This is a genomic window from Streptomyces sp. NPDC050617, from assembly GCF_040654795.1.
Taxonomy (GTDB): domain Bacteria; phylum Actinomycetota; class Actinomycetes; order Streptomycetales; family Streptomycetaceae; genus Streptomyces.
On record NZ_JBFAIS010000002.1, the window covers coordinates 513,424 to 557,353 of the forward strand.

The following is a 43,930-nucleotide window of genomic DNA, read 5'->3' on the forward strand; positions in this document are numbered from 1 at the left end:
AGGACCCGCACCGCGTTGTCGCCGTGGTCGTGCTGGTCCGCCGCGAGGCAGGCGATACGGGCGGTCTCGGGCGCGGCGCGGCGCGCCAGCTCCTCGTAGTCCCGCGCGGTGACGGCCCGTTCCTGGGCGCGCAGCGCGATGGGGGCCCGTACCTTCGCCTCCTCGACCGTCTCGCCGTCGACGCCGCCGCGCGCGGCCTCCCGGTTCACGACGCGCGCGATGTACGGGATGGAGCTGCGCAGCACCTGGATCGCGCCGCGCGCCACATTGCCGCCGCGCCCGCCGCCGGTGCGGTAGCGGGTGGCGCGGATCATCGCGCCCTTCGCGGGCACGGCGCCGAACTGGTGCACCTCGCCGTCCGCCTGGCGTACGGACGGGCCGAAGGCGATCTCCCCGGTGGCCGCGTCCAGGGTGAGGTGGCGGTCGTCGGGGCCCGAGCGCGCGAAGTCGCCGACGACCTCCCAGCCCTGCCAGCCGTCGCCCTCCGAGACCTCCAGCAGCAGCGGCGGGTGGTCCCCGACGACGGGCGCGTGCGCGAGCCGCAGCCGCTGGCCGGGCACGCCCGAGGACTCGCCCAGCGACTCGTCCTGGACGACCTCGGCGTGGGCGGCGGTCGTCGTGCCGCCGATGGTGAACGCGGACGCGGCCCGTACGGTCGGCGAGGCGCTGTAGAACGGCTGGCCCGGCGCGGCCTCCGTCACCCGGCAGCGCAGCCAGCCCGCCTCGCGGCGGCCGACGCGCGAGAGCAGATGGCCGGAGGGGATGTGCAGCACGACCTCGCCGGGCCGGTTGAGGCCGCCGGTGGAGTCCTCGTCGACCTCGCACTCGATCCAGCCGTCGGCCGTCCACGCCTCCCAGCACAGCGGCGGCTGCCGGGGGTCGACGCCGACGCCGTCCACCCGGCTGTCGAGGTTCAGCACCGCGACGCACCGCGGGACGGCCGCCGACAGCCCGAACAGCAGCATGTCGCCGGGTTGCGGCGACTCGCCGAAGACCGGCACGTCGTCGCCGCCGAAGATGTCCTGGCTGCGGTCCTCGGGCGAGGATCCGGCTTCCTGCCGCAGCACGGTCTCCAGCTCGCACGGCACGATCGTCAGATCGTCCTCCGTCGCGAAGGCCACCGCCTCCTCGGACTCGGTGCGGTTGGTCGCCACCTCCGTGCCGGTGGGCAGCACGACCGGCTCGTCCTGCGGCGCGGAGAGCCAGAACGTGACGGCCGCGCGGGCCGCGGCGGGCGGGAAGAGGTTGACGCCCAGCAGGTCGAGGAAGGCGAGGTGGTTCTTCTCCGGCACCCGGTTGAGGCGGTAGACGACCTGGTCCGCCATGTGCGCGACGGCCTCGATGAGGGTGACGCCGGGGTCCGAGACGTTGTGGTCGGTCCACTCGGGGCAGCGCTGCTGGATGTAGCGCTTGGCGTCGTCGACGAACTGCTGGAAGCGCCGGTCGTCGAGGTGGGGGGCGGGCAGGGCCATCAGACGTCGCTTTCGGTGGACGGGATCACGTAGAAGGGGAAGACGAGGGAGCGCGGGTTGTTGGTGCCGCGCACCGCGTACCGCACGTCGATGTACAGCACGGACGGGTCGTCCGGCGCCGGGCTCACCGTCACGTCCAGCACCTCGATGCGCGGCTCCCACCGGTCCAGCGACAGCCGCACCTCGTACCGGATGCGCCCGGCCGTCGCCTCGTTGACCGGCGCGAAGACCAGATCGTGCACCGCGCACCCGAATTCGGGCCGCATCGGCCGCTCGCCCGGCGCGGTGGCCAGCACCAGCCGCATGGACTCCTCGATCTCGCGCTCGCGGCGGACGAGCGCGATGCCGCCGGAGACATCCGTGCGCATCGGGAACGCCCAGCCCGCACCGACGAATTGCTCACTCATCTGCCGTGGCCCCCTCAGGCTCGGATAGGCACTCAGTCTCGGGTCGGCGCTCAGTCTCGGACATGGACTCGGATTTCTTCCTCCGGATCAGACGGGTCAGACGGATCGGACGGATCGGACGGGTCAGGCAGATCGCATGGATCAGATCGGCAGCGGGACGTTGTTGACGACCACCACCGGCGTCTCCATACCCACGACCATGGGCGAGGTGAGCGTCACCGGTCCGTCGGCCTTCATCCCGGCTGTGAGGCCTGCCTGGATCTCCACCGCGGCGCCTCCCTCGATGTTCACGGCGCCCTCCGCGTTGATGTCCGCCTCGGCCCCCGCGGTGACGCCGAACTTCATCCCCGCCTTGATGTCCACCGCGGCCCCGGCGGTGATGCTGATCGCCCCCCCGGCCTTCAGCGACAGATTGCCGCCGGCCGTGATGCCGACGTTGCCGGTGCCCCTGATGTGCACGCTGCCGTCGGCCAGGATGCTCACGCTCGTCTGGATCTCGTCGAGGTGCACAGCGAGCCTGCCGTTGCCCGTCTGGAGCCGGATGCCGCTCTTCATCTTCGACTTGGCGTCCACCAGCTCCAGCGTGTGCCCCGAACGGGAGGTCAGGCTGCGCCAGTTGACCTTGCCGCTGAGCCCGTCGACCGGGGCGAGGCCGTCCGGGTCGGGGGTCGGCTTGTCCTTCCCGTTGTACAGGCCCGCGATGACGTACGGGTGCTCCAGCGAGCCCCGGTCGAAGGCGACCAGCACCTCGTCATCGACCTCGGGCATCAGCAGCCCGCCGCCCTTGACCCCGCCGAACTGCGCGACCCGGCACCAGTCGCTCTCGTACGTGTCCGACAGCCACGGGAACGTCAGCTTCACCCGGTTCAGCTTCAGCGGGTCCTTGGCGTTGCTGACCAGCGCCACGACCACGCCCGGCATGGTCGGCGTCTCCTCGGAGCCGCCCGAGGCGAGCCCGTACAGCGAGCGGAACTGCCGCGCCGAGACATGCAGCCAGGTGGTGAACGGCCGCCCCGACTCGAAGACATGGCGGACGCCGGTCGCCGTGTACTTCCCCTCGAAGGGGAAACCGGCGCCCTTGAGCGCGACGGGGTGGCCCGGCCGCATCTCGGGGTTGCCGGTGATCGCCACCTCCAGCTCCGCGAAGGAGTTCGCGACGTCGTCGGCGAGCGCCTTCGCGGCGTGCTTGACCTGCCCCGACGTGGTGTACGGAGTCTGCGTCCCGGTCAGCTCGGACGACCCGAACGGAGTCGACACCTTCCCCGGCGTGATGTCGGCGACGATGTCCTCGCTCTTCGTCGCCGGGGAGTCGGCGTACAGCGAGCGCTTGGCCCGCATGTCCCAGCCGCGTGCCGAGGCGCGCTTGACCTGCCCGGCCGCGGTGACCGCCACCCGCGCCTGGGTGGTGTTGTGGCCGAATTCGAGCACGTACGGGGACTGCGCGGCCGGAGTGGTGTCGGACGGCGCGCCCGAGGCCGGCGGCAGATCGGTGAACTGGAGCTTGCCGTGCTGGTCGAAGTAGAGGTGGACGTCGTTCTCGGCGGCGAGCCGGGAGAGGAAGTCCCAGTCGGTGATGTTGGGCTGGGTGGCCAGCTCGTACACCGTGGGCGTCGAGTCGATCTTGCCGGTGGTCAGGCCGTTCTTGCCGGCGAGACGCTTGACGATGTCCCCGGCCGTCATGTTCGGGTACCCCTCGACACGGCGGTTGCGCAGCAGCCGGTGGCCGAGGTCGTAGCCGCGCACCACCAGCGACTTGCCGCCCGCGTCGACGTCCGCCTCCAGCGCGGTGACCTCGCCGGTCAGCATCGGGTCGCCGCGCCTGCCGTCCGTGAACGGGCTGAGCTTCGCCTTCGCCCCCACCTTGATCTGCGGGAACTTCTTCAGGATGTCGCTGCCCGAGTCGTCGAACGTCAGCTGGAACGCGGAGGGCACGTTGACGCTCGCGTCCACCCACCCCTCGATCAGATGGGCCGCCAGCTTGTCGGTCAGCACCGCCCCGCCGATCTCCGCGTGGAGGACGGTGGTGAAGGTCTTCTCGCTCATCAGTCCTCCTCGGCCAGGTCCGGCGCCCGTACCTCGTCGGCGGCCGGCAGCAGCAGTTCGGTGCCGGGGCGCAGCCGCATCGGGTCGTCGATGCCGTTCGCCTCGGCGATCACCCGCCAGCGCGTCGCGTCCCCGTACTCGCGGTAGGCCAGCGAGGCCAGCGAGTCGCCCGCCACGGTGCGGGTGATCCGGCGCGCGGAGAGCGCCCCGGACGTCGGGTTCTGCCCCTTGGTGGACATGGCCACCTCGGTCAGCGACAGCGTGCAGGCCGCGCGGATCGGCTCGCCGGTCGGGTTGAACAGCGTGTAGTTCGCGTTGACGGACGTCACGTACGCGATGAACTGCACCGTGTTGAACGACCCCCACGAGAACCGCACCCACGGCGGCGACGGCCGCTTGGACTGCGAACTCTGCGACGTCACCTCGCAGCAGGACAGCAGCAGTTCCACCTGCTTCTGCACCTTGCCGGACTTCGGGGCGCCGGACGCGTCCAGGAACACCTCCAGCTGGAGCGTCGCGGGCCGGGTGCCGGTGAACTTGGGCGGCGCGCCGCGCATATACGCCACCGCCTGCCGGGTCTGCCACTCCGCCTCGCGCCCCATCTGGAGCTGGGTCGGGTTGAACTGGAACTCCACTTCGCCGATCTTCCCGCCCATCGACCCGCCCAGGTCGGTGGGGGGCTGATGGATCGCGAGCGACGCCCGTACCAGGCTCGCTCCCGCCTTGCCGCCGGTGGGCGCGGCCATCAGGCACCTCCCGCGTCAGTGAAACCGTGATGGGCGATCTCGAGGGTCTCGGTCGCCACGCTCGGACTCTCCGGATTGAGACTCGGCCCCTGCCAGCGCACCGGCAGCACCTCCACCAGCCCCCACTGCGCGACGATCGAACCGTTCGCGCGGAGCGCCGCGATCTGCGCCGTCGGCCGGCTGATGCCGGTGGCGATCGACGAGATCCAGGCGGCCACCCGCGACGTCTCGGCGGTCAGCGGGCGGGTCAGCCGGATGGTGGAGAACGTCACGCGGGACGGCAGCTGCCACACGAAGCCGTTGTTGCCGCCCTCCTGCCGCTGCTCCACCTCGACCTCGGAGGCGAGCCCCTCGCAGCCGTTGAACAGCCCGAGGTCCTGGCCGTCGATGGTCAGCTTGAAGAAGACGGTGGAGCCGGGATCCTGGGTGTTCGGCATGCGTGGGTTCTCTCGCTAGCTGGTACGGGGCGGGGCTGATGGAGGTGGAGCCGGCGCGCTCAGCGCCCGCGGTCGCGCAGCCGCCCGATGCGCTCGCGGTCCATGCGCAGCTCGGCCCGCAGCAGCCGCGACAGCGGCGCGACGAGCCGCCGCGCCAGGTCGTCGAGCTGGGCTGGGGTGGGCGCGGTGACGGGCTCCGGCTTGCTCGCGGCCGATGCCGACGCGCTCCCCGCGGGGGTGGGCGCGGGCGCGGGCCGGGGCGCCGGCGGCGGTGGCGGCGGAGCGGTCCGCCGCTGCTCCGGCGGCTCCGGCGGCGGCTGAACGGGCGCCGGCTCGGGAGCGGGCGCGGGCGCCGGGGCCGGCGACGCCACCGGCACCTCGACGACGCGCCGCTGCACGGGCGCGGGCACGGCGGCGGGTGCTACGGGCTTCCGGAGGGGGACGACGGGGGCGGGCTGCGGTGGGGCGGCGGCGGTTGCGGCTGCCGTGTTGACGGTATCGATGGTGCTGATGGTGGGGTCGGTCCGGCGCTGGACGAGGGGCGCGGTCGCCTGGGCCAGGCCGGGGCCGTTGCCTTCGGCGGGGGCGGGCTCGCGCGGTACGGGCGGTACGGGCGGTACGGGCGGCGCGATCGCCGCCGCGCGCTGCACGGGCCGTACCACCGGCCGCGCCCCGGTCTCCGGCTGGAGCGCGCGCCCGACCGCGGCGGCGTCATGCGCGGACTCCAGCCGGTTGCCGGGGGCACCGATGGTGGCGCGCCGCTGGACGACGGGCTTGGGCGGGGTGCGTTGAGCCCGTACGGGCGCGGGGCCGGTGGCGTCCCGCTTCTGCACGGCGGCCGGTCCGCTCTGCTCCGGGGCGTCGCCGCCGGGAGCCGGGGAGGCGGTGTCGGCGGCCCGCCGCTGAACAGCGGGGGCCGTCGGGGGCTGGGGTCCGGAGGCGCATACGGGCGCGGCGTCGCTGCCCGTCGCCGGTCGGCGCTGGATCGCCGGGGCGATGGAGTTCGCGGCGCCGGTCGCCGGCTGCCGTTGGACGGCGGGGCCCGCCGGGGTCCGGGCCTCGGCGGCGCGTGCCGACGTGGCACCGTCCGTCGTCGCCGACCGTGCGGGGGCCGCGCCGTCGGGCGCGGTCCGGCTGGTGTGGATGGGCGCGGCGCCGCCGGTCGTGGGCCGGCGCTGAATGGCCGGTCCCGTCGAAGACGGAGCGGTTTCGCCGCTCGCCGCCGACCGGCGCTGGACGGCGGGTCCTGCCGAGGGCGCGGACGGCTGGGGCTCGGTGGCGCGTACGGCCGAAGCGGCGGAGTCCCCGGTGCTGTTGTCCGGGGTCCGGCTGGTGTGGATGGGCGCGGCGCCGCCCGTCGTGGGCCGCCGCTGTACGGCCGGTGCCGTGGCGTCTTGGGAGCCGGCCGGGCGCGTCGCCCCGGAACGGTTCGCCGACGCGTCGCCTTCGGCGGCCGGGGCCGTGTTGCCGTGGGGCCCGCCAGACGCCGCCCGTCGCTGTACGGCCGGGCCGCCTGGCGCTGCCGCGTCGGCGGCGGAGGCGGGGTTGCCGTGGGCTCCGCCCGTACTCGACCGCCCTGCCGCGTCGGCGGGCGAGGCCGGGTTGCCGGCGGTACGCCGCTGTACTGGCGCAGCCGACTGGTCGAGGCCGCGGCCCGTCGCGGCCCGCGGCTGTATGGCGGGCCCGCCGGGCCCTGCGGCGTTGCCGGGTGTCTGCCGCTGCGCGGCGGGGCCGGGCCCTGCCGGGGTGGGGCCGCCCAGGGCGTTGCCCGGTGTCTGCCGCTGCACGGCGGGGCCGCCCGTCGCGTCGCCGCGGTCGCCACCGGCGGACCGGGCCGACTGCCCGTGCGTACCGCCCGTCGCGGCCCGGCGCTGTACGGCCGGGCCGCCGTGACCCGCCGTGTCGCCGGAAGCCGACTGGCCGTGGCTGCCGCCGGTCGTGGCCCGTGGCTGTATGGCGGGACCGATCTGGCTCGGCCCGTCGCCTGAAGCCGACGGGGCCGGGGTGCCGCCGATCGTGGTCCGACGTTGTACGGCCGGACCACCCTGGCCCGCCGCGGTGCCGGCGGCGTTGCCGCCGGAAGCCGGCTGCCCGTGCGTACCGCCTGTCGCAGCCCGTGGCTGTATGGCGGGGCCGCCGGGCCCTGTCGTGTTGGGGCCGCCCAGGGCGTTGCCGGGTGCTTGCCGCTGTGCGGCGGGGCCGCCGGGCCCGGTCGTGCCGGGGCCGCCCGTGGCGGTGCTTGGTGTCTGTCGCTGTGCGGCCGGGCCGCTGTCGCCGTGGGCGCCACCGGAGGACCGGGTGGCCGACCCGCCAGGGGCACCGCCCGTAGTCGCGCGCCGCTGTACGGCGGGGCCGCCGGGCCCTGTCGTGTTGGGGCCGCCCATGGCGGCGCCCGGTGTCTGTCGCTGTGCGGCCGGGCCGCTGTCGCCGTGGGCGCCACCGGAGGACCGGGTGGCCGACCCGCCAAGGGCACCGCCCGTAGTCGCCTGCCGCTGTACGGCCGGGCCACCCGAGCCATGCCGCTGCGCGGCCGGGCCGCCTGTCGCATCGCCCGGAGCGGACTGCCCCTGGGCACTGCCAGCCGTCTGCCGCTGAGCGGCCGGGCCGCCCGCCGCGTCGCCCGAAGCCGACTGCCCGTGCGGGCCGCCCGCAGCGGGACCGCCCATGGCAGAACCGCCCGTAGCGCCCCCACCCGTGGTGGAGCTGCCCGTAGTCGCCCGCCGTTGCACAGCCGGACCGCCGGGCCCGGCCGGGTCGGGGCCGCCCGTGGCGGCGCCTGGTGTCTGTCGCTGTGCGGCCGGGCTGCCGTCGCCGTGGGCGCCGCCGGCGGTCTGGCCCGTGGTCGCGCGCCGCTGTACGGCGGGACCGCCCGGCCCCGTCGCGTCGGCACCAGAGTTCGGCCCGCCCAGGGCGTTCGCCTGCCGCGCCGCTTCGCCCGAGGCCGGAGGCCCGTACGTACCGCCCGTAGCGGAGCCGCCCGAAGCGGCCCGTCGCCGTACGGCCGGGCCGCCCGGCCCCGCCGCATTGCCCGCCGCCCGGCGCTGAATAGCCGGCCCGACCCGGCCAGGCGTGTCGGTCGGACCGGTCGGGCTGGACTGGCCCGAGCCGTCGCCCGGCTCCCGCCGCTGAGCCGACGGCGCGTCCACGGCGCGGATCGGCGCGGAGCCGCCCGCCATCGGACGCCGCTGGATCGGGGGGCCCGCGGGCGGGCCCGTCTGCGGCGGCGGCGCGGGGGAGGTCTTCCGCTGAACGGGGGACGGACCGGAGGGCCCGGTCTCGCCGCCGTCCGTGGTGCGCCGCTGCACAGCGGGGCCCGGGGCCGGACCGGAGGTCGAGGGCTCGGCGGGGACGTCCGCGTTCGCCGCCTGTCGCCGCACGGCCGATACGGGGGTGGTCGGCCGTACGGCGACAGGGGCTTCGGCCACCGGCGCGGTGCGTTGCGCGTCGGCGGCCGCGGTCCCCGACCGGGTGGTGTGGCCCGGAGCGGGGACGTTCGTGGGCCGCGCCGTCGGCAGACGGCGCGGCACGGCGGTGGGGGCCGCCGTGGTGAGGCCGCGGGCCGCGGCCCGCTGGACCGGAGCCGTGCGCAGGGAGCGCGGCTCCGGGGGTTCGGGGTCGGCGGGGCCGTCCGTAGGGCCGCGCCGGGCCACCGGCAGGACCGGCAGCGCGGGCAGCACGCTTCCGCTCCCACCGCTCGGGTCGGCAGCCGGCGCGGCACTCGGCATGGCCGTCACCCGCGAGATCACTCCGCCGACCGTCCCGCCGGGCGCGGAGGCCCGTACGTCGTGCCCCAGTTCCCCGCCGAAGGACGGGTCGCGGTGCGAGGCCAGCGACGCGGTGAAGCCGGTCTCGACGACCGGGTTCACCGCGCCGAGGACTCGCTGCACGGGCGGCACGGCGGCCCAGCCCCCGTCCCGCGCCTCAGCGGGCGCGGCGGGAGCGGCGGTCGCGGCAGCTTCCGAGGACGAGGACGAGGACGAGGACGAGGACGGCGGCGCGGGTGCGCCGGCCGGGGCCGGCCCCGTGCCGGCCCCCGTCCGCCGGGACTTCCTCCTGCTGAACAACCCCATGCCCCGTCACTGCTTCCCTTCGGCGCGTTCCACCAGTTCCGCGATCCGCGTCGCGTACGCGCGCCGGTCGGCGTGTTCGAGGTCGAGGATGTCCTCAAGCCCCCAGTGGAAGTGGTAGGCGAGGTACGCGACTTCCTCGTGGATGCGGTCGGTCGCGTACGTCACGATTCCCCCAGGCGGCTCCCGGCCAGCTCCACCTCGAAGGACTCCGAGCAGTGCGGGCAGGCGACCGCGGCGCGCGTGTGCCCCTCCGCGTTGATCTGCCGGTAGAAGTCCTGGAGGAAGGCGAGGTCGGAGGCGAACATGTTCTCCACCGTGCCGTCGTGCACGATCGGGAGGGTGCCCAGCCGGGTGATGACCCTGCCGAGCAGGACCACCGACAGATAGGCGGGGTTCTCCCGTACGCGCACGTCGCGCAGGGGGATCAGTTCGTCGCGGGCCGTCGCGAGCCGCATCGCGCCGTTGCGGTGCACGGTGCCGGACTCGTCGACGAAGCCGCGCGGCAGCTCGAACTCGAACTCTGTGCGCAGGGGTTCCCGCGCCTGCTGCGCGGCCGGGCCGGGCGCGGCGGGGACCGGCCCCGCCGTGCCCGCCGGTGCCGCCGGGCCTTCGCGCCGCATTACTCGATGACCAGCTCTTCGAAGACGATGGTGACCTGCTCGGTCAGCGCGGCGGCGTCGCCGGCCTTGACCCCGCTGGTCTCCACCTTGCTGCACCAGGCGTTGCGCATGTTGTAGCGCTTCACCGGGTTGTTCTGGAAGTCCATCATCATGATGGTGGCGTTCTTGCGGGCGGAGCCCATGTCGCCGGCGATGGACTGGTTGATCCACTCGCTGAACGCGGACGACTGGGTCATACCGCGCGTCACCGTGGCCTCGCCGGCCTTCTTGGTGCCGGGCATCTTCTTGACGACGGGCTTGCCGTCCGCCGAGACCTGCTGGTACTCGATGACGTCCTGCTCCATCGTCAGGCCGCTGACCTCCTGGAGGTACTCGACCATCACGCCGTCGATCTGGAGGCCGAAATTATGTGTGGTGAGGGCGTCACCGGGCTGAAGCGACAAGGGAGTTCACTCTTCCTTCTGTTCCAAGGCTGGTACGGGACGGCTGCTGCCGCGAACGCGGCCGGGGGCTACTCCTCCAGTTCGCCGCCGCCGCCGGAGAACTGCGCCAGCCGGAACACCACGAACTCGGCGGGCTTCACCGGCGCGATGCCGATCTCGCACACGACCCGGCCGACGTCCACCGACTCCGGCGGGTTGGTCTCCTCGTCGCACTTCACGTAGAACGCGTCCTCGGGCCGCGTCCCGAACAGCGCGCCCGCGCGCCACTCGTTGACCAGGAACGCCGAGATGTTGCGGCGGATGCGCGCCCACAGCGCCTGGTCGTTGGGCTCGAAGACGACCCACTGGGTGCCGATGAGGATCGACTCTTCGAGGTAGTTGAAGTACCGGCGGACGTTCAGGTAGCGCCAGGCCGGGTCGGACGCCAGGGTGCGCGCGCCCCAGATCCGGATGCCGCGGCCGGGGAAGGCGCGGATGCAGTTCACGCCGATCGGGTTGAGCAGGTCCTGCTCGCCGCGGGTGATCTGGAGCTCCAGGTCGACGGCGCCGCGCACGATCTCGTTGGCCGGGGCCTTGTGCACGCCGCGCTCGGAGTCGTTGCGCGCCCAGACGCCGGACATGTGGCCGGACGGCGGCACGGTCTTGGTCTGGCCGGTGGCCGGGTCGAAGACCTTGATCCAGGGGTAGTAGAGGGCGGCGTACCGCGAGTCGTAGCCGGCGACCTCCTGCCGCCACTGGCGGATCTGCCGGGCGCCGAGCGACGGCGGCGGGTCCAGGATGGCCATCCGGTCGCCCATCAGCTCGCAGTGCGCGACGAGACCGAGCTGTACGGCCTTGACGTGCTCCAGGTCGATGAGGCCCTGCTGGTAGGCGGCCATCAGGTCGGGCACGGCAACCATGTTGATCTCGTCGAGCGCCTCCAGCCCGCCGAAGCCCGTGCGGTCGGCGGAGTCGCCGATGAACCGGCCGGGGGCGAGCTGCTCCAGCTCGGCGCCGGTGTTGGGCGCGGCGGCGGGCGCGGGGGCCGGTACGGCCGGGGCGAGGGCGACGGTCTGCGCGTCGGGCTTCGCCAGCTGGGCGGCCGGGGCGGCCTCTTCGAGGACGATCAGCTTGGAGCGCTGCTTGACCTGCGTGACGACGTAGTTCCGCGCGCTTTTCTTGGCGCTCACGTCGAAGCTCTCGACGGCCTTCTCGCCGTCCTTGACGACGAGCTTGAAGCGGTCGGCGGCGCCCTCGCCCTCGACGTCCTGCACCTCGACGCTGATCGAGCCGCCGGCGATCGCGGAGACCTTGAACGAGCCGAGCGCCGCGGGCTCCCCGGCGACGAGCTCCTTGACCAGGCCGTTGGACGCCTTCTCGCCCTGCGCGCCGCCGTCCGTGCCCGCGGACTGGTCCGTGCCGCCGACCCGGATGACGTACGCGGCGCTGCCGCCGTTGTTGAAGAAGCCGTAGACGGCGTGCGCGAGGTAGTAGCCGTCGGCGAACTCACCGAAGGACGCCACGTACTGCGACCAGTTCGTCACCAGCGTCGGCTCATTGACCGGACCGACCGGCGCCAGGCCGACGAAGGCCGCGACGGAGGTGCCGACGCCCTCGATGGGGCGCGATCCGCTGGCGACTTCTTCGACGTATACGCCGGGGGACAGGTAAGAGGGCATGGGGGCTGAACTCCTTGCGACGGTGAAGTTGGCGGCACGGGGCAGCGGTGGGACGGCGGAGGACGGTGATATCTCTCCCGTTGACGGTGATATCTCTCCGGTGCGCTCCCCATGACCTGGCCTGACTCGCCCCGTCCTGACCAGTGGTGACGATCGTCCGGTATCGACGATGGCGTATCGGCCCGGCGGCCCGAAGGAGCGAACGGACGTCGTCGGGGGCAGGGGTCATTGCCCGAATGGACACAACTGGCACTGGCGGCCCTCTTGACGCCCTACGAGGCAATGGGGCAAAGGCGTACATGTCGCACCGTCGAGACTCCCTTAGGCGGTCGACGAGTGCGCCGGGCAGCGGCTGGAGTAGCGTCTGTGGGCGAACGTGAGTAGAACGTGAGTACAAAAGGGCAACGTGATACGCCCCGGCGAGACGAGGAAGAGGAGCACGGGCGGGCTGTGTACAGCGACGAGGACGGGCCGGGCGCGGCGCCCCGGTTCCAGCTGCTCGGACCCGTACGCGCGGAGCTCGACGGCCGCCCGCTGGAGCTCGGCCCGCCGCAGCAGCGGGCGGCCCTCGCGGTGCTGCTGCTGCGCGACGGGCGCTCCGCCCCGCTCGTCGATCTGATGACGGCGCTGTGGGGCGAGGACCCGCCGCTGCGCGCGGTCGGCACCGTACGGACGTACATCTCGCGGCTGCGGTCCCTGCTGGAGCCCGCGCGGCGGAAGCACGAGCCCAGCCGGCTGCTGGTGTCGACGCCGGACGGCTATGCGCTGCGGGTGCCGGCCGGGCGGGTGGACGCCGCCGAGTTCGAGCTGCGGCTCGCCGCCGCCGCGCGGGCCCGCGCGGCCGGGGACCCGGCCGCGGGCCATCAGGAGTTGAGCCGCGCCCTCGCCCTGTGGGACGGCACGGCGCTGGCCGGGCTCCCCGGCCCGTACGCGGAGCGGGAGCGCGACCGCCTCGGCGAGCTGCGCGTCACGGCGACCGAGGACCTCTTCGACTTCGCCCTGCAACTGGGGCGGCACGCGGACACGGTGGCGGAACTGCGGGCGTTCGCGGCGGAGCATCCGCTGCGCGAGCGCGCCCAGGGGCTCCTGATGCAGGCGCTGCACCGCGGCGGGCGGCAGGCGGAGGCGCTCGCGGTGTACGCGACGACGCGGCGCATCCTCTCCGTGGGGCTCGGCGTCGAGCCGGGGCCGGAGCTGGCGGCGCTGCACACCACGGTGCTGGCGGGCGAGCCGGGGATACCGGCGGCGCCGGAGCCGCTGCCGGAGGTGAAGGTCCCGCAGCAGGCGGAGCCCCCGGCGGAGCCCCTCGACCCCGTGCCCCGCGACCCGGCCGGACCGCCCGCGCCCCATCTGCCGCTCCCCGCCCAACTCCCGTACGACATCGCGGATTTCGTCGGCAGGGAGGCCGTCGTGGGGGCGCTGTGCGAGACGCTGCTGGCCGCCGACGGGCGGGCCGTACCGGTCGCCACGCTCACCGGGCTGGCCGGGGTCGGCAAGACGGCGCTCGCCGTGCACGCCGCGCACGCGGTGCGCTCCGCGTTCCCCGACGGGCAGTTGTACGTGGACCTGCGCGGCGGCGACCCGGACGCCATGAGCAGCTCCGCGGCGCTCTCCCACTTCCTGCGCACGCTGGGCGTCGCCGACCCCGAACTGCCGGACGGGCTGGAGCAGCAGGCCGCGCTGTACCGCTCGCTGCTCGCCGGCCGGCGGATGCTCGTCCTCCTCGACAACGCCCGCGACACCCGGCAGGTGCGCCCGCTGCTGCCCGGCGCCCTCGGCTGCGCGGTGCTCGTCACCAGCCGGTCGCGGACCATCACCCTGCCCGGCGCGCGGCTGGTGGACGTGGAGCTGCTGCCCGAACGGGACGCGCTCGCCCTGCTCTCGGCCATCGCCGGGCCCGACCGGGTCGCCGTCGAACCGGTCGCCTCGCGCGAGCTGGTCGCGGCCTGCGGCCGGCTGCCGCTCGCCGTGCGGATCGCCGCCGCCCGGCTGGCGGCCCGGCCGAGCTGGGCCGTCGCCGATCTCGCGGAGCGGCTCCGCGACGAGCGGCACCGCCTGGACGAGCTGCGCGTGGACGACCTCGGCGTGGAGTGCGCCTTCCGGCTCGGATACGCGGCGCTCACCGACGACCTGGCCCGCGCGTTCCGCCTGGCGTCCCTCGCCGACGTGCCGGCCTTCAGCGCGGCCTCGGTGGCGGAGCTGCTGGGGGTCGAGGTCGGCGAGGCCGAGCGGATGCTGGAGGGCCTCGTCGACGCCGGGCTGGCCGAGGTGCGCTCCGGCAACCGGTACGGCTACCACGACCTCCTGAAACTGTTCGGGCGGCGGCAGAGCGAGAGCGCCGACAGCCCCGAGGAGCGGTCCGCGGCGCTGCGCCGGCAACTGGACCACGCACTGGCGACGGTGATCACCGCGATGCGGCGCATCCGCCCGCACAGCGTGGTCCCCGACCAGCTGCACCGCCCGTCCGCGCCGGGCCGCGACCTGGCCGACGCGGACGCGGCCCGCGAGTGGCTCTGGAACGCCCACCCGCAACTGCACGGCGCGGTGCGGCAGGCCGTCAACGGCAGCGGCGCCGCCCTGCGCCCGGCCGTGGACCTGCTGGTCGCCTGGGCGAACCTGGTGCAGGGCACCGCGCGCCGCAACGACCTGGAACCGCTCGTGGGGGAGGCCCTGACCGCCGCCATCCGGCACGGCGACGACCGCAGCGCCGCCCGCGTCCTGCGGCTGCTCGGCGCGCCGCACTACGGCATCCAGACATACGAGAACGCGGAGACCGCGCTGCGCGAGAGCCTGCGGCTGGCGGAACAGGCGGGGGACCGGCTGACGTGCGCCGAGGCGGCGCACGACCTGGGCATCGTCCTCACCGCGCGCGGCCGACCGGCCGAGGCCATCCCGCCCTTCGAGCAGGCCCACGAGCTCTTCGAGGCCATGGGCTCCGACAGCGACGCCGCGCACGTCCGCTCGTACCAGGCCCGCGCGTACAGCGCGCTCGGCCGCACGGCGGAGGCGGCCGTCGCCACCCACGAGGCGGTGACCCGGGCCCGCGAACTGGGCCGCCCCGACACCCTCGCCCACGTCCTCTACCAGGCGGGCTGCACGGCCCTGACCGACGGCCGCACCGCCGACGCCCTCCAGTACCTGCACGAGTCCCGCCGCCGTCACCACACCGCCCGCGACCTGCGCTGGGAAGCCATGTGCTGGGCCCGTCTCGCCCACGCCGAACTGGCCGCCGCCCGCCCCGAGGCGGCCCTCGCCCGCGCCGAGAAGTCCCTCACCATGGAGCACGCCCTCGGCGACGCCTTCTGCCGCGGCCTCGCCCGCGCCGCCCAGGGCCGGGCCCTCCTCCAGACCGGCGCCCGCAAACAGGCCCTCACCACCCTCCGCGCCGCCCTGACGGACCTCCAGGGCCACAGCACCCACGAGACGGCGGAGGCCGCGACCCTCCTCGCGGCGGCGGAGGCGGCGGAGGCCGCGGCGGCGACGGACCCGGCCGCGTAGGGCGGCCGGACGGACCGCGGACCGGCCGCCTCTGCCTGATCGTGGGGGCAGCACCGCTGCCCCCAGCTCTGCCCTCCCGTACCAGCCGAAATCCACCGCGCCGTCTAATGTGCCCAGATGGCTTCGGCGACCCGTCGCCGCGCGGGACCGGGTGGGCGGAACCGCACCGCCGGCCCGGTGGCCGCAAGGGCTGATCGGGCATGGATGGCTGCCCCCGATGCTGCCCGTGCGTACGCTTCGCGCGCGGTCCCGGTCGCGTTCACTGTCGACGGTGAGCATGTGGACTTCACTGGAACCGGCCGCGACCTCCGTCGACCCCGGATCCAGCGCCGGTGTGCGCCTGCGTGTGCGCAATACGGGGGACACCGTCGAGGAGTACCGGCTGTCGCTGGTGGGCGACGCGGCGGGCTGGGGGCGGGTCGAGCCGGATGTGCTGCGGCTCTATCCGGGGGCGGAGGGCACCGCCCAGGTGGATTTCGCTCCGCCGCGCACCTCCGACGCCAAGGCCGGGCCCGTTCCGTTCGGCGTGCGCGTGCTGCCGCGCGAGCAGCCGCAGGCCGCCGACGTCGCCGAGGGGCAGATCACGGTCGGCGCGTTCGCCGAGATGAACACCGATCTGATTCCGCTCGTCGTACGCGGCAGATGGCGTGCCACCGCGCAGGTCGCCGTCGACAACCTCGGCAACCAGCCGCTGACGACGTCCTTCTCCACCCGCGATAACGGCGACTCGCTGTCCGTCGACGCCGATCCGGGGGCCGTCCAGGTCGCGCCGGGACGCGCCGGGTTCGCCCTGCTGCGGATCAAGGCCGGGTCGATCAGCTGGGTCGGCGGCACCCGCAAGCACCCGTTCACGCTGTCCGTGCTGCGGGCCGGGGTCGCGCAACCCACCGAGCTGCGCGGTACGTACGTGCAGCCGTCGATCCTGCCGCGCTGGCTGATGGCGATCCTGGGCCTGCTGCTCGCGCTGCTCATGATCTTCTTGGTGCTCTGGTTCCAGCACAAACCGGGCGTCTCCACCCAGGCCCGCGAGAAGCAGGGGGAGCTGACCAAGCTCCCCCAGGGCGAGATGTCGAAGGCCCCGAGCCCGCCGCCGACCCAGGAGCCGACCCCGACGCACACCCCCGAGAAGCACGACGACGGCGGGGACAAGAAGGGCGGCGGCGGAGGCGGCGGCGACGGCGGGAAGAAGAAGCCCGCCGGCCCGAAGCTGTACACCATCAAGGACAAGGCCGACGGCACCGGCTGGTACCTCCAGGCCAACGAGGGCAAGCAGAAGGACGGCACGCAGGTCGGCCAGAACCCGAAGTGGACGGGCGACCAGTACGGCCGCAACCAGCTGTGGATCCTGCACCACTACAAGGACGACAACACCTACGCCCTGGAGCCGGCCAACGCCCGCGGCAGCGTGATGGAAGTCAAGATCACGCCGGAGTACACCACCAACGAGATCCAGATCATGCACGTCAACAAGGAGGATCTGGCCTCGGGCAACCTGGCCGCCAAGCAGAAGTGGCGCCTCGTGGACGCGCCCGGCGGCGAAAAGGACCGCAAGCGGATCGTCAGCGTCGAGAACAACAACTGCGTCTACGACATGAAGAACGACAAGGGCTCGACCACCCAGGGGTGCGACCCGAACCCCAACGACAACATGGACTGGATGGTCGTCGCCAAGTAGCACCGCGGCTACGGCGAAGCGCCCGGCGGGAGGTCTCCTCCCCGCCGGGCGCTGCTTCATATACGGCCGGAACGCTTCAGGTCACGTCCACATCAGCGCCGGTCCCGGCACCAGCCGGCCCATCTTGCGGTACTCCCGCTCGGCCCCGGCCCGTACGTCCGCCGCCGACACCGGCCCGCCGCGCGCCGCCGCCCGGTATCCGGCCGTGACCGCGGCGCTGCGGATTCCGCCGCCGGACAGCTCGAACTCCTTGGCGCACACGTCCAGCCCCAGGTCCGGCTCGCACGGCGTCGAGGCCAGGCAGCCCTCCCACAGCGCGACGCGCTGCGTCTCGTCCGGGAACGGGAAGTCCACCACCAGGTCGAGGCGGCGGGTGAACGCGTCGTCGATGTTGGCTCGCAGATTGGTGGTCAGCACCGCCACCCCGTCGAAGGACTCCAGCCGCTGGAGGAGGTAGGCGCTCTCCAGGTTGGCGTACCGGTCGTGGGAGCTCTTGACCTCCGAGCGCTTGCCGAAGACCGCGTCGGCCTCGTCGAAGAGCAGCACCGCGTCCGTACGGTCCGCCTCCACGAAGATCCGCTCCAGGTTCTTCTCGGTCTCGCCCACGTACTTGTCGACGATCGCGGAGAGGTCCACCACGTACAGGTCCAGGCCCAGTTCCCCGGCCACGACCTCCGCCGACAGCGTCTTGCCGGTGCCCGACTCGCCCGCGAACAGCGCGACCACCCCGCGCCCGCGCCCGCCGCCCGTACGCAGCCGCCACTGGCCCAGCACCTGCTCCCGGTGGCGGGCGCGCTGCGTCAGCTCGCGCAGCATCCCGAGCGGCTCCTCGGGCAGCACCAGATCGCCGAACCCGACCGCGGGGCGCACCCGCCGCGCGTGCCGGTCCAGCAGCGGCGCGGACTGCTGCCGCGCGCTGTGCTGGACGTGGGCCGCGGTGAGCGGGCCGCCGTCGAAGGCGGCGAGCGCGGTGGCGGTACGGGCGGCCCGGCGGATCTGCGCGGCGCTGAGCCGGTACGCGGCCACCGTCTCGGCCAGCTCGAAGCCCATACCGGCCGGCTCTTCCCCGAGACCCAGCTCCGCCGACCACACGCCCGCCAGGTCCACGGCGTCCTGCGGCGCATCCATCCCGACCAGCGTCACATCCGGCGCCCAGCCGGGGTCGTACGGCTCGGAGCCGAAGCAGACCACCGTGGCGTCCGGCACGGCCAGCGCCTCGATCAGCGGTCCGGGCCGCTCGGGCACCGGCCCCACCACCAGGGCGGCCCCGCGCAGCCGCGCCTCCCGCACCAGCAGCGGCGCGATCCGCGCGGGCTCCTGCCCGGCGCGCGACGGGTCGTAGCGCAGGACGGGCAGCCCGGCGGCGGCGAGCGCGCCGGCGGCGGGCCCGGCGGCGGTGCCGGGGCGACGCTCCCGCAGATGCACGGCGAGCGGCCCGGCCTGGGCGAGCGCGGCGAGCCGGGCCGCGAACGGGCCCGCGTCCGCGGCTTCCGGCGGCACGAGCCGTACGCCCGCCGCGCCGAGGCCGCCGTCGAGCGCGTCGTCGCCCAGCAGGTGCGCCACGACCCGTTCCGGCACCCGCAGCGCCCGGCCCGGCAGCGGCCGGTCCTCGTCCTCGACGTCGAGCAGGCCGCCCGAGATGAGCGGCGCGGCCGGGTGGAAGCGGGCGCGGGCGGCGGCGTCGTACGGGCCGGTGCCCGCGAGGTCCAGGGCGAGGGCGACCGTGGCGCGGCGGCGGCCGACGTCGTCGTTGAGGTAGCCGTAGAGCGGCTCGAACCCCCGGTCGGCGTCGGGGGCGAGCGCGGCCAGCAGGATGTGCGCGTCCAGCGGCGAGAGGCCGAACCGCTCGGCCAGCCGGACCAGCCGGTCCGTGCCGTCGGCGGTCCCGGCGCCCCAGCCGCCCGTCACCTCCTCGGCGGGGTCGGCCGGACCGGCGGTCCGCGGCCCCGGCTCGGCCGCCAGCCGCTGGGCCGTCTCCGGCGACACGTACAGCCCGCGCAGCGGGTCGTCGGCCGTCGGGTCGTCGGCGCTGCGGTGCGCCACGAGCGCGGCGACGCGCTCGCGCAGCAGTCCGAGCCGCCGCAGCACCGCCGTCCCGTGGGCCTCCGCCGTCCCGTGCGCCTCGGCGGCGCTCACTCGGCCACCGACCGCGGCTCACGGCCCCGGCGGGATCTGCCGCGCGGGGAGCCGCTCGCCCCGGAGCCGTCGCCCGGCACCGAGCGCAGCACGCGCGGCTGCGCGTCCCCGGGAACTCCGTTGACGCCCTTGACCTGGGTGACCGCTTCCGTGACCGGCGGCGCCACCTCGTACGAGGGCGAGACCGGGAACGGCACCGTGATCACCACGTCCAGCGAGGGCTTCAGCTCGCCGCCCAGCGCCGACCAGATGTCGGCGATGGAACGGGACTCGGCGGGCGGCACCCCCACCGACATCGGCAGCGTCAGCTCCAGGGCGGTGAGCGCCTCCGGCAGCGCGGCGGCCGGCAGGATCTCGTGCGAGAGCAGGCAGCCCAGCGCCGCCGACAGCAGCCGGTGCTCGTCCTGGGGCCGCGTCGTCCACGCGGTGAGCAGGTACGACAGCCGGAACCAGCGCGGCGGCTGGCGTCTGCGGACCACCATGCCGGACGCGTCCCGGACGTTGATCGCGCCGCGCTCGCGGCGGGCGACCTCCTCGCGGATGTCGTAGAGATACGCGTTGAGGGTGGGCGCGTTGCGGCGGGCCGCCCAGTCGCGGGTGGGCGCCTCGAACACGACCTCGCCGGTCGTGTCCGGCAGCGCACCGCCGCGCAGTACGCGCCGCAGCGCCTCGTCGACCTCATGAATCACGCGCGTCCCCCGGCTGTCGACTCGGTCCCATCAGCGGTCCCATCAGATGTATCCCTCCCGCAGCGCGTACGCGACGGCGTGCGCGCGGTTGTGCAGTTGCAGCCGCGTCATCAGGGCGTGCAGGACGTTCTTCACGGTCCGCTCGGAGTAGGCGAGCTTCTCCGAGATCTGCCGGGTGTCCATCCCCTCCGCGACCAGCCGCAGCACGTCCACCTCGCGGGGCGCCATGCCCAGCGTCGGGACGAACGAGGACGAGGCGGAGTCCATCGCGGACCGCCGCAGCCGCCCGACCTGGGTCAGCAGTCTGTTGATCAGGTCGGGCGGCAGCTCCCCCTCGCCGCGGGCCGCGCTGTGCACGGCGCGCAGCAGCTTCTGCGGCGTGGCCTGGTGGCGCCAGAGGATGGCGCGCACGCCGTACTCCACGACGGTCATCAGCTCCGGCTCGCGCAGTTCGTTCGCGATCAGCACCACGCGCTGCTCGCCGCCTCGGACAAGGCGTCTCAGCTCGGCCCCGGCCGCCTCGTCGACACGGTCGACGAGGGCGACGGCGACGGTGCCGCGCGGCTCCTCCCCGGCGCCCGTGCCGGGGCGCTCCAGGAGTTCGACGGTGGGCTGGTGTTGAAGGTGGCTGATGACCCCGGCCCGGCTGAGCGGGTCTGCGGCGTGGACGACCACCGTGACGCGTTTTTCGAGCACTGGTGTTCTGTTCCTTGTCTTCCCCCGTGTAGCGACAGTCCCAGAGTGCTCGGTAGTGCTCAACAAAAGATTGCCGAACTATCAACGGATCACTGACGTTGTGTTCAACAGGTGTCGATCAGGTGCCCGAACGTTCACATCGCCGGTGTGTTCCAGGGCAATCGGGGCGTCTCGTCGTGTCACAGAACCGAGCTCCGGGCGACCCTAGCCCCGGCGGCCACACGCCCGACACCCCTCGCGGCGATGGGCGGCGATCGGCGGCGGCGGGCGGCGGTGGGCGGCAAGAAAAAGACCACCCGCACAGGGCGGCCTTCCGGCCCCTGTGCGGGTGGTCCTCGTCCGTGCGCGCGTACCGCTACTCGGCGGGCGCGGTCTCCGCCTCCTCGCCCCCGAAGCGGGCGCGGTAGACCTCCAGGTCCTCATCCGTGATCTTGGCGAAGAGCACCGGCGGCACCGTGAAGTCCGTACCGGCCGGCACCGACGCCAGCGCCCTGGCCTCGTCGCCCGAGACCCACGTCGCCGTGTCGTCGGCCAGCGCGAACGCCGAGCGCATCGCCTTCGCCGAGGCCGGGATGAACGGCTCGGAGACCACCGCGTACAGGTGGATGAGGTTCATCGCCGTACGCAGCGTCAGCGCCGCGCCCTCCTGGTCGGTCTTGATCTCCAGCCAGGGGGCCTTCTCCTCCAGGTAGGAGTTGCCCGCGCTCCACAGCGCCCGCAGCGCGGCGGCCGCCTTGCGGAACTGGAGCGCCTCCAGATGGCCCTCGTACTCCGCGAGCAGCTCCGCGATCTGCTCGCCGAGCTTCCGCTCCGCCTCGCCCGGCGCGCTGCCCGCCGGCACCGCGTCGCCGAAGCGCTTGCGGGAGAAGGACAGCACGCGGTTGACGAAGTTGCCGAGGGTGTCGGCGAGGTCCTTGTTCACGACGGAGGAGAACAGCTCCCAGGAGAAGGACGTGTCGTCCGACTCGGGGGCGTTCGCCATCATGAAGTAGCGCCAGTAGTCGGCGGGCAGGATCTCCAGGGCGTCGCCGGTGAAGATGCCGCGCCGCTGCGACGTGGAGAACTTGCCGCCGTAGTAGTTCAGCCAGTTGAAGCCCTTGACGCAGTCGACGCGCTTCCACGGCTCGCGGGTGCCGATCTCGGTGGCCGGGAACATCACCGTGTGGAACGGGACGTTGTCCTTGCCCATGAACTGCGTGTAGCGGACGTCGTCGGCCTCGTACCACCACGACTTCCAGTCGCGGTTCTCGTCACCGTCCGCAGCGGCCTCCGCCCACTCCTTCGTCGCCCCGATGTACTCGATGGGCGCGTCGAACCAGACGTAGAAGACCTTGCCCTCGGCCGCCAGCTCCGGCCAGACGTCCGCCGGCACCGGCACGCCCCAGTCCAGGTCGCGGGTGATCGCGCGGTCGTGCAGCCCCTCGGTCAGCCACTTGCGGGCGATGGACGAGGACAGCGTCGGCCACGCGTCGCCGACCGCGTCGATCCACGCCTCGACCTCCGCCGCCAGCTTCGACTGGAGGAGGAAGAGGTGCTTGGTCTCGCGGACCTCCAGGTCGCCGCTGCCGCTGATCGCGGAGCGCGGCTCGATGAGGTCCGTGGGGTCCAGCACCCGAGTGCAGTTCTCGCACTGGTCGCCGCGCGCCTTGTCGTAACCGCAGTGCGGGCACGTGCCGACGATGTAGCGGTCCGGCAGGAAGCGGTCGTCGGCGAGCGAGAAGACCTGGCGGATCGCCCGCTCCTCGATGAAGCCGTTCTCGTGCAGCTTCCGCGCGAAGCGCTGGGTGATCTCGATGTTCTGCGTCGAGGAGCTGCGGCCGAAGTGGTCGAAGGCGAGCGCGAAGCCGTCGTAGATCGCCCGCTGCGCGTCGTGCTGCTGCGCGCAGTACTCGGCCACCGGCAGCCCGGCGTCCTTGGCGGCCAGCTCGGCGGGGGTGCCGTGCTCGTCGGTGGCGCAGATGTACAGGACGTCGTGGCCGCGCTGGCGGAGGTACCGGGAGTACACGTCCGCCGGGAGCATGGACCCCACCATGTTGCCCAGGTGCTTGATCCCGTTGATATACGGAAGGGCGCTGGTGATGAGGTGTCGAGCCATTGCAGGCTGCTCCCAAGTCGGTACCGGGTGTGACGATTTGGCCCGCGGATACATCGCGGGTCGTCAATATCGTATCGGAGGGCGACAGGCCACCCGCCCCCGATTTCTCCGCCCACCGGCCCGATCGGGACATTCACGGCCCCGAGGGAGACGTTCGCGAAACATCTCCTGCTGTACACCCGCATCCTGGAAGGGGGCGAAGGGTGCAGAGGGAGATGAACGCCATCATGCGGGTACTGGTCGCCGAGGACGAGGAAGTACTGGCGGAGCTGGTCGCGACCGGCCTGCGCCGGGCCGGCTTCGCCGTGGACACCGTCTACAGCGGGGACGCCGCCCTCGCCTACCTCGGGCTGCACGACTACGACGTGGTCGTCCTCGACCGTGACCTGCCGCGCGTGCACGGCGACGAGGTCACCCGCCGGCTCGTCGCCTCCGGCTCCCGCACCCGCATCCTGATGCTGACCGCCGCGGGCTCCATGGAGGACCGGGTCTCCGGCCTCGACCTGGGGGCGGACGACTATCTGCCCAAGCCGTTCGAGTTCCCCGAGCTGATCTCGCGGGTACGGGCGCTGCGGCGGCGCAGCGCCCGGCCCACGCCGCCGGTGCTGGAACGTTCCGGGCTGGTCCTGGACACCGTGCGGCGCACGGCCACGCGGGACGGGGTGGTGCTGGACCTCTCCCCGAAGGAGTTCGCGGTCCTCCAGATCCTGCTGGAGGCCGACGGCGCCACCGTCAGCGCCGAGGAGCTGCTGGAACGGGCCTGGGACGCGAACGCCGACCCCTTCACGGGCGCGGTGCGCGTCGCGATGAGCAAGCTGCGCGGGAAACTCGGCGAACCGGCGCTGATCCGTACGGAACAGGGCGTCGGGTACGCGCTGTGAGCGGGGTCCGCTCCGGCCGGGCCCGCTCCGCGCGCGGGCCGCGGGCGCGACGCCCGCACGGCCACAAGGTCCGCACCCGGGTCGCCATCGTCTTCGGCGGGGTCTTCCTGGTGCTGGGCACCGCGCTGCTGGTCTTCGTCAACGTGCTCTCCAGCGCCGGCACCCAGGAGCGGGCCGGCCACATCCGCTCCCAGGCCCAGGCCCGCACGGGCGCCCCGGTCGAGGTGTACGTACCGGTGCACCGCTTCCCCGCGCCGACGACGCCGAGCGCCACCGAGGAGCCGGTGGTCGCCAAGGTGCGCTGGATGCGGGAGATCGCCCAGGTCTCCGACGGCGTCAGCCAGGCCGCCTCGCAGCAGCTGGTCTTCTGGTCGGTGGTGGCGCTGCTGGTCACCGCGCTGCTCGCGGTCGGCGTCGGCTGGTGGACGGCGGGCCGGATGCTGCGGCCCGTCCACGTCATGACGGCCAAGGCGCGGCGGATCTCCGAACGGAACCTGCACGAGCGCATCGGGCAGAACGGCCCCGCCGACGAGCTGAAGGAACTGGCCGACACCATCGACGCGCTGCTGGGGCGGTTGCAGGGCGCGTTCGACAGCCAGCGCCGGTTCATCGCCAACGCCTCGCACGAGCTGCGCACCCCGCTCGCCACGCAGCGCGCCGCCATCCAGGTCGGGCTGGAGGGGGGCCGCCCATCGGCGGAGGAGCTGGCCGAGACGAAGGCGACGCTGCTGGAGACCAACCGGCGCAGCGAACGGCTCATCGACGGGCTGCTGGTGCTCGCGCGCAGCGAGCGCGGCCTGGAGAGCCGCGACCGGCTGAACCTCGCGGACGTCGTCGCCGAGGAGGCCGCCGCGGTGCGCGGCCGCGCGGAACGGGCCGGGGTCAAGGTGACGGTGCACTCCACGGACGCGCAGGTCTGGGGCAACCGGATACTGCTGGCCCAGCTGACCGGCAATCTGCTGCGGAACGCGGTCATCCACAACCACCGGGGCGGCACGGTGGACGTGCGGGTGGGGCCGCGGCTGCTGACCGTACGCAACACCGGGCCGTTCATCGAGGCCGACGAGGTCGACGACCTCTTCGAACCCTTCCGCCGCGGCGACGGCCGCGACCGCCTCGGCTCGGCGGCCGGCACCGGGCTCGGGCTGTCGATCGTACGGTCCATCGCCCGCGCCCACGGCGGCGCGGCGAAGGCCGCCCCCAACCCTGGAGGCGGCCTCACGGTGACGGTCCGGCTGGGCGAGACTAGCGGCCGAGAATCCCGGCGGCGCGCGCCTCGGTCAGCCACTCCGGGAACTCGATCATGAGCTCCCGGTAGAGGTCCGCGTCCGGCAGCGACCGCGGGTCGGCCCCCGCGTGGAAGAACCCCGCGTTGTCCACCGCCCGCTTCTCCGGCACCGCCAGATCGTCCAGCTTCCGCAGGAAGTCGAACCCCTTCGCCTCCGGGTCCCCGAACCCCACGAACTGCCAGAAGATCGGCAGCCGCGCCGCGTCGCACAGCGCCTTCTCGGCGGCGGCTTTGCTGGTCGGAGCGCCGTCGGTCTGGAAGATCACGAGCGCGGGCCGATCGGGCCCGTCCTGTGCCGCCGCCTTCTCGTAGTGCTGCACGACGGCGTCGATCGCCCAGTGGTAGTTGGTGCGTCCCATGTGCCCGAGTCCGGCGTGCAGCTCGGTGACGCGGTCGGCGTAGCTGTCGAGCGAGATCTCGGCGGTCCCGTCGACGTCGGTGGAGAAGAAGACGACGGAAACGACCGCGTCCCCCGCCTCCTCGCCGAGCTCCGCGGACAGCCCGAGCACCTGCTCGGCGAGGTGCTGGACGGTCCCGTCCTTGTAGTAGTTCCGCATCGACCCGGACCGGTCGAGCACGAGGTAGACGGCAGCGCGCTCCCCGGCGATCCCCTGCTTGGCGAGCGCCGCGCGGGCGGCTTCACGGAGCGAGGCGAGGGGCGCGTCGTCGGCCACCGCGCCCTCGGTGAGGGGCGCGTCGGCGGCCACTACGTTCTCGGTGAGGGGCTCGGCGGTGGCCACCGCGTCCTCGGCGAGGGATTCGGCGGCGGCCACTACGTCCTCGGTGAGGGGCTTGGCGGTGGCCACCGCGTCCTCGGCGAGGGGCTCGGCGGCGGGTGCGGGCTGCGGCTGCGGGGCGGGCGCCGGGTCGGGGAGCGGCCGGGGCTCCGGGTCGGGGCCGGGCGCGGGCTGGGGCTGGGGCTGCGGCTGGGGCTGCGGGTCCGGCTTGGGCATCGGGGTCGGATCCGGCACCGGCGTCGGCTCCGGGTCCGGCTTCGGCACGTCCGGCCCGGGAGCCGGGTCCGGAATCGGAGCCAACGGCCCGGGGTCGGGCACGCGCTCCCCGGTGGTCTGCGTGGGGAACGGCCGCCTGCCGTCCGTACCCCCGGCGGGGTTCGGCTCATGAGAGGGCGCGGGAACGGTCGGCCCCCCGGCATCGGTGAGCACGGTCCCCGCGCCGCCCCGAGCACCGCCCCCTTCACCGCCCACGGCCGCGGAACCGGTGTCGACCGCGTCGGCGTGAGCGGTCAGTTTTTCGTCGGCGGTCGAGGTGGCCGTGGCGGTACCGGCTTCGGCCGCGTCGGTGTGAGCCGTCAGCGAGCTTTCGGCGTCCGCCGTGTCCGCGGTCTCCGCGTGTACGGTCAGGGCCTCTCCGGCGTCCGCCGTGTCCGCGGCGCTGGTCACCTCGTCCGCCGCGGAGGTGGTGGCGCTTTCGGCGACGACCGCACCGGCGTCGGCCGTACCCTCGCCAGTCGTATCCGCCGTATCCGCGTCAGCTGTACTCGTGTCAGCCGTGTCCGCGACAGCGGTCAGCGACCCCCCGGCGGCGGCCGATACGTCATCAGCCGCCACCGGAGCCGAGCCCTCAACAGAGCCACTGGATCCACTGGAGACACTGTCGGTCAGATAATCCGTCACCGTGGACAAGCGCGAGTTGTCGACGGCGGCCGTCTCCGCGACGCCGACGGCGGCCGTCTCCGTGACACCCACAGCGGCCTTCTCTCCAGCGGCAGCTGACGGAGCATCAGTGGCAACCGCCCCCCCGGCGCCAGCCGGACTGGCAGCCCCCTCGGCGACAGCCGACCCGGCGTCGGTCGGCTTGGGCGACCCGTCGTTCCGGTCGGCCTTGGACCGACCGAACGCATTCCGCAGCAGACTCCGAATGCCCATATGGAGCAGTCCTTCACGTGTCTCGGGTGCGATTTATGTCCGTAGTGCGGGGAAAAGTCCCCGAGGAGGACGGATACGTAAGGCTAGCCGCCACCCGGCGTGTTGCGCCTTCAGACCCTCCCGAGCCGCGCCGCCGCCGCTCGCAAGGACCGGCCTCTGAAGGGCGCGCCGGACCACGGATCGGACTCCAGACGCTCGCCCACGGTCCGCAACGTCCAGCGGTCGGGGCGCAGTTCGGGATCGTCGAGTTCGGCGGCGGCGATGGGGACGGCGACCGGCGCGCCCGGCCGGGCCCGTACTGCATACGGGGACACGGCGGTCTGCGCGTAACCGTTGCGCTGGGTGTCCAGATACAGCCGCCCGCCCCGGTCCGCCTTGCGGGCCGCCGTCGTGAGCCGGTCCGGATGCCGGCGCTCCAGTTCCTCGGCGACATCGCGGGCGAAGGCCCGTACGGCATCGAAGTCCGACTGCCGGTCGAGCGGCGAGAGGACATGGAGGCCGCGCGAGCCCGTCGTCATCAGACGGGTCGGCAGCCGTACGGCGTCCAGCAGTTCGCACACCCGCCGCGCCGCCCAGCGCACCGCCTCGAAGTCGCCTTCGCCGGGCGGGTCGAGGTCGAAGACGAGTACGTCCGGGTGGTCGGGCCGGTCCGCGCGGGAGAGCCAGCGGTGCGGGGTGACGCACGCCTGGTCGGCGAGGTAGAGGAGCGTCGCCCGGTTGTCGCACACGACGTGCGTGACCTTGCCGCCCTCCTTGGGCAGTACGGCCCGGCGCACCCAGTCGGGGAAGTAGTCCGGCGCGTTCTTCTGCATCAGGGGCTTGCCGCCGATGCCGTCGGGGTGCCGCTCCATCATGATCGGCCGCCCGCGCAGGTGCGGCAGCATCAGCGGGGCGGCCGCACGATAGTGCTCGGCGAGGTCGGCCTTGGTGATGCCGTCGCCGCCGTCCTCGGGGAAGAGCACCTTCTCCGGCCGCTGGATCTCGACATTCCGTTTCGTGCCCACGGTGGCTACGGGTTTCCCGGCCGCGCCGATGACAAACATGACAAACCCGCCCCCGGAGCCGGGTGCGGCCGGGGTCGCGGCGTCGCGTTGCCGGTGTGGGAGGAGTACGAAAACCGCGCCCGGACACGTTGCACGCCGTAACGGGAAAAATCTCTCCGCCGGGCCATGCAACCTCCGCGCGCCACGCCCCGTATGTATAGAAAAGGGCACCGCACGAGCGAAGCGGCGGGGGACCGGAGCACCGAAGGGTCGGCGAGTAGTGAGGGAAGCGGTCCGGGAGCGGGAGTTCCGGGAATTCGCCGAGGCGCGGCAGGCGCAGCTCCGGCGCAGCGCCTACCTGCTGTGCGGGGACTGGCACCAGGCCCAGGACCTGACCCAGGCCGCGTTGATGAAGCTCTACGCGGCGTGGGGCCGTGTCCGCAAGGACGGCAACGTGGACGCGTACGCGCGTACCATCCTGGCCCGTACCTTCATCGACCAGCGACGCAAAGGGTGCTGGCGGGAGGAGCCGGTGGGTGAGCCGCCCGACCTGACCTCCGCCGCGCCGGACGCACCGGAGTTGCGACTGATGATGCAAGAGGCCCTGATGGAACTGTCGCCCCGCTACCGGGCCGTGCTGGTCCTGCGGTTCTGGGAGGACTGGACAGTGGAGCAGACCGCGCAGGCGCTGCGGATATCGCCGGGGACGGTCAAGAGCCAGAGCTCCCGCGGGCTGGCCCGGCTCCGTACCATCGTCGAGGGCCTGACCAGCGAAGCGGCGGGGAGGCCCGGCAGGTGAGGCGAAGTATGGACGAGCACGACGACGAGGCTCTGCACGCCGCCTTCCGCGATGTCCTCGACGCGCGGCCGGAGCCTTCGCTGCCCAGCGTGACCGACGCGGCCGTCCAGGGCGGCCGGCGCCTGCGCCGCCGCAGGGCGGCGCTCTCCGCGGCCGGGGTGGTGGCCGTCGTGGCCGCGGTGACCATGGCCGTGGGCGCGGTCCGGTCGGGAGGCGCCGAACGCGATCCGCTGCCGGTGCCGCCCATGGCCCCGGCCGACACGACGAGCCCGACGCCGCGCGTATCCATCGAATCGCACCTTCCGGTCCCGCCGGAGCTGGGGCCGTCCGGGCGACCGGAGACCCACGGGACGTCGGCGGGCACCCACCCGCGCTCGCCGAAGTTCCCCCCGGGCGGGAATCAGCCGGCGACGGAGCGCTTGTTCACCCCGTAGATCAGTCGTCAACCGGCCCCGCACGCGAAATCGCCGGCCGGTCTGGCGGGACCGTCCGGCGACCTGGTGAAACCTTGAAGCGCTGCCGACCGCGGGTCAGGCGGACTGGCGGTGCGGCTGCTGTTCCGCGGCGGTGCGCACGCGGTCGGTGTCGGGGTGCCCCTGAGCGGTGTCCGCGGCGGGCGGCCCGGGGGTGACGGTCGGGGCGGCGGCCGGCTCGGAGTGCGAGGTCTGCGGCGAGTCCTCGGAGCGCATGGCGCGCGCCTCGGACTTCAGGATGCGCGCGGACTTTCCGAGGCCGCGGGCGATATCGGGCAGCTTCTTCGATCCGAACACCAGGAGGGCCACCACGACCAAGACGATCAGGTGCCAGGGCTCCAGTCCGTTGCGCAACACGGTGGGGTCTCGCTCTCAGCAGGGGATGCGTGGGCCTGCCCCATTATCACCTGCTTGGCGTATTGCGCGACTGCGTGGGCGATCAAGAGTGAGCAAAGCCACCCGTTCCGACCCAGCGGTGGCGGCGTCGGCGCGGTGGGGAGAGGGTTGGACGCAACGGGACCAGATGGCTGGGCGGAGACGAATCGGAGATCACCATGCGGGCAGTCGCGGTCACGGATTTCGGCGCGGAACCGCAGGTCATGGACCTGCCGCAGCCGGAGCCCGGCCCCGGCGAGGTGCTGGTGCGCGTCGCCGTGGCGGCCCTGAACCCCATCGACTGGAAGATCGCGGACGGCATGCTGCGGGACGCCGTGCCGCACGCCTTCCCGCTCGTACTCGGCGTGGACGGGGCGGGCGAGGTGGTGGCCCTCGGTCCGGGCGCCGACCGGTTCGCACTGGGCGACCGGGTGTTCGGCCAGTTCATGCGGCTCGGCGCGGGCGGCGGCTCGTACGCGGACTTCGCGGTGACCGCCGAGGAGGCCGTGGCCCCCGCGCCCTCGCGCGCCACGCTGATCACCGCCGCCGCGCTGCCGACCGCCGGGATGACCGCGTGGAACCTGGTGGAGGAGGCGGGCGTACGGGAGGGGAGCCGGGTGCTGATCGTCGGCGCGACGGGCGGCGTGGGGACGTTCGCCACGCAGTTCGCGTCCGGCCGCGGCGCCGAGGTGACCGTCACGGCCCGGCCGGGCGCCGCCGTCCTGATGTGCGACCTCGGCGCGGCCGCGACCATCGACCACAGCACGGGCCCGGTCGCCGACCAGGTGCTCGCGGCGCACCCCGACGGCATCGACATCGTCATCGACCTGGTCGACGACACGGCCGCGCTGACCGGCCTGTCCCGGATCGTGCGATCGGGCGGAACGGTCGCCTCCACCATCGGCGCGGCCGACGCCACCGCCCTGGAACCGCACGGCGTACGCGCCCTCAACGCCGAGAACACCCCGTCCTCCGCCCTCCTCTCCACCCTCGCCACCGAGCTCGACGAGGGCCGGCTGACGGTGCTCATAGGGCACGAGACGACCTTGGAGGAGGCCCCGGCCGCGCTCAAGGCGAGCCGGAGCGGCCGGGCGCGCGGCAAGACGGTGATCAGGGTGTGACGCGGGTGACGCGGGTTTCTCCGCCGCGGGCGAGCAGCGCCAGCTCCACTCCGGCCAGCAGGAACGCCCCGACGCCGAAGTCCGCGGTGCTCCCGCGGCCGACGGGCTGACCGGACTCGGGCCGGTCGCCGGCGCCCTGTACGTAGCCGAGGAACCCGTCGGGGTGCACGGCGGCGGTGACGAGCCCGTGCCAGGCGCGCGCGGCCACCGCCTCGAAGTCGCGTACGGGCACGAGCCCGGCCCGCAGCGCGTACGCCGTGCCGTAGGCGAGGAAGGCCGTGCCGCTGGTCTCCGGGCCGGGGAAGTGGTCGGGGTCGGCGAGGCTGACGTTCCAGAACCCGTCGGCGCGCTGCACCGCGCGGGCGGCGCGCAGCAGCCGCACCAGGGCGGCCCGGTACTCGGGCACGTGCGCGGCCGTGCGCGGCAGCGCCTTGAGCGTCTTGACGAGCCCGCCCGCCACCCACCCGTTGCCGCGCGACCACAGGACGGGCCGGCCGGCGGGGGAGACGATGCCGCCGGGCAGGAACCGCTTGTCCCGGAACCACAGCCCGCTCCCCGGATCGAGCAGCCCCGGCCCGCCCTCGGCCCGCGCGGTGTGCGTGTAGAGCCGGTGCAGCTTGTCCCAGTAGGGGGCGTCGTCGTGCAGCAGCCCCATCCGCGCGAAGGGCGGCATGGCCATGTGCAGCGCGTCGTCCCACCACCAGTCGTCGTCCTTGCCGGGCTGCTCCCCGCCGGCGGCCATGCGGCGCACCGATTCCCCGATGGCCTCGATCTGATCCGGATCCCGGTCCACCGCGTACAGATCGAGGTACGCCTGCCCCGCACACTGATTGTCCGCGTGCCGGGTGCCGACGCCGCCCTTGAGCCCGTACGCGTGCTTCTCGGCCCACCCGCGCGCGTACGCGAGATACCGCTCCTCCCCGGTCAGCCGGTACAGCGCCGTCAACCCACTGAAAAACGTGGCCCGCGCCCACCCGTTGTCCCCGGGGTCCCCATGCGCCCCGATCCAGTGATCGGCCACACGACACAGCACCCCGCGAATGTCGCCGTACGCCCCGGCCGCCGCAGCCGCAACCGTCATCCCACCGAGCCCCAGCGAAGCAGCCAACGCCGCACCGGAACCGAGCAGTTGCCGTCTGTCCACGGGAACACCTCACAGGCCGGGGATCCACATCCTGAAGGCGGAGGCTTGGCATGTCCATGGATGTGCACTCGGCGGCTTTACGGAATCCCCGAGCTGTTCCTCCTATGCCATGGCGTCGGTCCGCTCCACGAGGGCGAGCAGTTCCGGTGTCGCCGTTCGCCCCGCGACCAGCCTGAGCTCTCGGATGGTCTCGCGGGCGGTGACGTGGCCGCGGATCATCTCCGGTGCGAGGGCTTCGGCCTGGAGCAGGTGGTCGAGGGCGTCGCCGAAGTGCCGGCGCTGCGCGTGGGCGCGGCCGAGGTCCATCAGGAGGCGGGCGCGGCGCTCCACGGACAGCCCGGAGGCGTCGAGGCCGGCGCCGATGTCGAGCGCCTCGCCCGCATCGCCGAGGTCCACGGCAGTGGCCACGGCCTGGATTTCCACGTTGGTCGGGCCGAACTCCAGATGGAAGTCGTTGCGGTCCTCGCCGAGCCGCCGGGCCACTGCGCGCGCCTCGCCGATGTGCGTACGGGCCGGGGCCCGCTCGCCCGCGCGGGCGTGGACGAGCGCCAGGACGAGGTGGAGCGAGCCGAGCACGGACAGCTCCTCGGGGCGTGCCCCATCCCGCTCGGCGTGGCGTCGCAGCGCGCTGATGGCGGCCGCCGTGGCGTGTTCCGCCTGTTCGAGGCGGTTCAGGGTGACGAACGCGTGCGAGAGCCGGAAGATCCCGACGAACGCGGTCAGCGGTTCGTCGGACAGTTCGGCGGCACGAATGGACCGGTCGGCGGCGACCCACGCCGCGTCGGCCTCGTTCTGCCGAACGAAGGCGGCGGCCAGGGCCTGATAGGCGCGGGCGAGCAGGGAGTGGAGCTCGCCGCGGTGTTTGTCCGGGGCGGTCCGGGCAGCGCGTTCGAGACGCGGGATCAACGGGCCGAGCGCCGCGCCCAGTTCGGCGAAACGGTCGGCGTGGGTGAGCTCCCAGATCCGGTCCACGGCGGCGCGCAGTTCGGGAAGGTCCGCCGCGGGGAGCGGGCCGCGCTCCGCGCCCAGCAGCAGGTCGAGCGCCGGATGGCCGGAGATGACCAGCCGGGCCTGATCGAGGTCGTTCGGCTCGTCCGTCTCCTGCGCGGCCTGTCCCGTGAGCGGCAGGGCCTCCGGCTGGAGCACGTGAAGCGGTATCCCGAGCCCGTCGGCGAGCAGCCGCAGCACGTCGAGCCGGATCACCGGCTGGATGCCGCGTTCGACCTGCGACAGCCAACTGGCCGTGCGCCCGATCTCGGCGGCGAGTTCCTTCTGCGTGAGCCCACGCTGTTTGCGCAGCTCGGCCACCCGGCGCCCGAACTCCTGCCGCTTCTCCACCGTCACTGCTGAGCCCGCACCTTCCCGGCGACCGCGTCGAGGAAGGTCACCTCGACCTCGGAAACGTACTGCTCGCGCTCGGCCAGAAAGCGCTGGATGTGGGGCTGTCGCTCGTGGGCGTCGAAGGAGGCGCGGTCGGCGTACAGCTCGTAGAAGACGCGGGTGAGCGGCTCGTCGTGGAGGCGGTGGCTGACGTAGACAAGCGTCCCCGGCTCCGCGGCCTCGATGCCTTCCAGCGTCCGGGCGACGAGAGCGTCGAAGGCCGCGGCCGCGTCGGCGTCGCGCAGCGTGAACCGGACGACAAGGCCGTAACTCTCGTTCATGCGCTCCCCATTCACTGGTTCCCCTCGTTCCGCTCGCACCAAGCCTGTCAGAGGCGGAGTTTCGCGGGTAGTCGCAGGTTTCCTTGACTCGCAGAAACACTGCGAATAGCGTGTTCATTCCGTCGCTCGGCGTAACCGAAGCGCCGAGTGCGAATCGAGGGGGCGCGATGAAGCGCACTGCCGGTGCCGACGATGAACGGCCCGCGTGGCTCGGAGGCATGACGCTGTATCCGAAGCCGGGATCCGTGAGTACGGCGCGTAGCTGGTTCCGGGAGTTCGTAGCGAAGTCGGAGCCGTCCTGCTCGCTCGACGACTGCGTCCTGATGGTCTCGGAGCTGGTCACCAACGCGATCACCTACGGCGAGGCTGTGCCGCCCTGCCGCGTCCGTGTCGAGTGGTACCGGGCCGGGGACTCGCTGCGCGTCGAAGTGCACAACCCCGGCCGCCCGGACCGGGTGCGGCTCGCAAGACCGGGCGCGGGGGACGTGCACGGGCGCGGATTGTTTCTCGTGGAGTGTCTGGCCGACGAATGGTCGGCGGGGTGCAGCGTGTACGGCGGCACGGTGGTCGCCTTCGTGCTGCGCGGGGCGTGGCCGGTCCCATCAGCCTGCTGAAGTACGCAGTTCGGGCGCGCACGTTGTCCCCGGATCGCCCTGCTGGTGTGCGGCCGGTCAGCCGACGGACACGGACCATTCGCCACGCGAGAGGGTCAGCACGCCGTCCGGTGTGATGCTCGCCCGTGCCCCGTAGGTGTTGAGCCGCCCGTCCACGAGCCATCGATGGCGGATACGGTCCAGTTCATCCCACAGGCGGCGGGGGCCTCCCTGGATGACGCGAGCGGGTTCGTCCCGCATGGCTGAGGCCTTTGCCCAAGAGCCGTCCAGGTGGGCCATCCATGCCGTTCCGCAGCCGTCGTCCTGCCGGAAACGGTGTTCTACGCCCGGAACTTCCAATGAGAAAGTCGACCACAGTTCCCATGCTTGCTGGACATTGACGACGGGGTAAGGACTGACGGACTCTTCGCCGTCGCCCTTCTCCGCGAAGCCCCCCACCACGTCGAACAGGTCTGGCGGGTAGTCCTCGCCATGGCGTGCGCTCATGAATCCCGCGCCCTCGCACTCGATCTGCCCGACCGCGCCGCCGTCCTCGGTCTTGTCGGCGGTGAGGACCAGACCGGTGCCGGCGAGGGTGGTGACCAGACGGCCGCCGGGGTTCAGCGCGGCCAGCAGCGAGGCGGGGACCGACGGCAGGGAGACGGTGGAGACGATGCGGTCGTACGTGCCCGGGAGCGGGCCGGTGATGTCGCAGACCCGGACAGTGGGGCGCAGCCCGATCGTGGCGAGCCGTTCGGCCGCTGCCGCGACCAGGTACGGGTCTACGTCGATGCTGGTGACCTGTCTGTCCGCCAGTCGGCGGCAGGCCAGCGCGGTGCCGTAGCCGGAGCCGGCGGTCACGAGGACACGGGAGGCGTCGGCGATCTTCGCGTGCTGGTACATCCGCACCACCAGCCAGGGCAGCGTGGAAGAGGACGTGGGCAGACCGTCCGCCTTCTCGCCCGGCTCGGCGTGGTCGGCGTGACGGGGACCGACCCGCGTGACGAGAGAGGTGTTGCTGTAGGCGACGCGCATCCACCGCTCAGGATCGCTCGCGCCGTCGCCCAGCGTTCTGCCGTCCGCTCCGTCCCCCCACCAGCGGGGCACGAAGACATGACGTGGCGTCGATGCCACCGCCGGGCGCCAGCGGGACTGCGGGTGGGTGACCTCGGCCGCCAGGCGCTCGGCGTGGGGCTTCCAGTCGGGCAGCGTCATGTCTCAGGCCTCCGGATGGTGCGGAAACTTGGGCAGGCACGCGGGCTTGCCGGGCCCACAGGGCGAATCCTTGGGAACGCACGGGTCCACGCCCGGTGAAGGTTGGCAGGAGTCTTCTTTGGGGGTGCAGGTGTCCGGCACGCAGTTCCCCGTGGCGCGTGGGATCGCGGCCATACGGTCCGCCCACGCCGACCCGGTCAAGATGTCGGCGAGGGGCTGCCGCCGGACAGCTCCGGCGACCATCCAGCGGGACATGACACACGGGGTGACGATGCCATCGGGACTGACGGCGGCGCGGTCCGTGCCGCAGTGCCCGCACAGCTCCGCCGGGTCGCGGATATCTGGACCGGTGGTACCGCCGTTGCCGATGGCGCGCACCCGGTCCACGCCGATCTCTCCCGTGACACCGAGCCGCCGCAGTTCGGCGAGGGCGCCGGCGGTGTGCTGTCCGTCGAGGACATGGATGACGCCGACGCGCAGCGGGATGCCCCGCTGGATGGCTTCGGCGATGTTCGCCCTGGTACGGGCGTAAGAGCCGCGCCCGCCGGTGATCTTCTCGTGCTCGGCCGCGTCGTCGCTGTAGTAGGAGGTGGCGAGGGTGACACCGGCGTGTGCGAACGCGCGCCACATCGACGGGCGGATGTGGACCAAGTTGGAGAACACCTCTACCCGGATGCCCAGGGACACGGCATGGCCGATGAGTTGGGGCAGGCAGGGGTGGCGGGTCGGTTCCCCGCCGATGTACTGCACCGCGGCGATGCCGAGGCCGGCGGCCTGGTCCAGGAGCGTGAACCAGTCCTCGCGGGTCATGCTGCCGTGGCCCTCGGTCGGCCCCGACCGGGCATAGCAGTGCAGGGGGCAGGTGTTCTGGCACTGGCCGGTGATCTCCAGCGCGAGCGATGTCACGCCAACGGAGTTTTGCTCGTCGAGGGCGGCCAACGCGTTCCCCTTCGGTCGCTGTTCCGGGGTGGGACCGGCGGCTCGGCAGCCGTGCCCCTTTCGCGGCGCGGCTGCCGAACCTGAGAGCAGCGTTCCGTACGCGTGAGCAGCTTCACCAGTAGGGACGGTTGGACAACACGAACTGTCCGGAAAATCGGGGAGTTCGCGCGTATGACCGCTGAAGCTGAGGGTGCTGACCTCAAGGCGACGGTCCTGGCGCTGGACGATACGACAGCCCTGCGTCCCGACGGGCCCGCCCTCGTGTTCTCCGCTGCCGCGCGGTCGGCGTTCGTCCGGACCGTCAAGGCCGGGTAGCTCTCCGCCCGGCGTGACACGGCGGCCGAGCCGTACCTAACCCAGCCCGCCCCGCAAATGGGTCAGCACCGCCAGCACCCGCCGGTTCCCCTCCGCCGGGTCCAGGTCGAGTTTCATGAAGATGTTGCCGGAGTGCTTGACGACGGACGCCTCGGTGACGCCCAGCCGTTGGGCGATCGTCACGTTGTTGAGGCCCTCCGCCATCAGCGTCAGGACCTCCTGCTCGCGCGGCGTCAGCTGTCCCAGCGGGCGGGACGCCGTCCGCTGTACGAGCAGGGTGCGCACCACCTCCGGGTCGATGACCGTCTCACCGGCCGCGACGCGGCGAATGGCGTCGAGGAACTCGGAGACCTCGCCCACCCGGTCCTTGAGCAGATAGCCGAGCCCCGCCGCCCCCGGCTGGCCGGCCGCGCCCGGACCGTCGCCGCCGAGGAGCTGGGTGGCGTAGGCGGTGGCCACGTACTGGGAGAGGACGAGGACCGGCAGTTCGGGGTGGCGGGAGCGGAGTTCCAGGGCGGCTCGCAGGCCCTCGTCGCGCTGGCCGGGGGGCATCCGAACGTCCGTGATCACGAGGTCGGGCAACGCGGCGTCCGCCACCGCGCGCGCCAGCGCCTCCGCGTCGCCGACCGCGGCCGTCACCCGGTGCCCGCCCCGCGTCAGCAGTTCCACGAGCCCGGCCCGTAGCAGTACGGAGTCCTCGGCCAGCACTACGCGGAGCACGGCACCTCCGCGCGCAGCTCGGTCGGGCCGCCCACCGGACTGGACACCATGAGCCTGCCTTTCAGGATCGCCATGCGGTCGGCCAGGCCCTGGAGGCCCGTGCCGTCGGACGGGACGGCCCCGCCGCGGCCATTGTCGGTGACGGACAGGACGAGCGTGCCGCGCCGGACCCTCCCGGCCACCGTGATCCCCGTCGCGCCGCTGTGCTTGGCGGCGTTGGCCAGCGCCTCGGTGACCGTGAAGTACGCGACCGTCTCCACCGCGCCCGGCAGCCGCCCCGGCAGGTCGATGTCGACGGTGACGGGGATCGGGCTGCGCAGCGCGACCTCCGCCACGGCCGCGTCCAGGCCGTGGTCGGTGAGGACCTGCGGATGGATGCCGCGCACCAGGTCGCGCAGTTGGGACAGGGCCTGCCGGGCCTCGCCGCGGGCCCGGATCACCAGGCCGGAGGCGGGGGAGCCGCTGCCGTTCAGTTCCATCTCGGCCAGCCCCAGCGTCATGGAGAGCGCTACGAGCTGCTGCTGGGCCCCGTCGTGCAGATCGCGTTCGATGCGCCGCCGCTCGGCCTCGAAGGCGTCGGCCAGCCGGGCGCGGGAGCGCGTCAGCTCTACCACGCGCCGCTCCTCGGCCCGGCCCGACAGCAGGAACTCCGCCGTCCTGACCTGCGCCCCGGCCAGCAGCCCGGCTCCGTACGCGCATCCGGCGAGCCCCACGAGGCCGACGGCGGTCACGGGCAGCGCCTCCAGCGGGCTGCCGACCGGACGGCCGAAGATCATCACGGAGTCGGGCTCCGTGAACTCGACGAGCAGCGGCGTCGCGGTCAGGATGCCGGAGAACAGCAGCCCCAGCATGACGCCGAAGCCCGAGCCCGCGAAGACCACGCCGAACACGATGATGTAGGCCAGTTCCCGCCAGGTCGCCCGCTCCCGCAGCCGGGCGCCCAGCCGCCGCGCCCCGCCCGCGCCCCGCAGCCGCGCGTGCGGGTTCTCCAGCGGCGCCGGTTCGACCAGCCGCAGCCGGCGGCGCTCCACCGCGGCGACGGGGATGCCGAACAGCGCGGCGAGCACCAGCACCGCCAGGCCCACGCCGACGATGGAGAAGAGCACCCCCAGGGCGACGAGGAGCGCCAGCGTGAGCAGGGCCCCGGCGCCGATGAACGCGCCGCTGAGCGCGTACGCCCAGCAGCGCCACAGCCACAGGGAGAGCAGGAAGCGGCGCGGCCCGCGCCGCATGGCCTGCCACACGGCGACCGTCCGCTCCGGGGAGACCTGTGGGTTCGCCATGCCGACCATGCCGCCCATTAATCCACGTCGCGGGTCGGGAGTCGGTAGGGAAAACCCGACCCCCGGCCCGGGCGCGGGGAGACAGGTCCGGGACCGGTGGCCGGCCCGGTGACCGGCGGCCGGCCCGGTGACCGGCGGCCGGCCCGGAAACCGGCGGCCGGCCGAAAACCGGAGCGTCAGCCCCGCTGCACGCCCGCCATCGGCAGCGCCCGCCGGATCTTCACGTACCGCGGCTTGCTCCGCAGGTACTGCCGCAGCCGCTCCGCCGGGCGCGGCAGCACCACGAACGCCTCGGCCTGCATGCAGGCCCAGCTGATGCGCGGCAGGTCGCGGCTGGTCGGGTAGACCACGAAGCGCGGCTCCCACACCGGCTGGAACTTCGCGTTGAAGCGGTACAGCGACTCGATCTGGAACCAGCGGGAGGAGAACACCAGCAGCCGGTGCCACACCCGCAGCACCGGGCCCGCGCCCAGCTTCTCGCCGCGGGCGAGGGCGGCCCGGAAGACGGCGAAGTTCAGCGAGACCTTGTTGACGCCGAGGCCCGGCGCGGCCTTCAGGGCGGCGACGATCAGCAGTTCGTTGAGGCCGGGCTCGGCGGTGCGGTCGCGGCGCATCAGGTCGAGGGAGATGCCGTCCGGCCCCCACGGCACGAAGTGCAGCAGCGCCCGTACGCGGTCCGCGCCGTTCTCGTCCGGCTGGTGGGCGGTGACGACGACGCAGTCGCCGTCACCGGGCGCGCCGAAGCGGCCGAGCGCCATGGAGAAGCCGCGCTCGGTGGCGCTGCCGCGCCAGGCGGCGGCGTCCTCGCGGAGCTTCTTCTTCTCCGCCTTGGGCAGGTCCCGTACGCGCCGGACCTGGCAGGAGTAGCCGGCCCGCTCGATGCGGTTGACCATCTGCCGCACGTTGCGCATGGTGCGGCCGGAGAGGCTGAACGTCCTGGTGTCGACGATGGCCTCGTCGCCCAGCTCCAGCGCGTGCAGCCCCCCTTCGCGGACCCACACCTGGCCGCCGAGTTCGCTGCACCCCATCACGCCGGGCGTCCAGGCGTGCTTGGCGCACTGGTCCAGGAACTCCTTGATGGCGCCGGGCCACGCCTCGTAGTCGCCGATGGGGTCGCCGCTGGCCAGGGCCACGCCGGAGACGACGCGGTAGGCGATGGCGGCCTTGCCGGTGGGGGACCACATGACGCTCTTGTCGCGGCGGAGCGCGAAGTAGCCGAGCGAGTCGCGGGCGCCGTCCTTGTCGAGCAGGGCGCGCAGCTTCTCCTCGCCGTTCTCCGGGTCCGGCAGGCCGTGCCGGGCGGGGCGCAGCGCGAGGTAGGCGGTGGTGCAGGCGGTGACCAGGCCGAGCGCGAGGAGGCAGAAGGAGACCAGGTCGGCGACGCGCGGGCTGCTGTACTTGATGGGGCCGTCCAGGCCGGCCATGCCGTACAGGACCTGCTGCAGCCGGTCGGCGAAGCCGATGCTGCCGCCGCTGCTCTCCTCGTGCGCCCGTACGCCCACGATCGCGAGGCCGAGGCCGACGCTGCACAGGCCGAGCAGGATGAAGTTCCCCACGGCGCGGATGCGGGTGCGGGGGTCGCCGAGCGCGTAGAACTCCTTGCGGTACGCGATCAGCACCCCGCACAGGGCGGCCGAGACAACGGCGGGGATGATCTCGTGGTGGCGCAGCGACTGGATCACCGCGCAGGGCCCGAGCAGTACTACGGCGGCCCGCCAGGCCCGCAGCTTACGGCGGGCGAGGCCGCGCGCGAGCATGACGAGCAGAATCCCCGCGGCGAGTGAGGTGGCCCGCGCGAGGGAGTCGGGGAACCCCGGAACATAATGGGTGATTCGGGCTATCCGGCCGTCGCGCATCCCTGGCCTGATGGCCGAGGCGATGTCGAGAAGGCCGATGAGCAGGCAGGTGTAACCGGCCACTGAGGCGACTCGTTGTCTCACAGCGGCTCAGCGTATGAGCAGTTGGACAACGGCTCGGGAAGAGAAGGATAAGAGCAGGGTAAGAACAGGGTGCTGAGCAACCCCGCCGGTCGTATCCCGCCTCTTCTCCGGTGAGCAATGCCGGAACCGAACATGAGTACCCACATCCGGGGGCAGGGAGTTGAGAGGCGTATGGGGCTGACCAGTCGGTCACTCTTGTACACGGTGATTTTCGTCGCCGTGCTGTGTGTGGGTCTCACGGTGTGGCTGTGGCCGCGCCTGGCAAAGCGCGGGGCGCTGCCCGTGGCGGGCCGGCTGGGGTCGATCGCGGTGACGCAGGTGGCCATCGTGGCCGCCGCCATGCTCGCCGTTAACGCCAATTTCGAGTTCTACGGCACGTGGAACGAGCTGTTCGGCAAGTACGACAAGGCCCCCGTCAACGTCACCCACCTGGGCAAGGGCGGCCCGTACGCGACCGTCGGCGCGACGAAGGACGGGCTGGTGCAGCCGGCCGGGGCGCAGGGCCTCGACAAGATAAAGGGAATTCCGCACGGCCCCGCCGAGAAGGTCGGCAAGGTCCAGTCGGTGAAGATCCTCGGCCGCCGTTCGCACGCCATCAATCCGGCGTTCGTCTATCTGCCGCCGCAGTATTTCCAGAAACAGTTCCAGCGCCAGCGATTCCCCGTGGCCGTCGTCATCAGCGGCTATCCCGGCGGGATCATGAATCTCGCCCAGCATCTCCAGGTTCCGCAGACCGCGTCGGAGCTGATCAACGCGAACAAGATGCAGCCGACGGTGATAGTGATGATCCGCCCCACCATCGCCCCGCCGCGCGACACCGAGTGCGTGGACGTGCCGGGCGGCCCGCAGGCCGAGACCTTCTTCACCAAGGACCTGCCCGAGGCGCTCAAGCAGACCTACCGGGTCGGCCACGACCCCAGCGCCTGGGGAGCGATGGGCTACTCCTCCGGCGGCTCCTGCGCCCTCCAGCTCGCGATGCGCGAGCCCGGCGTCTACCCGGCAGCGGCCTCCCTGTCCGGCGACTACAAGATCGCCAACGACCTCACCACCGGCAACCTCTTCGGCACCGGCCCGGAGGCCAAGAAGAAGGAGCACGAGCACGACCTCATCTGGCGGCTGAAGAACATGCCCGTGCCGCGCGTCTCGGTGCTGGTCACCAGCAGCAAGAAGGGCGAGAAGAACTACGGCGAGACGAAGAAGTTCCTCGACGCGATCAAGGCGCCGATGAGCAAGTCGGCGATCATCCTCGAAGAGGGCAGCCACCACTTCACCACCTGGCGCCGCGAGATCGGCCCGGCCCTGGAGTGGATGGGCAAGCAGCTGACCTTCCCGCAGGACGTGGTCAACAACGCCCCGAAGAAGAAGCAGGAGCCGGGCAAGAGCCCGAGCCCGAGCACTTCACCGGGGGCATGACCGTACGGGTACGGCTCGCACGAGCCGTACCCGTACGAGCAGAAGGCCGGGCCGCGGTGGCTACAGCAGATGGTCGGCTTTGCCGGCCTTGATGTCGGTGATGAGGGTGCGCAGGGCTTCGAGGGAGTCGGTGAGGTAGCGGTCCTCTTGGCCGGCGACGGATATGTAGCCGTTGCCGGCGGCGTCCGTACCGAGGCGGAAGCAGGAGCTGCCCTCGCCGCAGAAGGGTGCGTCCCAGGTGATGTCAGCCATCTTGGCTTCTCCTCAGAGTTGCTGGGCGATCTGGCGGATGAAGTCGCGCGACCGCTCCGGGGGCAGTGCCAAGCCTTCCAACAGGTCGAGTTGCGCGCGATATTTCGCGAGTTGGCCGTCGGCGTGCAGGAAGACAGGGCCGTGGGAGTTATCCACCTGCACGGTATCGAGCTGCTGCACAGGGCCTTCGGCATAGACGACCGTCTGCCCCGCTCCGGGGAAGGCGCCGTGACTGAAGGGGAGGACGAGCACGGTGACGTTGTCCCGCTCTGAGACCTCCAGCAGGTGCTCCAACTGCGCCTGGGCGACGCCCCGTCCGCCGAACTGCATCCGCAGCGCCGCCTCGTGGATCACGGCCACGTACGGGACCGGATTGTCGCGGACGATCACCCCTTGGCGCTCCGAGCGATGTGCCAGGCGGAGCGCGACCTCATGCTCGGGGAGCTGGGGCACTACCGCACGGAAGATGGCCATGGCGTGCTCCGATGTCTGGAGCATCCCTGGCACGTGCACGGTGTTCGCGCCCCGTAGACGCGTTGCGCCGGCCTCCGTTTCGGAGATGTCCAGCAGGCCTTGGGGCAAGCTGCCCCGGTAGCGCTCCCACCATCCTGCTTCGCTCGGCTCCGCCATCGCGGCCAGGGCGTCGATGTACTTCTCGTCGGTGCAGTCGCAGTTGCAGGCCAGCGTACGCAGCCGTTCGGCGCTGATCCCGCGCAGCCCGGACTCCATGTTGGAGATCCTGCTCCGGTCGACGCCGAGGAGTCCCGCGGCGTACTCCGCCGACATGCCAGCCGTGGTGCGCATCCTGCGCAGCTCATATCCCAGGCGCTTCTGCCGTTGGGTGAGGATCGTCCTTGGTGGCATGTCGTGCCTTCCGTGCCGCGTGGTGTCCGCATGGATCCGACCAACGCTAGTTCACCGCAGCGAGGCCATTATTGCGAATCGCATGGCAAATATAGCCCCCTGTGCCCTACTGTCGGTACTGCGCAAGCTACACACCGCAATGCCGGAAGCGCACCGCGCGAGCATGCCCGTCCGCCCCGGGGCGGGTGTGCACGCGACCAGAACGGTAGGCCACCGGCGACCCCAACCCCCTCACACAGTCGTGGAGTTCGCCATGCCCGAGATTCCCCTCGTACCCACCCACTGGCGCTTCCCCGCTCACCCCGCCTCCGTACGGCGGGCCCGGTGTGCCGTCGCCGCATCGCTGCCGGACGCCCTCCGTCCCCGCCTCGGCGACGACCTGTCCCTGTTGGCCTCGGAGTTGGTCACCAACGCCAGTGCGCCATGAGGCGCTCTGTTGTATCCCCGGCCCAACCGGGAGGAACTGGAGGGAAGTTCTTGGGTCCGATGGCTTACCTGGGTCCGAAAGGCGAAGGGGACAATAGCATGCCAGGAAATCAACGATCACGTTCAGATATGGAAGTGACGCGTTGAGGGACCCGCGTGATATGGCGAAAGCTGAATTGCCTGAACCCAAATCTCCAAGGGATGAAAAGGCTGGCATCCACCGGAAACATATCTGTCACCGGTGCCGCATCCTGCGATGGAGTAATAGCGTATCCATTGCACCCTTCGGGTCGCGGACTGATTCCCAGTGAGGGAATTAAAGGAGATGAGTGGGGTGCCTAAGTCGCGCTAGACACGTACAACAGAGACGAACATGGGATCACCTGAAGGGCGCGAGCCCCAAGGTGACGGAGGCCCCGTAGTAGTCGCAGGAGTAACGACCTGCCAAGGCGGGCGGGAAAGCCGCTCACAGGGCGAAGGGGGCCAGGTGACTCGGACATCACGATGCTGGGAGGTATGCGTAATGCAGAACGCCGAAACGGTACTTGATGTCTTGCGTGAACGCGGCAGGCGCGACCTGCTGTGCGAAGAGCTGTATCGGCAGTTGTTCAACCCGAACCTGTATCTACTGGCCTACGGGCGCATCTACGCCAACCAGGGCGCGATGACTC

Annotated in this window: 39 protein-coding genes and 1 pseudogene (1 of these 40 cut by a window edge); 12 read left to right on the forward strand and 28 right to left on the reverse strand. The window is 72.7% G+C overall.

Going from position 1 to position 43,930, the window contains the following annotated elements; genetic code table 11:
- From AB0I49_RS04850 to AB0I49_RS04900, 11 genes are all read right to left on the reverse strand, one after another.
- On the reverse strand, positions 1–1,472 hold the 5' portion of the coding sequence (locus AB0I49_RS04850; protein ID WP_363225391.1) for a putative baseplate assembly protein. The gene continues 484 nt to the left of window position 1, outside the view; 1,472 of the gene's 1,956 nt are visible here — the first part of the coding sequence; it begins with the start codon at positions 1,470–1,472; its stop codon lies off the left edge, out of view.
- On the reverse strand, positions 1,472–1,879 hold the full coding sequence (locus tag AB0I49_RS04855) for a GPW/gp25 family protein (protein ID WP_362159256.1): 408 nt from the start codon (positions 1,877–1,879) through the stop codon (positions 1,472–1,474). Before AB0I49_RS04855 ends, AB0I49_RS04850 begins: the two co-directional genes overlap by 1 nt.
- A 141-nt stretch (positions 1,880–2,020) precedes the next feature.
- A complete protein-coding gene (locus AB0I49_RS04860) occupies positions 2,021–3,922 on the reverse strand; it encodes a VgrG-related protein (protein WP_363225392.1) in 1,902 nt (633 codons plus the stop codon).
- A complete protein-coding gene (locus AB0I49_RS04865; protein WP_363225393.1) occupies positions 3,922–4,668 on the reverse strand; it encodes a LysM peptidoglycan-binding domain-containing protein in 747 nt (248 codons plus the stop codon). The genes AB0I49_RS04860 and AB0I49_RS04865 overlap by 1 nt, the downstream gene beginning before the upstream one ends.
- Positions 4,668–5,105 carry a phage tail protein gene (locus AB0I49_RS04870; RefSeq protein ID WP_363225394.1) on the reverse strand — a complete coding sequence of 146 codons (438 nt, stop codon included), beginning with the start codon at positions 5,103–5,105 and terminating at the stop codon, positions 4,668–4,670. The genes AB0I49_RS04865 and AB0I49_RS04870 overlap by 1 nt, the downstream gene beginning before the upstream one ends.
- A gap of 59 nt (positions 5,106–5,164) precedes the next feature.
- A complete protein-coding gene (locus tag AB0I49_RS04875) occupies positions 5,165–8,992 on the reverse strand; it encodes a hypothetical protein (RefSeq protein ID WP_363225395.1) in 3,828 nt (1,275 codons plus the stop codon).
- 34 nt (positions 8,993–9,026) lie between these two features.
- A complete protein-coding gene (locus AB0I49_RS04880) occupies positions 9,027–9,185 on the reverse strand; it encodes a hypothetical protein (RefSeq protein ID WP_363225396.1) in 159 nt (52 codons plus the stop codon).
- Positions 9,182–9,340 carry a DUF6760 family protein gene (locus AB0I49_RS04885; RefSeq protein WP_363225397.1) on the reverse strand — a complete coding sequence of 53 codons (159 nt, stop codon included), beginning with the start codon at positions 9,338–9,340 and terminating at the stop codon, positions 9,182–9,184. The genes AB0I49_RS04880 and AB0I49_RS04885 overlap by 4 nt, the downstream gene beginning before the upstream one ends.
- Positions 9,337–9,795: a hypothetical protein gene (locus AB0I49_RS04890; RefSeq protein ID WP_363225398.1), complete on the reverse strand. Its 459-nt coding sequence runs from the start codon at positions 9,793–9,795 to the stop codon at positions 9,337–9,339. Before AB0I49_RS04890 ends, AB0I49_RS04885 begins: the two co-directional genes overlap by 4 nt.
- Entirely contained in the window at positions 9,795–10,238 is a 444-nt protein-coding gene (locus AB0I49_RS04895) for a phage tail protein (protein ID WP_363225399.1), read from the reverse strand. The genes AB0I49_RS04890 and AB0I49_RS04895 overlap by 1 nt, the downstream gene beginning before the upstream one ends.
- Before the next feature lie 68 nt (positions 10,239–10,306).
- The gene (locus AB0I49_RS04900; protein WP_363225400.1) at positions 10,307–11,896 is read right to left on the reverse strand and encodes a phage tail sheath subtilisin-like domain-containing protein; all 1,590 of its coding nucleotides are present in this window, start codon (positions 11,894–11,896) and stop codon (positions 10,307–10,309) included.
- Positions 11,897–12,346: 450 nt separating this feature from the next.
- On the opposite strand from AB0I49_RS04900, the gene AB0I49_RS04905 reads away from it, so the two are divergent.
- Both AB0I49_RS04905 and AB0I49_RS04910 read left to right on the forward strand, forming a co-directional pair.
- Positions 12,347–15,394: a BTAD domain-containing putative transcriptional regulator gene (locus tag AB0I49_RS04905; RefSeq protein ID WP_363225401.1), complete on the forward strand. Its 3,048-nt coding sequence runs from the start codon at positions 12,347–12,349 to the stop codon at positions 15,392–15,394.
- A 271-nt stretch (positions 15,395–15,665) separates the two neighbouring features.
- A complete protein-coding gene (locus AB0I49_RS04910; protein WP_363225402.1) occupies positions 15,666–17,069 on the forward strand; it encodes a hydrogenase expression protein in 1,404 nt (467 codons plus the stop codon).
- Between the two features lie 81 nt (positions 17,070–17,150).
- Here AB0I49_RS04910 and AB0I49_RS04915 read toward each other — a convergent pair whose 3' ends face one another.
- The 4 genes from AB0I49_RS04915 to metG form a co-directional block, all read right to left on the reverse strand.
- Entirely contained in the window at positions 17,151–19,205 is a 2,055-nt protein-coding gene (locus AB0I49_RS04915; RefSeq protein ID WP_363225403.1) for an ATP-binding protein, read from the reverse strand.
- The gene (locus AB0I49_RS04920; protein ID WP_363225404.1) at positions 19,202–19,894 is read right to left on the reverse strand and encodes a DUF4255 domain-containing protein; all 693 of its coding nucleotides are present in this window, start codon (positions 19,892–19,894) and stop codon (positions 19,202–19,204) included. Before AB0I49_RS04920 ends, AB0I49_RS04915 begins: the two co-directional genes overlap by 4 nt.
- 42 nt (positions 19,895–19,936) lie before the next feature.
- Positions 19,937–20,590, reverse strand: coding sequence for a response regulator transcription factor (locus tag AB0I49_RS04925; RefSeq protein WP_363225405.1), 654 nt, complete (start codon positions 20,588–20,590; stop codon positions 19,937–19,939).
- 355 nt (positions 20,591–20,945) lie between these two features.
- Positions 20,946–22,685, reverse strand: coding sequence for a methionine--tRNA ligase (metG, locus tag AB0I49_RS04930; protein ID WP_363225406.1), 1,740 nt, complete (start codon positions 22,683–22,685; stop codon positions 20,946–20,948).
- A 227-nt stretch (positions 22,686–22,912) separates the two neighbouring features.
- Here metG and AB0I49_RS04935 point away from each other — a divergent pair, with 227 nt between their 5' ends.
- Both AB0I49_RS04935 and AB0I49_RS04940 read left to right on the forward strand, forming a co-directional pair.
- Complete coding sequence (locus AB0I49_RS04935) at positions 22,913–23,566, forward strand: response regulator transcription factor (RefSeq protein WP_363225442.1); 654 nt, start codon at positions 22,913–22,915, stop codon at positions 23,564–23,566.
- An 86-nt stretch (positions 23,567–23,652) separates the two neighbouring features.
- Positions 23,653–24,873, forward strand: coding sequence for an ATP-binding protein (locus AB0I49_RS04940; protein WP_363225443.1), 1,221 nt, complete (start codon positions 23,653–23,655; stop codon positions 24,871–24,873).
- Here the strand turns inward: AB0I49_RS04940 and AB0I49_RS04945 are convergent.
- Positions 24,812–26,563, reverse strand: a complete 1,752-nt coding sequence (locus AB0I49_RS04945) for a VWA domain-containing protein (protein WP_363225407.1) — start codon at positions 26,561–26,563, stop codon at positions 24,812–24,814. The two genes, AB0I49_RS04940 and AB0I49_RS04945, sit on opposite strands and share 62 nt — an antisense overlap.
- A gap of 290 nt (positions 26,564–26,853) precedes the next feature.
- A complete protein-coding gene (ligD, locus tag AB0I49_RS04950) occupies positions 26,854–27,747 on the reverse strand; it encodes a non-homologous end-joining DNA ligase (RefSeq protein WP_363225408.1) in 894 nt (297 codons plus the stop codon).
- A gap of 259 nt (positions 27,748–28,006) precedes the next feature.
- Between ligD and AB0I49_RS04955 the strand changes: the two genes are divergently transcribed.
- Both AB0I49_RS04955 and AB0I49_RS04960 read left to right on the forward strand, forming a co-directional pair.
- On the forward strand, positions 28,007–28,525 hold the full coding sequence (locus AB0I49_RS04955; RefSeq protein WP_363225409.1) for a SigE family RNA polymerase sigma factor: 519 nt from the start codon (positions 28,007–28,009) through the stop codon (positions 28,523–28,525).
- 8 nt (positions 28,526–28,533) lie between these two features.
- Complete coding sequence (locus AB0I49_RS04960) at positions 28,534–28,959, forward strand: hypothetical protein (RefSeq protein ID WP_363225410.1); 426 nt, start codon at positions 28,534–28,536, stop codon at positions 28,957–28,959.
- 96 nt (positions 28,960–29,055) lie between these two features.
- Here AB0I49_RS04960 and tatA read toward each other — a convergent pair whose 3' ends face one another.
- Positions 29,056–29,355: a Sec-independent protein translocase subunit TatA gene (gene tatA, locus AB0I49_RS04965; RefSeq protein ID WP_363225411.1), complete on the reverse strand. Its 300-nt coding sequence runs from the start codon at positions 29,353–29,355 to the stop codon at positions 29,056–29,058.
- 197 nt (positions 29,356–29,552) lie between these two features.
- Here tatA and AB0I49_RS04970 point away from each other — a divergent pair, with 197 nt between their 5' ends.
- Positions 29,553–30,494, forward strand: coding sequence for an NADP-dependent oxidoreductase (locus tag AB0I49_RS04970; protein ID WP_363225412.1), 942 nt, complete (start codon positions 29,553–29,555; stop codon positions 30,492–30,494).
- Here the strand turns inward: AB0I49_RS04970 and AB0I49_RS04975 are convergent.
- The 3 genes from AB0I49_RS04975 to AB0I49_RS04985 form a co-directional block, all read right to left on the reverse strand.
- Positions 30,484–31,638, reverse strand: a complete 1,155-nt coding sequence (locus AB0I49_RS04975) for a glycoside hydrolase family 88 protein (RefSeq protein WP_363225413.1) — start codon at positions 31,636–31,638, stop codon at positions 30,484–30,486. The genes AB0I49_RS04970 and AB0I49_RS04975 overlap by 11 nt on opposite strands.
- Before the next feature lie 102 nt (positions 31,639–31,740).
- Entirely contained in the window at positions 31,741–32,982 is a 1,242-nt protein-coding gene (locus AB0I49_RS04980; RefSeq protein ID WP_363225414.1) for a helix-turn-helix domain-containing protein, read from the reverse strand.
- On the reverse strand, positions 32,979–33,299 hold the full coding sequence (locus AB0I49_RS04985; protein ID WP_363225415.1) for an antibiotic biosynthesis monooxygenase: 321 nt from the start codon (positions 33,297–33,299) through the stop codon (positions 32,979–32,981). The genes AB0I49_RS04980 and AB0I49_RS04985 overlap by 4 nt, the downstream gene beginning before the upstream one ends.
- Positions 33,300–33,466: 167 nt before the next feature.
- On the opposite strand from AB0I49_RS04985, the gene AB0I49_RS04990 reads away from it, so the two are divergent.
- Entirely contained in the window at positions 33,467–33,913 is a 447-nt protein-coding gene (locus AB0I49_RS04990; protein ID WP_363225416.1) for an ATP-binding protein, read from the forward strand.
- A gap of 57 nt (positions 33,914–33,970) precedes the next feature.
- Here the strand turns inward: AB0I49_RS04990 and AB0I49_RS04995 are convergent, their stop codons facing one another.
- Positions 33,971–35,107: a protein-L-isoaspartate(D-aspartate) O-methyltransferase gene (locus AB0I49_RS04995; protein ID WP_363225417.1), complete on the reverse strand. Its 1,137-nt coding sequence runs from the start codon at positions 35,105–35,107 to the stop codon at positions 33,971–33,973.
- Positions 35,108–35,110: 3 nt separating this feature from the next.
- Positions 35,111–36,013, reverse strand: coding sequence for a radical SAM protein (locus AB0I49_RS05000; protein ID WP_363225418.1), 903 nt, complete (start codon positions 36,011–36,013; stop codon positions 35,111–35,113).
- Positions 36,014–36,217: 204 nt separating this feature from the next.
- On the opposite strand from AB0I49_RS05000, the gene AB0I49_RS05005 reads away from it, so the two are divergent.
- Positions 36,218–36,361, forward strand: coding sequence for a DUF397 domain-containing protein (locus tag AB0I49_RS05005; RefSeq protein ID WP_363225419.1), 144 nt, complete (start codon positions 36,218–36,220; stop codon positions 36,359–36,361).
- A 36-nt stretch (positions 36,362–36,397) separates the two neighbouring features.
- Here AB0I49_RS05005 and AB0I49_RS05010 read toward each other — a convergent pair whose 3' ends face one another.
- From AB0I49_RS05010 to AB0I49_RS05020, 3 genes are all read right to left on the reverse strand, one after another.
- Positions 36,398–37,081 (reverse strand): response regulator transcription factor, encoded by a 684-nt coding sequence (locus AB0I49_RS05010; protein WP_363225420.1) that lies wholly within the window; start codon positions 37,079–37,081, stop codon positions 36,398–36,400.
- Positions 37,069–38,364, reverse strand: coding sequence for a sensor domain-containing protein (locus AB0I49_RS05015; protein WP_363225421.1), 1,296 nt, complete (start codon positions 38,362–38,364; stop codon positions 37,069–37,071). The genes AB0I49_RS05010 and AB0I49_RS05015 overlap by 13 nt, the downstream gene beginning before the upstream one ends.
- Before the next feature lie 176 nt (positions 38,365–38,540).
- Positions 38,541–40,304, reverse strand: a complete 1,764-nt coding sequence (locus tag AB0I49_RS05020) for a phosphatidylglycerol lysyltransferase domain-containing protein (RefSeq protein WP_363225422.1) — start codon at positions 40,302–40,304, stop codon at positions 38,541–38,543.
- 171 nt (positions 40,305–40,475) lie between these two features.
- On the opposite strand from AB0I49_RS05020, the gene AB0I49_RS05025 reads away from it, so the two are divergent.
- On the forward strand, positions 40,476–41,717 hold the full coding sequence (locus AB0I49_RS05025; RefSeq protein WP_363225423.1) for an alpha/beta hydrolase-fold protein: 1,242 nt from the start codon (positions 40,476–40,478) through the stop codon (positions 41,715–41,717).
- 60 nt (positions 41,718–41,777) lie between these two features.
- On the opposite strand, the gene AB0I49_RS05030 is transcribed toward AB0I49_RS05025, so the two are convergent.
- Positions 41,778–41,969: a hypothetical protein gene (locus AB0I49_RS05030; protein ID WP_363225424.1), complete on the reverse strand. Its 192-nt coding sequence runs from the start codon at positions 41,967–41,969 to the stop codon at positions 41,778–41,780.
- A 12-nt stretch (positions 41,970–41,981) separates the two neighbouring features.
- A complete protein-coding gene (locus AB0I49_RS05035) occupies positions 41,982–42,833 on the reverse strand; it encodes a helix-turn-helix transcriptional regulator (protein ID WP_363225425.1) in 852 nt (283 codons plus the stop codon).
- Between the two features lie 253 nt (positions 42,834–43,086).
- Here AB0I49_RS05035 and AB0I49_RS05040 point away from each other — a divergent pair, with 253 nt between their 5' ends.
- A complete protein-coding gene (locus AB0I49_RS05040; protein WP_363225426.1) occupies positions 43,087–43,260 on the forward strand; it encodes a hypothetical protein in 174 nt (57 codons plus the stop codon).
- Positions 43,261–43,782: 522 nt separating this feature from the next.
- A pseudogene (locus AB0I49_RS05045) lies at positions 43,783–43,930 on the forward strand (RNA-directed DNA polymerase); the annotation flags it as partial.

Excerpts from the sequence above, each read along its gene's own strand:
- AB0I49_RS05035 (WP_363225425.1), bottom strand. The coding sequence starts at position 42,833 with ATGCCACCAAGGACGATCCTCACCCAACGGCAGAAGCGCCTGGGATAT.
- AB0I49_RS04935 (WP_363225442.1), top strand. The coding sequence starts at position 22,913 with ATGCGGGTACTGGTCGCCGAGGACGAGGAAGTACTGGCGGAGCTGGTC.
- AB0I49_RS05025 (WP_363225423.1), top strand. The coding sequence starts at position 40,476 with ATGGGGCTGACCAGTCGGTCACTCTTGTACACGGTGATTTTCGTCGCC.
- AB0I49_RS04865 (WP_363225393.1), bottom strand. The coding sequence starts at position 4,668 with ATGGCCGCGCCCACCGGCGGCAAGGCGGGAGCGAGCCTGGTACGGGCG.
- AB0I49_RS05005 (WP_363225419.1), top strand. The coding sequence starts at position 36,218 with ATGACCGCTGAAGCTGAGGGTGCTGACCTCAAGGCGACGGTCCTGGCG.
- AB0I49_RS04870 (WP_363225394.1), bottom strand. The coding sequence starts at position 5,105 with ATGCCGAACACCCAGGATCCCGGCTCCACCGTCTTCTTCAAGCTGACC.
- AB0I49_RS04855 (WP_362159256.1), bottom strand. The coding sequence starts at position 1,879 with ATGAGTGAGCAATTCGTCGGTGCGGGCTGGGCGTTCCCGATGCGCACG.
- AB0I49_RS04990 (WP_363225416.1), top strand. The coding sequence starts at position 33,467 with ATGAAGCGCACTGCCGGTGCCGACGATGAACGGCCCGCGTGGCTCGGA.
- AB0I49_RS05040 (WP_363225426.1), top strand. The coding sequence starts at position 43,087 with ATGCCCGAGATTCCCCTCGTACCCACCCACTGGCGCTTCCCCGCTCAC.
- AB0I49_RS04995 (WP_363225417.1), bottom strand. The coding sequence starts at position 35,107 with ATGACGCTGCCCGACTGGAAGCCCCACGCCGAGCGCCTGGCGGCCGAG.
- AB0I49_RS04985 (WP_363225415.1), bottom strand. The coding sequence starts at position 33,299 with ATGAACGAGAGTTACGGCCTTGTCGTCCGGTTCACGCTGCGCGACGCC.
- AB0I49_RS04960 (WP_363225410.1), top strand. The coding sequence starts at position 28,534 with ATGGACGAGCACGACGACGAGGCTCTGCACGCCGCCTTCCGCGATGTC.
- AB0I49_RS04970 (WP_363225412.1), top strand. The coding sequence starts at position 29,553 with ATGCGGGCAGTCGCGGTCACGGATTTCGGCGCGGAACCGCAGGTCATG.
- AB0I49_RS05015 (WP_363225421.1), bottom strand. The coding sequence starts at position 38,364 with ATGGCGAACCCACAGGTCTCCCCGGAGCGGACGGTCGCCGTGTGGCAG.
- AB0I49_RS05030 (WP_363225424.1), bottom strand. The coding sequence starts at position 41,969 with ATGGCTGACATCACCTGGGACGCACCCTTCTGCGGCGAGGGCAGCTCC.
- AB0I49_RS04900 (WP_363225400.1), bottom strand. The coding sequence starts at position 11,896 with ATGCCCTCTTACCTGTCCCCCGGCGTATACGTCGAAGAAGTCGCCAGC.
- metG (WP_363225406.1), bottom strand. The coding sequence starts at position 22,685 with ATGGCTCGACACCTCATCACCAGCGCCCTTCCGTATATCAACGGGATC.
- AB0I49_RS04890 (WP_363225398.1), bottom strand. The coding sequence starts at position 9,795 with ATGCGGCGCGAAGGCCCGGCGGCACCGGCGGGCACGGCGGGGCCGGTC.
- AB0I49_RS04860 (WP_363225392.1), bottom strand. The coding sequence starts at position 3,922 with ATGAGCGAGAAGACCTTCACCACCGTCCTCCACGCGGAGATCGGCGGG.